The 57671-nt window shown below is 71.1% G+C and carries 47 protein-coding genes (2 of these 47 cut by a window edge); 18 read left to right on the forward strand and 29 right to left on the reverse strand.

Features of this window, described 5'->3' with window-relative positions; translation table 11 throughout:
* Window positions 1-211, forward strand: the end of a protein-coding gene (gene ligD, locus ACMTAK_RS25420; protein ID WP_413808348.1) for a non-homologous end-joining DNA ligase. 728 nt of this gene lie to the left of the window's left edge; the window shows 211 of its 939 coding nt (coding positions 729-939); its start codon lies beyond the left edge, outside the window; its stop codon occupies window positions 209-211.
* Window positions 212-221: 10 nt separating this feature from the next.
* Here ligD and ACMTAK_RS25425 read toward each other — a convergent pair whose 3' ends face one another.
* On the reverse strand, window positions 222-2300 hold the full coding sequence (locus ACMTAK_RS25425; RefSeq protein WP_413808349.1) for a PhoX family protein: 2079 nt from the start codon (window positions 2298-2300) through the stop codon (window positions 222-224).
* A 412-nt stretch (window positions 2301-2712) separates the two neighbouring features.
* Between ACMTAK_RS25425 and ACMTAK_RS25430 the strand changes: the two genes are divergently transcribed.
* The 3 genes from ACMTAK_RS25430 to ACMTAK_RS25440 all read left to right on the forward strand — a co-directional run bounded on the left by ACMTAK_RS25430 (window position 2713) and on the right by ACMTAK_RS25440 (window position 6985).
* Window positions 2713-4410, forward strand: a complete 1698-nt coding sequence (locus ACMTAK_RS25430; protein WP_413808350.1) for a VWA domain-containing protein — start codon at window positions 2713-2715, stop codon at window positions 4408-4410.
* Window positions 4411-4580: 170 nt separating this feature from the next.
* Window positions 4581-6314 (forward strand): methionine--tRNA ligase, encoded by a 1734-nt coding sequence (gene metG / locus ACMTAK_RS25435; RefSeq protein ID WP_413808351.1) that lies wholly within the window; start codon window positions 4581-4583, stop codon window positions 6312-6314.
* A gap of 275 nt (window positions 6315-6589) precedes the next feature.
* Window positions 6590-6985 (forward strand): DNA-binding response regulator, encoded by a 396-nt coding sequence (locus tag ACMTAK_RS25440; RefSeq protein WP_413808352.1) that lies wholly within the window; start codon window positions 6590-6592, stop codon window positions 6983-6985.
* A 44-nt stretch (window positions 6986-7029) separates the two neighbouring features.
* Here the strand turns inward: ACMTAK_RS25440 and ACMTAK_RS25445 are convergent, their stop codons facing one another.
* Together ACMTAK_RS25445 and aspS are read right to left on the reverse strand one after the other, a co-directional pair.
* A complete protein-coding gene (locus ACMTAK_RS25445; protein WP_413808353.1) occupies window positions 7030-7965 on the reverse strand; it encodes an intradiol ring-cleavage dioxygenase in 936 nt (311 codons plus the stop codon).
* Between the two features lie 151 nt (window positions 7966-8116).
* Window positions 8117-9934, reverse strand: coding sequence for an aspartate--tRNA ligase (gene aspS / locus ACMTAK_RS25450; RefSeq protein WP_413812987.1), 1818 nt, complete (start codon window positions 9932-9934; stop codon window positions 8117-8119).
* A gap of 119 nt (window positions 9935-10053) precedes the next feature.
* Here aspS and ACMTAK_RS25455 point away from each other — a divergent pair, with 119 nt between their 5' ends.
* Window positions 10054-12213 (forward strand): ATP-binding SpoIIE family protein phosphatase, encoded by a 2160-nt coding sequence (locus ACMTAK_RS25455; protein WP_413808354.1) that lies wholly within the window; start codon window positions 10054-10056, stop codon window positions 12211-12213.
* A 36-nt stretch (window positions 12214-12249) separates the two neighbouring features.
* On the opposite strand, the gene ACMTAK_RS25460 is transcribed toward ACMTAK_RS25455, so the two are convergent.
* Window positions 12250-13407, reverse strand: a complete 1158-nt coding sequence (locus ACMTAK_RS25460; protein ID WP_413808355.1) for a Dyp-type peroxidase — start codon at window positions 13405-13407, stop codon at window positions 12250-12252.
* A gap of 67 nt (window positions 13408-13474) precedes the next feature.
* On the opposite strand from ACMTAK_RS25460, the gene ACMTAK_RS25465 reads away from it, so the two are divergent.
* A complete protein-coding gene (locus ACMTAK_RS25465; RefSeq protein ID WP_413808356.1) occupies window positions 13475-14818 on the forward strand; it encodes a right-handed parallel beta-helix repeat-containing protein in 1344 nt (447 codons plus the stop codon).
* A gap of 7 nt (window positions 14819-14825) precedes the next feature.
* Here the strand turns inward: ACMTAK_RS25465 and ACMTAK_RS25470 are convergent, their stop codons facing one another.
* Entirely contained in the window at window positions 14826-15527 is a 702-nt protein-coding gene (locus ACMTAK_RS25470) for a hypothetical protein (protein ID WP_413812988.1), read from the reverse strand.
* 548 nt (window positions 15528-16075) lie between these two features.
* Between ACMTAK_RS25470 and ACMTAK_RS25475 the strand changes: the two genes are divergently transcribed.
* Entirely contained in the window at window positions 16076-18547 is a 2472-nt protein-coding gene (locus tag ACMTAK_RS25475; RefSeq protein WP_413812989.1) for an SdrD B-like domain-containing protein, read from the forward strand.
* A gap of 93 nt (window positions 18548-18640) precedes the next feature.
* On the opposite strand, the gene ACMTAK_RS25480 is transcribed toward ACMTAK_RS25475, so the two are convergent.
* Both ACMTAK_RS25480 and ACMTAK_RS25485 read right to left on the reverse strand, forming a co-directional pair.
* A complete protein-coding gene (locus ACMTAK_RS25480) occupies window positions 18641-19612 on the reverse strand; it encodes a pirin family protein (protein WP_413808357.1) in 972 nt (323 codons plus the stop codon).
* Window positions 19613-19732: 120 nt separating this feature from the next.
* A complete protein-coding gene (locus tag ACMTAK_RS25485) occupies window positions 19733-20227 on the reverse strand; it encodes an SseB family protein (RefSeq protein ID WP_020869891.1) in 495 nt (164 codons plus the stop codon).
* Window positions 20228-20364: 137 nt separating this feature from the next.
* On the opposite strand from ACMTAK_RS25485, the gene ACMTAK_RS25490 reads away from it, so the two are divergent.
* On the forward strand, window positions 20365-22191 hold the full coding sequence (locus ACMTAK_RS25490) for an acyl-CoA dehydrogenase (RefSeq protein ID WP_413808358.1): 1827 nt from the start codon (window positions 20365-20367) through the stop codon (window positions 22189-22191).
* Between the two features lie 86 nt (window positions 22192-22277).
* On the opposite strand, the gene ACMTAK_RS25495 is transcribed toward ACMTAK_RS25490, so the two are convergent.
* Both ACMTAK_RS25495 and ACMTAK_RS25500 read right to left on the reverse strand, forming a co-directional pair.
* Window positions 22278-22646, reverse strand: a complete 369-nt coding sequence (locus ACMTAK_RS25495) for a hypothetical protein (RefSeq protein ID WP_413808359.1) — start codon at window positions 22644-22646, stop codon at window positions 22278-22280.
* Window positions 22647-22663: 17 nt separating this feature from the next.
* Window positions 22664-23419 (reverse strand): TNT domain-containing protein, encoded by a 756-nt coding sequence (locus ACMTAK_RS25500; RefSeq protein WP_413808360.1) that lies wholly within the window; start codon window positions 23417-23419, stop codon window positions 22664-22666.
* 182 nt (window positions 23420-23601) lie between these two features.
* Here ACMTAK_RS25500 and ACMTAK_RS25505 point away from each other — a divergent pair, with 182 nt between their 5' ends.
* The 5 genes from ACMTAK_RS25505 (at window position 23602) to ACMTAK_RS25525 (ending at window position 30046) form a co-directional block, all read left to right on the forward strand.
* A complete protein-coding gene (locus ACMTAK_RS25505; protein ID WP_413808361.1) occupies window positions 23602-24891 on the forward strand; it encodes a M18 family aminopeptidase in 1290 nt (429 codons plus the stop codon).
* 1 nt (window position 24892) lies between these two features.
* Complete coding sequence (locus ACMTAK_RS25510; RefSeq protein WP_413808362.1) at window positions 24893-26890, forward strand: AfsR/SARP family transcriptional regulator; 1998 nt, start codon at window positions 24893-24895, stop codon at window positions 26888-26890.
* Window positions 26891-27022: 132 nt separating this feature from the next.
* The gene (locus tag ACMTAK_RS25515; RefSeq protein WP_413808363.1) at window positions 27023-27715 is read left to right on the forward strand and encodes a DUF4232 domain-containing protein; all 693 of its coding nucleotides are present in this window, start codon (window positions 27023-27025) and stop codon (window positions 27713-27715) included.
* A gap of 379 nt (window positions 27716-28094) precedes the next feature.
* On the forward strand, window positions 28095-29093 hold the full coding sequence (locus tag ACMTAK_RS25520) for an NlpC/P60 family protein (RefSeq protein WP_413808364.1): 999 nt from the start codon (window positions 28095-28097) through the stop codon (window positions 29091-29093).
* Window positions 29094-29284: 191 nt separating this feature from the next.
* Entirely contained in the window at window positions 29285-30046 is a 762-nt protein-coding gene (locus ACMTAK_RS25525) for a helix-turn-helix domain-containing protein (protein ID WP_413808365.1), read from the forward strand.
* A gap of 44 nt (window positions 30047-30090) precedes the next feature.
* Here the strand turns inward: ACMTAK_RS25525 and ACMTAK_RS25530 are convergent, their stop codons facing one another.
* The 3 genes from ACMTAK_RS25530 to ACMTAK_RS25535 are packed head-to-tail and all read right to left on the reverse strand — an operon-like array spanning window position 30091 to window position 32366.
* Window positions 30091-31902, reverse strand: a complete 1812-nt coding sequence (locus ACMTAK_RS25530; RefSeq protein ID WP_413808366.1) for an NHL domain-containing thioredoxin family protein — start codon at window positions 31900-31902, stop codon at window positions 30091-30093.
* Window positions 31903-31941: 39 nt separating this feature from the next.
* Window positions 31942-32172, reverse strand: a complete 231-nt coding sequence (locus ACMTAK_RS52680; RefSeq protein ID WP_461773818.1) for a DUF7848 domain-containing protein — start codon at window positions 32170-32172, stop codon at window positions 31942-31944.
* The gene (locus ACMTAK_RS25535) at window positions 32169-32366 is read right to left on the reverse strand and encodes a hypothetical protein (RefSeq protein ID WP_413808367.1); all 198 of its coding nucleotides are present in this window, start codon (window positions 32364-32366) and stop codon (window positions 32169-32171) included. The genes ACMTAK_RS52680 and ACMTAK_RS25535 overlap by 4 nt, the downstream gene beginning before the upstream one ends.
* 74 nt (window positions 32367-32440) lie before the next feature.
* On the opposite strand from ACMTAK_RS25535, the gene ACMTAK_RS25540 reads away from it, so the two are divergent.
* Window positions 32441-33637, forward strand: coding sequence for a helix-turn-helix domain-containing protein (locus ACMTAK_RS25540; protein WP_413808368.1), 1197 nt, complete (start codon window positions 32441-32443; stop codon window positions 33635-33637).
* Between the two features lie 27 nt (window positions 33638-33664).
* Here the strand turns inward: ACMTAK_RS25540 and ACMTAK_RS25545 are convergent, their stop codons facing one another.
* The 3 genes from ACMTAK_RS25545 to ACMTAK_RS25555 form a co-directional block, all read right to left on the reverse strand.
* Window positions 33665-34243: a recombinase family protein gene (locus ACMTAK_RS25545; RefSeq protein ID WP_413808369.1), complete on the reverse strand. Its 579-nt coding sequence runs from the start codon at window positions 34241-34243 to the stop codon at window positions 33665-33667.
* 433 nt (window positions 34244-34676) lie between these two features.
* A complete protein-coding gene (locus tag ACMTAK_RS25550; RefSeq protein ID WP_413808370.1) occupies window positions 34677-36218 on the reverse strand; it encodes a recombinase family protein in 1542 nt (513 codons plus the stop codon).
* Between the two features lie 30 nt (window positions 36219-36248).
* The gene (locus tag ACMTAK_RS25555) at window positions 36249-36380 is read right to left on the reverse strand and encodes a thioredoxin domain-containing protein (RefSeq protein WP_413813281.1); all 132 of its coding nucleotides are present in this window, start codon (window positions 36378-36380) and stop codon (window positions 36249-36251) included.
* 244 nt (window positions 36381-36624) lie between these two features.
* Here ACMTAK_RS25555 and ACMTAK_RS25560 point away from each other — a divergent pair, with 244 nt between their 5' ends.
* Entirely contained in the window at window positions 36625-37449 is an 825-nt protein-coding gene (locus ACMTAK_RS25560; RefSeq protein ID WP_413808371.1) for a maleylpyruvate isomerase family mycothiol-dependent enzyme, read from the forward strand.
* A gap of 27 nt (window positions 37450-37476) precedes the next feature.
* On the opposite strand, the gene ACMTAK_RS25565 is transcribed toward ACMTAK_RS25560, so the two are convergent.
* The 5 genes from ACMTAK_RS25565 to pdhA form a co-directional block, all read right to left on the reverse strand.
* Window positions 37477-38772: an MFS transporter gene (locus ACMTAK_RS25565; RefSeq protein ID WP_413808372.1), complete on the reverse strand. Its 1296-nt coding sequence runs from the start codon at window positions 38770-38772 to the stop codon at window positions 37477-37479.
* Window positions 38769-39428: a GntR family transcriptional regulator gene (locus ACMTAK_RS25570; protein WP_037961894.1), complete on the reverse strand. Its 660-nt coding sequence runs from the start codon at window positions 39426-39428 to the stop codon at window positions 38769-38771. The genes ACMTAK_RS25565 and ACMTAK_RS25570 overlap by 4 nt, the downstream gene beginning before the upstream one ends.
* A gap of 124 nt (window positions 39429-39552) precedes the next feature.
* A complete protein-coding gene (locus ACMTAK_RS25575; protein ID WP_413808373.1) occupies window positions 39553-41034 on the reverse strand; it encodes a dihydrolipoamide acetyltransferase family protein in 1482 nt (493 codons plus the stop codon).
* A gap of 22 nt (window positions 41035-41056) precedes the next feature.
* Window positions 41057-42037, reverse strand: a complete 981-nt coding sequence (locus tag ACMTAK_RS25580; RefSeq protein WP_037964409.1) for an alpha-ketoacid dehydrogenase subunit beta — start codon at window positions 42035-42037, stop codon at window positions 41057-41059.
* 1 nt (window position 42038) lies between these two features.
* Entirely contained in the window at window positions 42039-43205 is a 1167-nt protein-coding gene (gene pdhA / locus ACMTAK_RS25585; protein ID WP_262701945.1) for a pyruvate dehydrogenase (acetyl-transferring) E1 component subunit alpha, read from the reverse strand.
* A gap of 322 nt (window positions 43206-43527) precedes the next feature.
* On the opposite strand from pdhA, the gene ACMTAK_RS25590 reads away from it, so the two are divergent.
* Entirely contained in the window at window positions 43528-44196 is a 669-nt protein-coding gene (locus tag ACMTAK_RS25590; RefSeq protein WP_413808374.1) for a response regulator, read from the forward strand.
* 553 nt (window positions 44197-44749) lie between these two features.
* Window positions 44750-45790: a phosphotransferase gene (locus ACMTAK_RS25595; RefSeq protein WP_413808375.1), complete on the forward strand. Its 1041-nt coding sequence runs from the start codon at window positions 44750-44752 to the stop codon at window positions 45788-45790.
* Between the two features lie 28 nt (window positions 45791-45818).
* Here ACMTAK_RS25595 and ACMTAK_RS25600 read toward each other — a convergent pair whose 3' ends face one another.
* Window positions 45819-47405 (reverse strand): protein kinase domain-containing protein, encoded by a 1587-nt coding sequence (locus tag ACMTAK_RS25600; RefSeq protein WP_413808376.1) that lies wholly within the window; start codon window positions 47403-47405, stop codon window positions 45819-45821.
* 312 nt (window positions 47406-47717) lie between these two features.
* On the opposite strand from ACMTAK_RS25600, the gene ACMTAK_RS25605 reads away from it, so the two are divergent.
* On the forward strand, window positions 47718-49400 hold the full coding sequence (locus ACMTAK_RS25605) for a protein kinase domain-containing protein (protein WP_413808377.1): 1683 nt from the start codon (window positions 47718-47720) through the stop codon (window positions 49398-49400).
* A 169-nt stretch (window positions 49401-49569) separates the two neighbouring features.
* Here ACMTAK_RS25605 and ACMTAK_RS25610 read toward each other — a convergent pair whose 3' ends face one another.
* The 8 genes from ACMTAK_RS25610 to ACMTAK_RS25645 all read right to left on the reverse strand — a co-directional run.
* On the reverse strand, window positions 49570-50139 hold the full coding sequence (locus ACMTAK_RS25610; RefSeq protein WP_191069772.1) for a bacterial proteasome activator family protein: 570 nt from the start codon (window positions 50137-50139) through the stop codon (window positions 49570-49572).
* A 121-nt stretch (window positions 50140-50260) separates the two neighbouring features.
* Window positions 50261-50746 (reverse strand): hypothetical protein, encoded by a 486-nt coding sequence (locus ACMTAK_RS25615; RefSeq protein ID WP_413808378.1) that lies wholly within the window; start codon window positions 50744-50746, stop codon window positions 50261-50263.
* 213 nt (window positions 50747-50959) lie between these two features.
* A complete protein-coding gene (locus ACMTAK_RS25620) occupies window positions 50960-51937 on the reverse strand; it encodes an NAD(P)H-quinone oxidoreductase (RefSeq protein WP_413808379.1) in 978 nt (325 codons plus the stop codon).
* Between the two features lie 10 nt (window positions 51938-51947).
* Window positions 51948-53003, reverse strand: a complete 1056-nt coding sequence (locus ACMTAK_RS25625; protein WP_413808380.1) for a potassium channel family protein — start codon at window positions 53001-53003, stop codon at window positions 51948-51950.
* Window positions 53000-54463 carry a molybdopterin molybdotransferase MoeA gene (locus tag ACMTAK_RS25630; protein ID WP_413812990.1) on the reverse strand — a complete coding sequence of 488 codons (1464 nt, stop codon included), beginning with the start codon at window positions 54461-54463 and terminating at the stop codon, window positions 53000-53002. The genes ACMTAK_RS25625 and ACMTAK_RS25630 overlap by 4 nt, the downstream gene beginning before the upstream one ends.
* A gap of 545 nt (window positions 54464-55008) precedes the next feature.
* Entirely contained in the window at window positions 55009-55836 is an 828-nt protein-coding gene (locus ACMTAK_RS25635; RefSeq protein WP_413808381.1) for an NTP transferase domain-containing protein, read from the reverse strand.
* Between the two features lie 29 nt (window positions 55837-55865).
* A complete protein-coding gene (locus tag ACMTAK_RS25640) occupies window positions 55866-57323 on the reverse strand; it encodes a dihydrolipoamide acetyltransferase family protein (protein WP_413808382.1) in 1458 nt (485 codons plus the stop codon).
* A protein-coding gene (locus ACMTAK_RS25645) for an alpha-ketoacid dehydrogenase subunit beta (protein WP_413808383.1) crosses the window boundary here: on the reverse strand, window positions 57323-57671 show its 3' end. The gene runs 701 nt beyond the window's last position; only the last 349 of its 1050 coding nucleotides appear in the window; its start codon lies beyond the right edge, outside the window; it ends in the stop codon at window positions 57323-57325. The genes ACMTAK_RS25640 and ACMTAK_RS25645 overlap by 1 nt, the downstream gene beginning before the upstream one ends.

The following is a 57671-nucleotide window of genomic DNA, read 5'->3' on the forward strand; positions in this document are numbered from 1 at the left end:
GTACGGGGTGCGCGCCCGGCCCGGAGCCCCCGTGGCCACACCCATCGACGCGCGGGAGCTGGACGACCCGGAGCTGAGGGCCGACCGCTGGACGCTGCGGACGGTCGGCGAACGGCTCGCGGACGACCCCTGGGCCCGTACGGACACCAGGGGCCGTTCGCTGCGCGGCCCCCGCGAGCGGCTGAAGCGGCTCGCGGAGGGCGAGGGCTGAGCGCTCCGCGTCAGGCGCCGATGTCGCCGCCGTCGCGCCGCCAGACGCTGATCACGGACGGCCGGGTCAGCTTGCCCGGCCCGTCGGGCCAGGTGGACGCGGGCTTCTCCACACTCGCCCCGTCGATCTCGCCCGGGTGCTGCACGGCCACCAGCACCCGCCGGTCCTGCACGATCGGACCGCAGGTCTCGGCGCCGTTCGGCACGGTCAGGAACTGCTTGACCTCACCGCGGCGGCTGCCCGCGGTGGCCACGCCGAACAGCCCGTCGTGGTTGCCGAGCGCGTTGCCGTCGGTGGAGATCCACAGGTTGCCGTACGCGTCGAAGGTGATGTTGTCCGGGCAGGAGATCGGGCTGACCTGGTCCTTGGGGAAGCCGCCGAAGTAGGTGCTCGGGTCCTCGGGGTCGCCGCAGACCAGGAACAGCCGCCAGTTGAAGCGGGTGGAGCCCGCGTTGTTCCAGCGCTCGGTCAGCTCCAGGATCTGGCCGTGCTTGTTGCCGTTGCGCGGGTTCGCCTCGTCGGCGGGGGCCTTGCCCTCCTTGCCGCGGTCGGTGTTGTTGGTCAGCGCGATGTAGACCCGGCCGGTGCGCGGGCTCGGTTCGACGTCCTCGGGGCGGTCCATCTTCGTCGCGCCCGCCTTGTCGGCGGCGATGCGGGTGTAGACGTAGACCTCCTCGGCGGTCATGCCCTCCACGAAGGAGCGGTCGCCGCAGGCCAGCGGGATCCACTCACCGGCGCCGTCGAACTCGCCGTCCTTCGGCAGCTTTCCGGAGCCGTCGATCTCGGCGGACGGGCTGTCACCGGTGAACTTGGCGACGTACAGCGTGCCCTCGTCCAGCAGCGTGCGGTTGTGCTCGCGGGCGACGCGGCTGTTGCCCTTCATCATCCGCTTGGCGGAGACGAACTTGTAGAAGTAGTCGAACTTCTCGTCGTCACCCATGTAGAGGACCGGACGGCCGTCGGTGGTCAGCCGGGGCTCGGCGGCCTCGTGCTTGAAGCGGCCCAGCGCGGTCAGCTTGCGCGGGGTGGACTCGGGGTCGAACGGGTCGATCTCGATCACCCAGCCGAAGCGGTTGGTCTCGTTCGGCTCCTTGGCCGCGTCGAAACGGTCGTCGAACCGTTCCCACTTGCGCTCGGAGGCGGCACCGGTGATGCCGTACCGCTTGAGGCGGGCCGCGGTGGCCGGGTCGGTGACCGAACCACCGTTGGCGAAGTACTGGTTGAAGTTCTCCTCGCCGGAGAGCACCGTGCCCCACGGCGTGATGCCGCCGCCGCAGTTGTTCAGCGTGCCGAGGATCCGCTTGCCGGTCGGGTCGGCGGAGGTGCGCAGCAGCTCGCTGCCCGCCGCCGGGCCGGTGACCTCGAACGGAGTGGTCGCGGTGATACGGCGGTTGAGGCGGTGACGGGACAGCGCGGTGAGCCGGCCAAGACCGCGCTCCTCGGCCGTCACGACCACGGACAGGCCGTGCGCGGCCCAGCCGATCTCGGCCTGCTCGCGGGTGGGGTTCTCCGGGTCGTAGCCGGAGAACATCAGCACCTCGTCGGTGTACTCATGGTTGACCACGAGCAGCTGATGGTCCCGCTCGCCGGGGACGTCCAGGACCGCCATGTAGTCGTTGTTGTAACCGAACTGGGCCGCCTGGGCCTTGGCGCTCTGCTGGTCCGGGTCGAACGCGGGCGCGCCACGCAGAATCGGGTCGCCCCAGCGGATCACCACGTTCTGATCGTGGCCCTCGGCGACGACCACGGTGTCCTCGGTGTTGGGGGCGACCGGCGCGAAGCGGAGGCCGCGGGCGGCCTTGCTCTTCGCGGCGGCCTTGTGCTCGGCGGCGGCGGCGCCGCCCGTCGCGGCGGACGCCCGCGGCGCCCGCTCCACCGCCACCGCGCCGGTCGCGGCCGCCACGGTCACCACGGCACCGGCCCGCAGCAGGGCACGGCGCGAGGCGGCACCGGCGATGACATCGCCCACATAGGCGTTGTCGCTGGTGTTCGGCGTCTCGTGAAGGCAGGCGTCACCACAGCGGTACCGGCACGTCAGTGCGGAACGACCGCCCGGGTGTGAGCTGATGAGCGGCAGGAGGTTGCGCACGTCTTCCCCTCCGTAAGGGTGTTCACGTATGGGCTTCGCCGGGCCTCGCATGGGCATTACTCCGACGCGGTCCGGGCCGACATGACGTCGGGATCCTTTGGCGGCGAAGCTATGGGCGTAGAACCGCATGGTGGCGACGAACGCCTGAACCAGAGGTGAACGAAGCGCGAGCGGAATCGGCGGAAGAGGGCCGCCGAAGGGCCCGCTAGCCTTTCGGCACCACGGACATGCACCGCCATGCACCGCACTCGACACGTGAGAGGTATCTCCCATGGGCATACGGGACCTACTGCGCAAAGTTTTCGGCCGCTCCCGAACCACGGGGGTGGACGATTCTTCTGCTGCGCCGGAGGCGGCGGTTGTCCCGGACCCCCAGCCGGAGTCGGCGGAACCCACATCGGCGGAGCCGACGGTGGACCAGAAGGCCGAGCGGAAGCCCGACTCGGACGCCGAGCCCGAGCCCGCGCCGGAGCCGGAGCCCGCGCCGGAGCCTGCGCCTGAGCCGAAGGCTGAGCCGGAGCCGGAGCCCGAGCCGACCACGGACGCGGACGCGGTCACCAAGGCCCCGGCCTCGGACTCGGCCCCGGCCTCGGCCCCGGACTCCCGGGACGACGAATCCGGGCACGACCCGGCCCTGTCCGCCCCGCTGAAGTCCCTCGACGAGATCCTGAAGTCCCCCGCGCACGAGGACACGTCGACGGGCGCCGAAGAGACTCCGGTTGAGGCAGCGGCGGCGACCGACGAGAAGGAAGCACCCGCCACCAAGTCGGAGGCCGCGTCCGACGCTGACGCCGAGCCCAGGCCCGCGGCTGGTGACGACACCACGGCCCCCGCAGCCGACGTCGAACCGGCGGCCGGGGCCGAGGCGGAGGCGGAGCCCGCCACCGCGCCCGAGGCGGCCACAGCCGCCGAGGCCCCGGCGGCGGAGGCGAGTGCCGACGCCGAGCCCAAGGCCGACGACAAGCCCGCCGCGGCGGAAGCCGAGCCCGCAGCCGCGAGCACCCCCGAGGCCGAGGTCGAGGCCGAGGCCGAGGTCGAGGTCGAGGCTCCCGTGGCGGGGGCCGACACCACGCCCCAGGCCGAGGTTGCGGAGGACCCCGCGCCGGAACCCGCCAAGGCGGAGCCGGAAGCCGCCGCGACGACCGAGGCGGCAGCAGAGCCCGCCGCGCCCGAGGGTGAGGCAGCGGCAGAGGCTGCCGACGAGGCCACGCCCGCCACCAAGGGCGACGACAAGTCCGCCACGGCAGAGGCAGAGGCGGAAGCCGAACCGGAGGCCACGGCGGAGGCCACGCCCGCAGCCGCGAGCACCCCCCAGCACTCGGTCGACGGCGATGCCACGGCGGCTCCGGCGGCGGAGGCAAGTGCCGACGCCGAGCCCAAGGCCGAGGCACCCGCCGCCGCCATCCCCCTCGCCGACCTCACGTCGCGGGCGCCTGGGCTGGTCGGGGCGTACGGCGCGGCCGGGGAGGCCCTTCAGGAGAGCGGGCTGGGTGGGCAGCGGGCGGTCGTCTACCTCGTGCTGGACCGGTCCGGGTCGATGCGGGGGTACTTCAAGGACGGCACCGTGTCGCACCTCGCCGAGCAGGCCCTCGCCCTGTCGGCGCAGCTCGACACCAGCGGCACTGTGCCCGTCGTGTTCTTCTCCACCGACATCGACGGCACCGCCGACCTCGAGCTGGACCAGCACACCGGCCGGATCGAGGAGCTGCACGGCTCGCTCGGGCACATGGGGCGGACGAACTACCACACGGCCGTCAACGCCGTCATCGAGCACTACAAGGCGTCCGGCACCACCGACCCCGCGTTCGTGATCTTCCAGACGGACGGCGCGCCCACCACCAAGACCGCTGCCGAGAAGGCGCTGTGCGAGGCGGCGGGGCTGCCGCTGTTCTGGCAGTTCCTGGCGTTCGGGGACCCGGAGGCGAAGGGGTTCGACTTCCTGCGGAAGCTGGACACCTCGCCCGCCCTCGCCGTCCCGGAGAAGCGGGCCGTCGACAACACCGGCTTCTTCCACGCCGGGCTCGACCCCCGTACGGTCGCCGACGCCGAGCTGTACCGGGAGCTGCTGAAGAAGTTCCCGGGCTGGCTGGCCGCCCGCGAGCAGGACTGACGAACGGCCCCACCCGATCCGGCGCCGCACCGGCGCCACCCCGGCGCCACCCCGGGGGCCATCCGCCGCGGAAAAAACGCCGCGCGGGTGGCCCCCGTCGCTCCGATACGATATTGGCGGCTCAACAGAGCGAAAAGTCACTTACCGTATCGACTCGGGAGCAGCCTGCAATGGCTCGACACCTCATCACCAGCGCCCTTCCCTACATCAACGGGATCAAGCACCTGGGCAACATGGTGGGGTCCATGCTCCCGGCCGACGTCTACTCCCGCTATATGCGCCAGCGCGGCCATGACGTCCTCTACATCTGCGCCACCGATGAGCACGGCACCCCCGCCGAGCTGGCCGCCAAGGAGGCCGGGCTGCCGGTCGACGAGTTCTGCGCCCAGCAGCATGAGGCGCAGAAGGCGATCTACGACGGCTTCGGGCTGGCCTTCGACTACTTCGGCCGCAGCTCCTCCGCGCAGAACGTGCAGATCACCCAGACGATCGCACGGGAGCTCAAGGCGAACGGTTTCATCGAGGAGCGCTCGATCCGCCAGGTGTACTCCAACGCCGACGGCCGCTTCCTCCCCGACCGCTACATCGAGGGCACCTGCCCGCACTGCGGCTACGACCGGGCCCGCGGCGACCAGTGCGAGAACTGCACCCGTGTGCTCGACCCGACCGACCTGATCGACGCCCGCTCCGCGATCAGCGGCAGCAGCGATCTGGAGGTCCGGGAGACCAAGCACCTCTTCCTCCTCCAGTCCAAGCTGGCGGACGAGGTCGCCGCCTGGGTCGACGAGCACGGCAAGGACTGGCCGACGCTCGCCTCCTCAATCGCCCGCAAGTGGCTGAACGAGGGGCTCCAGGACCGGGCGATCACCCGTGACCTGGACTGGGGCGTGCCGGTGCCGGCCGACACCTGGCCGGAGCTGGCTGCCGAGGGCAAGGTCTTCTACGTCTGGTTCGACGCCCCGATCGAGTACATCGGAGCCACGAAGGAGTGGGCGGACCAGGACCCGGCGAACCGCGACTGGAAGTCGTGGTGGTATGACGTGGACCGGACGGTCCGCTACACGGAGTTCATGGCCAAGGACAACGTCCCGTTCCACACGGTGATGTTCCCGGCCACCCTCCTCGGCACCCGGGACGTCTGGAAGAAGGTCGACTACGTCAAGGCGTTCAACTGGCTGACGTACTACGGCGGGAAGTTCTCCACCTCCGCCAAGCGCGGGGTGTTCACCGACGCCGCGCTCGAGGTGCTGCCCGCCGACTACTGGCGCTACTTCCTGATGGCGAACGCCCCGGAGTCCGACGACACCTCCTTCACCTGGGAGCACTTCACCGCCACCGTCAACAAGGACCTGGCCGACACCCTCGGCAACTTCGTCAACCGCGTGCTGTCCTTCTCCCGCAAGCGGTTCGGCGACGAGGTCCCGGCCGGGAAGGCCGCCGGGGAGGCGGAGGAGCGCCTGGGCGAGGAGATCGCGCGGCTGCTGACGGAATACGAGGAGCACATGGACGCGCTCCAGTTCCGCAAGGCCGCGGCGGCGCTGCGCGCCCTGTGGAGCGCGGGCAACTCCTACCTGGAGGAGAAGGCCCCCTGGCTGGAGATCAAGACCGACCAGGAAGCCGCGGCCCTCACCCTCCGTACCGCGATGAACCTCATCCACCTCTACGCGATCGTCTCCGAGCCGTTCATCCCGGCCTCGGCGCGGGCCATGCGGTCGGCGTTCGCGCTGGGCGAGGACACCGCGACCTGGGTCGCCCAGGAGGAGGCGAAGGCGCTGGCGTCGGTCCCGGCGGGCACGGCCTTCACGGTTCCCCCGGTGCTCTTCGCGAAGATCACCGAGGAGGACCTGGACGCCTTCCGGCAGCGCTTCGGCGGCGATGAGCAGAACGGGAACGGCGCCGCGTAGCCAGGGCGACGGACGGATCGCACCGCCTGCGGCGGGCTGTTCCCCTCCCCGCCCCTTCCCGTAACTGGGGCTCCGCCCCAGACCCCGGCGGCTGAGCCCGATATGCGGCTCCGCCGCGTGGCGGGGCTCCGGGGTCCAGGGGCAACGCCCCTGGTTCGGGAAGGGGCGGGGAGGGGAAAACACCCCCACGCACGTGTTGATCGCGCGGCAACCGTTCGTTTAGCCCCCTCGAAGACCCTGTGGAGTCCATAGCCACCGGGAAATCGAGGAACACAGTGCCGGACGCGCGTGTCACGGTGACGGTCCACGGCCCCGACCCGCTCAGCCGGGCCGGGGTCGTGCGTCATCTGCAGCATCAGCCCAGCGTCGAGCTGGTCGACCGGCCATGCCCGCTCGGCGACGATCCCCGCGGCGCCGTCGCCGTCATGCTCGCCGAGCGCCTCGACGACCGCGCCGGGGCGGAGCTGCGCCGTCTGGTGCGGGGCGGTCGGCAGCGGGTGGTGCTGATCGCGGGCGAGCTCCGGGAGACGGAGCTGATGGCGGTGATGGAGTACGGCGTCCAAGCCGTCTTATGGCAGCACCGGACCACGCCGAAGCGGCTGCTGCGCGCCGTGCACCGGGCCGCCCGCGCGGACCGGGGCACACCGTGCGGCGTGGACCGGAGGCTGTGACCCCAGGGCTCAGAGGACCACAGGGCTCAGACGGCCCCAGGGCGTCAGAGGTCCGTGCCGTCGTGAGTCGCGTCGGGGTCGACCCCCAGCGTGAGGCTGCCGACGACGCCCTTCTCGATCCTTCCCTTGCGGTACTTCAGGCGCAGCAGCCCGCCCCGCGCGCCGTTGCCGGGGTAGATCCCGTCCTCGTCGAGGGTGGTGCGCTCGGTGGTGCTGGTGTTGTACGGGGCCACCTTCGCCGAGTCGAGCACCGCCTCCTCGGCGAAGAAGAGCTGACCGGTGTGGCAGGTGTGGCCGCCCTCGTAGCCGTCGTCCGTGAGCTTGCCGCCAATGTGCACCTTGGTGTGGACATGCACACAGCGGCCCCGGTACCAGCCGGGGAAGACGGTGGTGAATTCGACGAAGCCGTGCCGGTCGGTCAGCTGGGTGCCGCGCAGATACCGCTTGTCGTCGGTCGGCTCCTGGTGGCCGCCACCGGGCGGGGCACCGGTCGGCGCGCCCGTCGGGGCGTCGGTGGGCGGGGTCCCGGTCGGCGGGGTCCCGGTGGGCGGGGTGCCACCGCCACCGCTGCTGGAGCTCTCGTAACCCGAGTAGAGACCGAGCGCGTCGCAGTGCCAGATGTCGACGGCCGCCTTGGCCACGGGTTTGCAGCTGTCGGAGTCGATCACTTTGAGGCGGAGGGTCATCGGAATGCCCTCCTTGCCCTCGGTGATGTCCTTTCTGATCTTGTCGGCGTCGATGTAGTACGGCCCCTCGGTGGTCTCCGAGGTGAGCCGGTAACAGACCTCGCCGGACGGGGACGACGTGGCGGCCGAGGGGGTGGCGGAGGCGGAGGTCTCGCCCGCCGAGGCGGTGGTGGCGACGGCCGTTCCCAGGCCCGCCGCCGCGACCGCCGCGCCGCCCGCCACCACGACTCGCCGCCTCGTCATGTCCCGCTGGGGCTGCGGCTCGAGGCCGTTGCTGCTCTGCTGTTCGGTCATGGGCCGGGACAGTAGGGAGGCAACCTGGCAGCCCCATGGGTACCGGCTGTGAATGGCTGTGCGAAGAGCGGCATTCGGCCATCCCCCCACACACGGGGCGGGGGCGCGCCGTTCGGCACGCCCCCGCCCCGTGGGTCTCGTCCGGCCCCGCCTACTCGGCGGGCTTCTCGGCCTTCTCGCCCGTCTTCTCGGCCTTCTCCGCCTGCTTGACCTGCGGCGGCTTGCGCAGCGACAGGTGCAGCTCGCGCAGCCGGGTGTCGTCCACCTCGCTGGGCGCGCCCATCAGCAGATCCTGGGCGTTGCCGTTGAGCGGGAAGGCGATGGTCTCGCGGATGTTGGGCTCATCGGCCAGCAGCATCACGATGCGGTCGACGCCGGGGGCGATACCGCCGTGCGGCGGGGCGCCGAAGTGGAACGCCCGCAGCATGCCGCCGAATTCGCGCTCGACCTCTTCCCGGGAGTAGCCCGCGATCTCGAACGCCTTGTACATGACCTCCGGCTCGTGGTTCCGGATGGCACCGGAGGACAGCTCCACACCGTTGCACACGATGTCGTACTGCCACGCCAGAATGTCCAGCGGGTCCTTGGTCTCCAGGGCCTCCAGGCCGCCCTGCGGCATGGAGAAGGGGTTGTGGGAGAACTCGATCTGCCCGGTGTCCTCGTTCCGCTCGAACATCGGGAAGTCCACGATCCAGCAGAACCGGAAGACGTTCTCTTCGAAGTGGCCGGCCCGCTTGGCGGCCTCGACCCGCACCGCGCCCATGATCTTGGAGACCTCGTCGAAGTCGCCCGCGCCGAAGAAGATCGACGTGCCGGGCTTGCCCCCGACCTCGGCGATCAGCTTCTCGACGTCCTCGTCGGTGAGGAACTTCGCGATCGGGCCGGTCAGCTTGGAGTCCTCGCCGAGCCGGACCCAGGCCAGCCCCTTGGCGCCCTGCAGAGAGGCGAACTCACCGAGCTGGTCGAAGAACTTCCGGGGCTGCTCGGCGGTGTCCGGCACGGCCAGCGCGCGCACGTGCTTGTCCGCGAACGCCTTGAAGCCGGAGCCCTCGAAGATGTGGCTGACGTCCCGCAGCTCCAGCTGGGCCCGCAGATCCGGCTTGTCCGAGCCGTACTTGAGCATGGCCTCGCGGAACGGGATCCTGGGGAACGGCGAGGTCACATGGCGGCCGCCGCCGAACTCCTCGAAGAGCTCGGTCATGACCTTCTCGATGACGCCGAAGACGTCCTCCTGCTCGACGAAGCTCATCTCGACGTCGAGCTGGTAGAACTCGCCCGGCGAGCGGTCGGCGCGGGCGTCCTCGTCGCGGAAGCAGGGCGCGATCTGGAAGTAGCGGTCGAAGCCCGCGATCATCAGCAGCTGCTTGAACTGCTGCGGGGCCTGCGGCAGCGCGTAGAACTTGCCCGCGTGCAGCCGGGAGGGGACCAGGAAGTCCCGGGCGCCCTCGGGGGAGGTGGCGGACAGGATCGGGGTCGCGAGCTCGTTGAAGCCCTGCGCGGTCATCTTCTGCCGGATGGCGGAGATGACGGCGGAGCGCAGCATGATGTTGCGGTGCATGCGCTCGCGGCGCAGGTCCAGGAAGCGGTACTCCAGCCGCCGCTCCTCGCCGACCCCGTCCTCGGGGAAGACGGTGAAGGGCAGCGGGTCGGCGGCGCCGAGCACCTCGACGTCGGCGACCTCGACCTCGATCGCGCCGGTCGGCAGCTCGGGGTTGACGTTGTCCGCGCCGCGCTCGATGACCCGGCCGTCCACCCGGACGACGGTCTCCTTGCTGATGGAGCTCAGGGCCTCGTTGGCGGGGGTGTCGGGGCGCACCACCAGCTGGACCAGGCCATAGTGGTCGCGGAGATCGATGAAGAGGATGCCGCCCAGGTTCCGTCGATTGTGGAGCCATCCGGAGAGCCGGACGTCGGTGCCGACGTCAGCGGCGCGGAGCTGACCACACGTGTGGGACCGGTACCGATGCATCATTCATCCAAGTCGTGTCGATCGGGAGGCGTACGTACCCTCGGGAAGCTTCCGGCCAAGCCTACCGGCGCCGCGACCCTCACTGGTAAGCGGTTGGCAAATCCCCATAAGGTAGCGCAATGCGCACCGAGGACCTGCTGGCCGCCATAGCGACCGGCCTATGGCGCTGGGACAGTGTCTCGGGCGCCGTCGCCTATGACGCGGAGGCCGCCCGGCTGGTCGGCCTTCCCGCCGAGGCCGTCACCCTCCCCGAGGCCGCCGCCCGCGCCTGTTTCCACCCCGCGGACTGGCTGGAGGTCAAGGCGATAGTCCAGCTCGCGGTGGCCGAGGGCACTCTGGCCGAGGCCCGGCTGCGCATCGTGGACGAGAAGGGCACCGTACTGCGGACCGTGCGCACCCGCTCCCGTCCCCTAACGCGGGGCGGCAGCGACGACGGCTACTACCTGCTCGGCACCCTCCAGGAGGTCCCCGACCCGCTGCCGGGCACCTCGGCGGGCGGCCCGCCGATCACCGGCGACTGGCGCCGCAACCGCGAGGTGTTCCTGCTGGACGCGGGGCGGGCGCTGGCGGAGGCGATGTCCACCGCCGAGGTGCTGCGGGTCGCGGCGGGGCTGTCGATGCCGGGCTTCTCCCCGGACGGGCTCGCGGTCTTCGGCGTCGAGGGCGAGCGGATCTCGGTGATCGGCCACCACGGGCCGCGGGCGGGCACCGACCGTCCCCTTCACGACATCGCGCTGAGCACCGACCATCCGGCGGCGGAGGTGGTGCGCACCGGCCGGGCGGTCTATCTGCCCACACCGGAGGAGTACCGCGGCCGGTTCCCGGCCGGGTGGTCGCCGGGCCGCTCCCGCATCCGCCGGTCCTGGGCGTTTCTGCCGCTGATCGTCGCGGGCCGCACCATCGGCGCGTGGATGGCCGGATTCGCCCATCCGGTGTCGTTCTCGCCCGATGAGCGCTCGGTGCTGACCACCATCGCCCGGATGCTGGCCCAGGCGCTGTCCCGCACCGCGCTCCAGGAGACCGAGCGGGAGCTGGCGGACGGGCTCCAGCGCTCGATGCTGCCCGCCGACAAGCCCGACATCCCGGGGCTGACGGTGGCCGCGCGCTATGTGCCGACCGGCGGCGGGCTCCAGGTCGGCGGCGACTGGTACGACGTGATCGGGCTGCCCTCGGGGCGTACCGCGCTGGTAATCGGCGATGTGCAGGGCCACGATGTGCGCGCCGCCGGGATCATGGGGCAGCTGAGGATCGCGGTCCGGGCGTACGCCTCCGAGGGCCACCATCCCGACGCGGTGCTCTCCCGCGCCTCCCGCTTCCTGGCCGGTCTCGCCGAGCCCGAGGGCCCGGACGACCGCTACGACCCGAGGTTCGCCACCTGCCTCTATATGGAGGTGGACCCGGTGGCGGGCACCCTGGACATCGCCCGCGCGGGCCACCCCGACCCCGCGGTCCGGCTGGCCGACGGCACGATGATGCTCCGGCCCACCGCGGGCGGGCTGCCGCTGGGCATCGACCCGGACACCGACTATCCGACCACCCGGGTGGTGCTGGAGCCCGGCGAGACGCTGCTGATGTGCACCGACGGGCTGATCGAGACCGGCGGGCACGATCTGGAGACCGGCTGGGACCGGATCCGGGAGGTCTTCGAGCGGCCCGCCGCCCCGGACGCCGGCTCCGGCGGGCTCGACTCGGACGACCTCGAGATCCTCGCCGACTCCCTGGTGCAGGCGGTGCACGGGCCGCCCTCCCACCACACCACCGGTCCGCTCGCGGACCGGCGCGAGGATGACATAGCGCTGCTGATGATCCGCCGGGAGGCGGAGGTGTGCCTGGTCGGGCCCGGTTCGGCGCCGGTGCGGCGTACGGCGGTCACGGTCGCGCAGGCCGAGCCGGAGCGGATAGCGGGCGCCCGCCGGCAGCTGCGCGACATGCTGCACGACTGGGCGGACCCGGACCAGGTGGAGTCGGCGGTGCTGATGCTCTCCGAGATGGTCACCAATGTGCTGGTGCACACCGACGGGGACGCCCTGCTGGTGGCCGAGGTCAGCGGGCGGCACGGGACCCGGCGGCTGCGGCTGGACGTCGCCGACAGCAGCGACGAGCTGCCGCACCGCCGCCGCCCGGGCGAGCTGGCCTCCTCCGGGCGCGGCCTGCTGCTGATGGAGCTGCTGGCCGACAACTGGGGGGTGGATCCGCGCGGCGACGGCAAATGCATCTGGTACGAGCTGTACGAGGCCGCGCCGGACGGCGCGGCCTCGTCCTCGCCCGACAGGGCCTAGCCCTCGGCCGGAATGGCGCCGGGGCGGCCGGGCCGTTCAGCGGAAGAGCGGGGAACCCAGCCGGTGTTGTTCGTCGAATCCGGGAAGTATCAGGAAGGTCGCACTGGCGGTCGTGGTCGTGAATTCCAGCAGGGCGTCGGAATTGTCCATGCTGGTGAGGGTGTTGGTGAATGTCCGAATGTCGTTCTGGAAGCTCATGAAGAGCAGGCCGGGGGCGGGTCCGTCGATGCTGTAGGAGCGACGGAGCATGAGGCCGACGCCGACCGCGGTGGAGTGCGCCCTGCGGGCGTGGGCGTCCACCGGGACGAGGTAGCGCCCGTCCGGCGTTTTGGCGCCGAGGTCCGGGCCCGAGGCGATGGTGCCACCGGAGAGGGGCACACCAGTGGCCCGGCGCCGGCCGAAGACCGCTTCCTGTTCGGCGACGGACAGCCTGGTGAACCGAGGCAGGTCGAGTTCCATGCGCCGGAGTACGGCGAGGGTGCCGTCGGCGACTTGAGCCGGTCCGGCCAACCACAGGTGGCGTTGTTGTTCGGCCTTCGTATGGGGGCCCACGATGCCGTCGACGAAACCGAAGAGGTTCCGTGGCGCGGCAAGGTCCCGATCCACCGGCACGTTCGCACCGCGGACTCCGGACTGCCGCCAGCGTTCCCGTATCCGGTCACCGGCCTGCTCCAGAAGCGCGGCGGCCACGACCGGTATCACCAAGGCGTCGTCGGCGCAGATCTGTATCAGCAGGTCGCCGCCGCGTGCCCGGGAGGCGATCTGTTCGCGGGAGAACCGTGGGAGGTCCTTCGCGCCGGGCAGGGCGGGATCGACCTGGCGCACCAGCCGGGGGCCCACCCCGACCGTCACGGTCAGATCGCCGGGCGGCAGGCCCATCAGTCGTGCGTCGGTCCCCGCGGTGAGGGCGCGGATGGCCTCGCCGAGTTCGGCCAGCAGCGGACGGACGGCCGCGGCATCGACGTCAACGAGGTCGGCCACCACGGCCAGCAGGTTCCGCTGGGCCGGTCGCGGAAGCGTGATGCCCGCCTGGTACCGGCCCGTCGGTGACACCGGCGGGGTCGGCGCGGGGGCATCGTCCCGGTCCGGCGGGGCGGAACTCGATTGGCACCCGGCGGAGAGGCCGACGGCGGTCACGGTGCCGGTGGCACCGAGAAACGCGCGGCGTGACGGTTGGGAGTCGGCTGGACGCACAGTGTGAACTGTGCCATATCCATATCAGCGCCTGCGACGTCGGCGGCCTCCGTGCCAGGATGAGGCCATGCCTCGTCTCCGTCTTCGCCTGATGGCCGCGGTGCTCGGAACACTGGCACCCGTACTGGTCGGCTGCGGCGCGGACGATGACGGATCGGACCAGGGCCGACGACCGTCCGGTGCGCGCGTGACGATCAACGTGCCGGCCGACGCCCCGACGATCTCGGCCGCGGTGTCCCTGGCCCGGCCCGGCGATCTCGTGCTGGTCGCGCCGGGCGTGTACCACGAGGCGGTGAGGATATCGACGCCTCGCATCACCCTTCGCGGCGAGTCCCGGGCCAAGGTCGTCCTCGACGGGCGGTTACGGCAGCCGAACGGCATCGTCGTCGCCGCCCCCGGGGTGGCCGTCGAGAACCTGACCGTGGAGAACAACACACAGAACGGGGTCCTGGTCACCGGTTCGGCGAAGGCGGCCGCCGGAGCGCCGGGGCAGTCCGGCGGCTACGACACCGGCGATGAGCCCGTCACCTTCCTGAAGTCGTTCCTGGTCTCCCACGTGACCGCGACCCGCAACGGGCTGTACGGCATCTACGCGTTCTCCGCGCAGAACGGTGTCATCGAGCACTCGTACACGTCGGGCTCGGCCGACTCGGGGATCTACGTCGGACAGTGCAAGCCCTGTCGCGTCGTGGTGCGGGACAACATCGCCGAACTCAACGCGGTCGGTTACGAAGGCACCAATGCCAGTGGCGACATGTACGTGGTCGGTAACCGCCTGGTCGGCAACCGGGTCGGACTCACCACCAACTCCGACCACCAGGAGAAGTTGCTCCCGCAGCGGGACGCCGTCATCGCGGGCAATCTGATCGCGGCCAACCAGCAGGCGGCCACCCCCGAACAGGCCGACGGCGGGTGGGGCATCGGCATCGGCGTCGACGGCGGCAGCGACAACCAGTTCGTCCGCAACCGAATCGCCGGCAACAGCAACGCCGGGATCGTGGTCACCGCCACCGCTGACATACCGCCGAACGGCAACCGGGTCCTGGACAACACCTTCGGCGCCAACGGCGTTGACGTCGGCTGGACGTTCCCCACCGCCACGAAGGGTCGGGGCAACTGCCTGCGCGGCAATGATCTGCGCACGACGGTGCCCGCCCGGCTCGCGACAACCGCGCCCTGCCCGCGTCCCGCCCGGTCGCCCTCGCCGTCCGGCACCTGGGAGAAGCCGACGGCACCCGGCGGTATCCCGTTCACCGATGTGGCGGCGCCCAAGCGGCAGCCGCAGTTCCCGAACGCCACGACCACGGGCGCCACCGCTGTTCCGGCCGTTCCGGCGCTGCCGGACACGGCGGGCTTCCGGCTGCCGTCGGCGTCCCTGCTCGCCGCGGGCGCGCGGGTGCTGACGTCCTGAGTGGCGGCTACCGCGCCGGGGTGACCCCCGGTACCGGCCGGACCGGAACGTACTTCTGGGTGTCGAAATCGATGACCACGGGCTGCGATGCGGAGGCCACGCCGACGCGAACCCGGTACATGGTGCCGTCCGAACCGATCCAGTAGCGCACGGCACCCTCCGGACCGGACGCCCCCGCCGTACCGGGCGTGGCACGGGCGGCGCTCGGCCCGGTCATGATGTCCACCTGACGGCCGTCCAACCGGTCCCGTCCCACCCAGGCGGCGCCGTTCTGCGGCAAGAGTTCGGCGTTGTCCGGCCGGTCGCTGCCGAGCTTCAGCGCGATGGCCAGCGAACTGTCCAGCGAACTGCCGTACCTCTGCAGCGGACGGCTGGACCAGCCCGACTCCGGCGGCCGTGCCGGTGCCTTTGCCGGGGTGTTCGCCATCGGGTGGACGGACACCGTGGTGGCCGTCCACTGGATCAGCCCGTCGCTGGACGAATCGCGCCCGGTGCCGTGCACCGCGCCGTAACCGATTTTGCGGCGGTAGTCGATGGATCCGGTGATCATCAGCCCACCGGCGGTGCCCGGCACGTTGATCGTCATGGCGCGCCCGCCCTCCTGGAAGTTGAGGAACCGCGTGACCGCCAGACGGCCCGCCTGATCCGAGGTCAATTCCCTTGGACCGGTGGGGGCGGAGTCGCTGTCGGCGACCAGGAACGTGGCCACCGCGACGGCCACACCGCCGATGGCCGCGGCCACCACCCAGCGTGGCCGCGGCCATCGGCGCCGACCGGCCGCGCGCCGCGAGAAAACGTGTCTGATTTTCAGACTCCGTACCCGGCGCATCGCTAACCCGTTCCGCTTATTCATTCCCTACTCTCCCCCCGATCTTGGGTCACACCCGCTACAGTATCGCTGCTGGTGGGGCGGTTCAGGATGACAATTCAGACTGTTGTGCTTTTTCCATGTGGGAAGCGAGGCCAAGTGCGGCTCGTCTGGGAATGGCACTCCCGAGTCCCTGAATTCGCCACATCCGCCAGAACGACCAAGAACGACCGGGCCCACCGAAACAGCGGTGGGCCCTTTTCATGACCGACGTGTCACCCGGGACCGGGAAGCGGATACACGGCCGGAAACGGGTGGTCGGTTCACATCACGAGGGGAGAGTGATGGCTGTGCGAAGAGTATGTGGAAGGTTACGCCGGACAGCCGGGAAGCGTACGGGTCCACTGGCACGAGTGAGTCTCTGCACTTTCGTTCTGCTGGGCAGCGCCATGGGCGCGACCGCCGGGACGGCCACCGCCTCAACTGGCGACGGCACCCTGACGGTTCAGGTCCTGCGGGATTTCTTCGGCACCGGCGTGATCAACACGACCATGGACGTGCCGCAGCGGGGCATGAAGGTCAAGGTGTCGGACCCGGCCGGCCATCGGGTCACCGGCACCACGGATGCCACCGGAAAGGTGGTGGTCTCGAAGTCGACCGAGCTGACCGGCGGCCAGTACCGCGTCGACGTCACCGTCCCGGCGCCGTACAACAAGTATCTGCGGGCGGCACCGGCCTCGACGGCAAAAAACCACTTCGACAGCTTCACGACATTCGTGGACGTATCGGAGGGCAAGGACGACTCGGTCATTACCGGGGTCTGGAACCCGGCCGATTACGCGCTGCCGGACTCGCGGTATTTCGTGCCGATCCAGAACACCGCCGACGGGAAAGACACCCGGGCACTGGTGGCGTTCGGGACGGACAAACGAGGTACGTGTCCTGACCAGACGGCGTGCCCGACCACGCTCAACACGCAGGCCCAGGTGGGCACGACGTTCGCGCTGGCCTACGACAAGGACCGGAAGCGGATCTTCCAGGGCGCGTTCGCCCGGCGGTACACCCCGTACGGTCCGGAGGGTGGTGACGCGATCTACACCACGCCGACCGACGGTGGGAGCGCGCCGACCCTGTTCGCGAAGGTGCCGGGCGCCACGGCGACGTCGCACGACGCCTCCAACATGATCAAGGACGCCGGGTTCACCGATGCGCCGGGCAAGGAGAGCATCGGCGGCCTGGCCCTGTCGGAGGACGGCTCGACGCTGTACGCGGTGAACCTGCTGACCCGGAGACTGGTCAGCTTCGACGCGACCGGCACCACGGCATCCGCACCCGAAGCGACGGTGCGCATCCCGGACCCGGGCTGCGCGAGCCCCGGTGACTGGCGGCCGTTCAGCCTTCAGGTCCACGACAACAAGCTCTACGTCGGTGGCGTGTGCAGCGCGGAGAGCACACAGAAGCGCGAAGACCTGAAAGCCGTCGTCTACACCTACGACGGCGGACAGTTCGACACCGTGCTGACCCAGCCGCTCACCGCCAAGCGCGGCTCCGTCTTCGGTTCCGACGACGTCGTCCAGGCCAACCACTGGAACCCGTGGAACACCTCCCTGGCCACGTGGGACGAACGGAAGGTGGGCAACGTCTTCATCGATCCGCAGCCGGAGCTCGCCTCCCTCGCCTTCACTCGCGACGGTTCGATGATCCTCGGTTTCCGCGACCGGTTCATGGACGTCGTGAGCTGGGGTGGACTGGACCCGAGGCCGAACGACAACAGCCCGGAAAACGGCATGGCCGGCGGCGATATCACCATGGCCTGTGCCGCTCCCACCGGTGGGTACGAGTGGGAAGGCACCGGAAGCTGCCCCAACCACGCCACGCCCGCCACCAATGGCGGCCAGGCCAACGATGTCGTCGAGTACTTCCCGGGCGACTTCTTCCGCGGCGCGCACTTGGAGACCGCGCTGGGGTCGGTGGCCTACATTCCGCAGCAGCAGTGGGTCGTCAGCACGGAATTCGACCCGACCGTCAACGTGGCGACCTCCGGGACCGGTTACCACGACGTCACGACCGGTCAGGGCCCGGGCAACGCTCCGGACGCCAACGCGTACCAGTTCGTCAGTCGGGAGCAGAGCGGGTTCGGAAAGGCCGGTGGGCTCGGCGATATCGCGTACGAGGCGGCGAACGCGCCGATCCAGATCGGCAACCGGGTGTGGTTCGACGGCGACCACAATGGGATCCAGGACCCCGAGGGTCGCAACGAAGTGCCGCTGCCGGACGCGACGATCAACCTGCTGGACGCCGACGGCAAGCAGGTCGCCACGACCAAGACCGATGCCGCGGGCGAGTACTACTTCGGTGGCGTCGGCGCCGCCTACGAACTCAACCCGGGTGCGAAGTACACGGTCCAGTTCGACGTGTGCACCGCGGACACCGACAAGGTGCCGACCCAGCCGCCGGCCACCAAGCTGCGGTTCACGCTCCCGCGGGCCGGTGCCAACCGGGCACATGACTCGAATGTGACCCCGCCGACGACCGGGCGGCCGTGCAACGGACGCGCGCCTGTCACGGCTCCGGACAAGCCGGGAGAGGTCGATCACACGATCGACGCCGGCGTGTACATCCCCAAGCAGAAACCGCCGACTCCCACGCCGACTCCCACGCCGTCCTCGCAGCCGCCCACCTCTGAGCCGCCCAACGAGCCAGGCCCCCAGTCTGGCGGAGGCTCCGGGACAAGCGGAGGCTCGGGGACAAGCGGAGGCTCGGGCACCGGCGGAGGCTCCGGGACAAGCGGAGGCGGTGGTTCGCTGGCCAACACAGGTACGTCCGGCCTGCTGAAGATCATCTCCCTCAGTGCCCTGCTGGCAGGTGCGGGCGCGGCAGCCGCGTTCGTGACCCGGAAGCGTCGCGCCGGGCAACACTGAGACAACACGGAAAGACGGGTGAGCCGCCCGTAAGCGCCGACGAGCCCCGTCCATATCCGGACGGGGCTCGTTCGCATCTCGTCCCGGCGAGCCTTACATCCCGCCCTCGGACATCCCGTGCACCGCGGGGATCGTGCCGAGCCGACCCTTCTGGAAGTCCTCGAACGCCTGCTGGAGCTCCACGCGGGTGTTCATCACGAACGGCCCGTAGTGCGCCATGGGCTCACGTATCGGCCGGCCACCGAGGAGGACGACCTCCAGGTCCGGCGTATGGGAGTCCTGCTTCTCGTCCGCGCGCACGGTCAGCGCGGAACCGGCTCCGAAGACGGCGGTCTGGCCCAGGTGGACCGGACGCCGCTCGGCACCGACGGCACCGCGGCCCGCGAGCACATACGCGAGGCCGTTGAAGTCCTCGCGCCACGGCAGGGTGATCTCCGCGCCCGGAGCAAGCGTGGCGTGCACCATGGTGATCGGGGTGTGCGTGATCCCGGGACCGGCGTGACCGTCCAGCTCACCGGCGATGACGCGCAGCAGCGCGCCGCCGTCGGGGGAGCTCAGCAGCTGGACCTGGCCACCGCGGATGTCCTGGTAGCGCGGGGGCATCATCTTGTCCTTGGCCGGGAGGTTCACCCACAGCTGGAGGCCGTGGAAGAGGCCGCCCGACATGACCAGGGACTCCGGCGGGGCCTCGATGTGGAGGAGGCCGGAGCCGGCCGTCATCCACTGGGTGTCACCGTTGGTGATCGTGCCGCCACCGCCCTGCGAGTCCTGGTGGTCGAAGATGCCGTCGATGATGTAGGTGACGGTCTCGAAGCCGCGGTGGGGGTGCCAGGGGGTGCCCTTGGGCTCGCCCGGCGCGTACTCCACCTCACCCATCTGGTCCATCATGATGAACGGGTCGAGGTGCTTGTAGTCGATACCGGCGAAGGCCCGGCGCACCGGGAAGCCCTCGCCCTCGAAACCGCTGGGAGCGGTCGTGACGGTGAGCACGGGGCGCTGTAGTGCCTCGGCGGGTGCCGCGACGCGCGGCAGGGTCAGCGGGTTCTCTACGGTCACTGCGGGCATGACGGCCTCCTCGGTCGTTCACCATTCAACTTAATTGAACGGTGAACGACCCGCAAGAGGGCCTTTATTTCCGCCCGAGCACCTTAGGGGGCAAATGGCGCTTTTCGGACGTATGCGGGTCTAGCCGTACATGCGGCGCATGGCGAAGTCCACCATCTGCTCCACCGCCTTCGCGTCGAAGACGATCCGGTGCTCGCCCTCCATGTCGAGGACGAAGCCATAGCCGGTGGGCAGCAGGTCGATCACCTCGGCGCCGGTGATCACGAAGTACTTGGACTCCTTGCCCGCGTACCTCCGCAGCTCCTTGAGCGAGGTGAACATGGGGATCACCGGCTGCTGGGTGTTGTGCAGCGCCAGGAAGCCGGGGTTGTCACCGCGCGGGCAGTAGACCTTCGACCCGGCGAAGATCTGCTGGAAGTCCTCGGCCGACATCGATCCGGTGGTGAAGGCCCGCACCGCGTCGGCGAGCGACGGCGGGGAGGGCTCCGGGTAGAGCGGCTGCTGGCCGTACCCCGCACCCGCCGCGTGATGTGACGCATGCGGCTGCTGTTGCGGCGGAGGTGGCGGGGCGGCGTAGCCCTGCCCTGCGCTCGCGTTCTGGTCGTAGCCGTACATGCGCAGAAGCGTACTGAGTCACAGTTACCCGGTTGAGGGTTGCCCTTTATTACCCACGGGTAGCATCATGGCATCAGCTGATCTGATACGCGTCAACGCAGAGGTCCTGGCCTCCCGATCCTTACGGAGCCGTCGCCATGGGGCACTACAAGTCGAATCTCCGCGACATCGAGTTCAACCTCTTCGAGGTGCTCGGGCGCGACACGGTGTACGGCACCGGCCCGTTCACGGAGATGGACGTCGACACCGCCAAGAGCGTGCTTGCCGAGATAGCCCGGCTCTCCGAGCACGAGCTGGCCGAAAGCTACGCCGACTCCGACCGGAACCCGCCCGTCTACGACCCCAAGACCCACACGGCGCCGCTCCCCGAGTCGTTCAAGAAGAGCTACCGGGCCTACATGGAGGCCGAGTGGTGGCGGCTGGGCGTCCCGGAGTCGCTCGGCGGCACCGCCTGCCCTCGCTCGCTGCTGTGGGGCTCGGCCGAGACCATCCTCGGCTCCAACGCCCCGATCTGGATGTACGCCTCGGGCCCGGCCTTCGCGGGGGTGCTCCACGACGAGGGAACCGAGGAGCAGCTGAAGATCGCCCAGCTGATGGTGGACAAGCAGTGGGGCTCCACCATGGTGCTGACCGAGCCGGACGCCGGTTCCGACGTCGGCGCGGGCCGCACCAAGGCGACCCAGCAGGAGGACGGCAGCTGGCACATCGAGGGTGTGAAGCGGTTCATCACCTCCGGTGAGCACGACCTCTCGGACAACATCATCCACTTCGTGCTGGCCCGCCGCGAGGGCGCGGGGCCCGGCACCAAGGGTCTGTCGCTGTTCGTCGTCCCCAAGTACGACTTCGACTGGGAGACCGGTGAGCTCGGGACGCGCAACGGCGTGTACGCCACCAACGTCGAGCACAAGATGGGTCTGCGGGTCTCCAACACCTGCGAGCTGACCTTCGGCGCCGACCACCCGGCCAAGGGCTGGCTCCTGGGCGAGAAGCACGACGGCATCCGCCAGATGTTCAAGATCATCGAGTTCGCCCGGATGATGGTCGGCACCAAGGCCATGGCCACCCTCTCCACCGGCTACCTCAACGCGCTGGAGTACGCCAAGGAGCGGGTGCAGGGCCCGGACCTGGCGGCCTTCACCGACAAGACCGCCCCGCGGGTGACCATCACCCACCACCCCGATGTGCGCCGCTCGCTGATGACGCAGAAGGCGTACGCGGAGGGCCTGCGCGCGCTGGTGCTCTACACCGCCTCGGTCCAGGACGAGGTCCTGATCAAGGAGGCAGCGGGCGAGGACGCCTCCGCCGCCAACCGCCTCAACGACCTGCTGCTGCCCATCGTCAAGGGCTACGGCTCGGAGAAGGCGTACGAGCAGCTGGCGCAGTCCCTCCAGACCATCGGCGGCTCCGGCTACCTCCAGGAGTACCCGCTGGAGCAGTACATCCGGGACGCCAAGATCGACACCCTGTACGAGGGCACCACCGCCATCCAGGGCCAGGACTACTTCTTCCGCAAGATCGTCCGGGACCAGGGCCAGGCGCTGACCGTCGTCTCGGAGGAGATCAAGAAGTTCCTGGCCGAGGCCGCCGGGGGCGAGGACCTGGAGGCCGCCCGCGACCAGCTCGCGCAGGCCGCGGTGGACCTGGAGGCGATCGTCGGCGCGATGCTCACCGACCTGGCCGCCACCGAGCAGGACGTCAGCTCGATCTACAAGGTCGGTCTCAACTCGACCCGGCTGCTGCTGGCCTCCGGTGACGTGATCATCGGATATCTGCTGCTCAAGGGCGCGGCCGTGGCCGCCGAGAAGCTGGGCACGGCCTCCACCAAGGACCGGTCCTTCTACGAGGGCAAGATCGCCGTCGCGAAGTTCTTCGCCCATGAGGTGCTGCCGGGCGTCTCGGTGCAGCGCTCGCTGGCCGAGTCGGTCGACAAGGGGCTGATGGACCTGGACGAGGCAGCGTTCTAAGGGCTTCCCTCATAGCGTCCAGGGGGTCGGCCGTCCCATCCTCCAGCGGGGCGGCCGGCCTCCTGGTCTGTGCGCGTGTCATGTCGTCACCGCTCCTGGTCGCCGGGCGGTCGCTCCCGCAGCGCCCGTTCGACCTCCTCGCGGGCCCATCGCCTGAGCTCCTCGCCCTGTGCGAGGAGCTCGTCGATCGACTCGCCCCCGCCCTCCGGCGGGCGCGGGCGGGCCCTCAGTTTCTCCAGCAGATCCCGGCACGCCTCGTCCTCGGTGGCGAACCGGCTGGTGTCCCGGTCCAGGGACCGCTCCCGCAGGCCGGTCTCCCAGCCGCCGTCCGGCGCGGGCCGCAGGTAGTAGTACGCGTCCGGCTGCACCGGGATGTCCCGCACTCCCGGGATGTCGTACAGCGCGTCCGGCACCTGTTCGTCGCGGAGGGTCCGGACGAGTTCCGTTCTGTCCACCGGTCCAGGATCCGCCCTCAGTTGAGCGGGCGGAGATTGCCGGCCGCGACGAGTTGGGGGATCGAAGGCCCCGTCAGATACTGGAGCCCGAAACCTGGTTGGCCGAACCAGGGCCGGATGGGACCGCCCTCGACCAGGAAGGGTTCGGTGACCTCGTAGAGGTGATAGCCGTGCGGATACGCCGGGTCGAGGGTGTTGAGGTTGCTGGGCGGCAGCGCGCGCTCCGCGTAGGGCGTGCCCGCCGGGGCCAGGAAGTGGCCGAAACCGCTCCCGAACAAGTCGACCTTCTGGCCGACCTTCAGCTGGACCGTGGTGTGCAGGGGTGAACCGTTGAGCAGGACCCAGCCGTCGGGGTAGGGGTACCACCAGCCGTTCGTCCGCTCATTCCAATAACAGTTGAGGAACGAAGAGGCGGTGGGGAAGTGGTCGAGTCGTTCATAGCCTTCGAGCATGCGCCCGATCGCGCCGTAGCGGGGGAGCTGAGCGGGTCCGAGCCGCCAGTCGCCCTTGTAGTAGCGGTCGAGCGGAGGATTCGGTGCGGTGTTGGTCCCCCCGATGCGGTTCGTGCTGGGACAGGGAGGGTGACCCTTGCCCTCGCCGTCCCCGCCGCCTCCCGGCCGCGGGCCGGGCGAGGGCGCCGCCGCCGGCTCCGGGGAGGCCACGGGAGCCAGCCCCGCGGTGAGGTCCGTGACGGGCTTGGCCATGGCCGGTCCGCCGGCGCACAGCAGCAGCAGCGACCCCAGCACGACAAGCAGGTGTCGAAGAACGCGCATCCGGTATCCCCTCGAGTTACGACTCAGTGCGGCGTTGCTTGATCACGAGGAATATCGACCGATTCGCCCGACTTCTCGCCTTAGCTGACGAGCTTTCATCAGATTGGATCAACGTGGCCCCACGGATGGCCGCCGCTCCCGTACCAGGGCGAGCCGCCCCCCGGCGAATCTATGCTGAGCACATGAGCGCACAACCCGGCATCGACCGCGGCCACACCGATGACCTGATGTCCTTCCTCCGCGCCAGCCCCTCGCCGTACCACGCCGTGGCGAGCGCCGCAGAGCGACTGGAGAAGGCCGGGTTCCGCCGGATCGAGGAGATCGCGCCCTGGGACGGGGCGGCCGGTGGACGGTTCGTGCTGCGCGGTGGCGCGCTCATCGCCTGGTACGTCCCCGAGGGGGCGGAGGCCGCCACTCCGTACCGGATTGTGGGCGCTCACACCGACTCTCCCAATTTGCGCGTGAAGCCCATTCCCGACACCGGTGCGCACGGCTGGCGGCAGATCGCCGTCGAGATCTACGGCGGGGCGCTGCTCAACACCTGGCTCGACCGCGACCTCGGGCTTTCCGGCCGGATCACCCTCAGGGACGGCTCCCACCATCTCGTCACCGTCGACCGGCCGTTGATGCGCGTCCCCCAGCTCGCCGTGCACCTCGACAGATCGGTCAACACCGAGGGCCTCAAGCTCGACAAGCAGCGCCATATGACGCCCGTCTGGGGGCTCGGCGGCGTCGAGGAGGGCGACCTGATCCGCTTCGTCGCCGAGGAGACCGGGGTCGCGGCCGAGGAGATCGCCGGCTGGGACCTGATGACCCACAGCGTCGAGCCGCCCGCCTACCTCGGCCGGGACCGCGAGCTGGTCGCCGGGCCCCGGATGGACAACCTTGTCTCCGTGCACGCCGGTACGGCCGCGCTCATCGCCGCCGCCCACCAGGAGCTGCCGTACATCCCCGTACTGGCCGCCTTCGACCACGAGGAGAACGGCAGCCAGTCCGACACCGGCGCCGACGGCCCGCTGCTCGGCACGGTGCTGGAGCGCTCGGTCTTCGCCCGCGGCGGGGGGTACGAGGAGCGGGCGCGGGCCTTCGCGGGCACCGTCTGCCTGTCCTCCGACACCGGCCACGCCGTTCACCCCAACTACGCCGAGCGCCATGAGCCGGGCCACCACCCGCGCCCCAACGGCGGACCGATCCTGAAGGTGAACGTCAACCAGAGATATGCCACCGACGGCGCCGGGAGAGCCGTCTTCGCCGCCGCCTGCGAGCGCGCCGGTGTCCCCTGGCAGAGCTTCGTCTCCCACAACTCGATGCCGTGCGGCACCACCATCGGGCCGATCACCGCCGCCCGGCACGGCATCGCAACCGTCGACATCGGCATCGCGATCCTTTCCATGCACTCGGCCCGGGAGCTGTGCGGGGCACAGGACCCGCGGCTGCTGGCCAAGGCACTGCACGCCTTTCTGGGGGCTTGAGTTGGACTTCTCCCTGCTGGGTCCGGTAACCGTCACGGCGGGCCCGCAAGCAGCACCCGTCGAGCTTCCGCTGGGGCCCGCCAAACGGCGCAGTGTGCTGGCCATGCTGCTGCTGCGGCCCAACGCGACGGTGTCCGTGGAGCAGTTGATATCCAGCCTGTGGGAGGACGAGCCCCCCGCCCACGCCCGGACCGTCATCCAGGGCCATGTCTCCCGGCTCCGCGCGGCCCTGGCCGAGGGCGGCGCCGAGGACAACGGTGTCGAGCTGGCCACCCACAGCTCCGCCTATCTGCTGCGCATCCCCGAATCCCTGATCGACACCCAGCGCTTCGACCAGCTGACCGCCCAGGCCAGCCCGGAGTCCGCCCCCGGCGAGGCCGTCCAGCTGCTCCGGCAGGCGCTCGGCCTGTGGCGCGGCCCGGCGCTCACCGGGACCGTGGCCAGCCCGCCGTTCGCGGCGGCCGCGCACGCCCTGGAGGAGCGGCGGCTGAGCGCCGTGGAGGCCCTGGCGCGGGCCCACGAGGGCCTGGGCGAGCATGAGCAGGCGGTGCGCGCCCTGCACCCCGCCGCCGTCGCCAACCCGCTGCGCGAGGGGCTGATCGCCGCCCTGATGCTCGCGCTGTACCGCTCCGGGCGGCAGTCCGACGCGATCGCCTGGTTCCACCGCACCCGGCAGCTGCTCGACGACGACCTGGGGGTCGACCCGGGCCAGCGGCTGAGCGCCGCGTACCAGGAGATCCTGCGGGCGGCCCCCACGGCGGACGGACCGCGGGGCGGCGCCGAGGCCGCCGGGCAGCAGCCGGGTGCCGCCGGGCAGCCGGGCGCACAGCAGGCCACCCCGCATCAGCCGCTGTCCACGGCCGCCTCGGCGCCCGCGCCCGTGCCCGAGCTGCTCCCCCGGCCCCCGGCGGGCTTCCACGGCCGGGGCGCGGAGCTGGCCGAGCTCACCCGGCTGACCCTGGGCACCGCCGAACCGGCCCAGGGCGGCGCCGCGGGCGGCTCCGGCGGCTACCCCCAGGAAGGCGGTATCGCGCTGCTCAGCGGGCCCGCCGGGGTCGGCAAGACCGGTCTGGCGGTCCACTGGGGCCATGCCCACGCCGCAGCCTTCCCCGACGGACGGCTCTTCGCGGATCTGCGCGGCTTCAGCGGCGGCGAGGCGGTGGTGCCCGCCGAGGTGCTGCGCGAGTTCCTGCTGGCCCTCGGCACCCCGGCCGAGCAGATCCCCACCTCGACCGAGGCCGCGTCCGCGCTGTACCGCTCGCTGGCCGCCCGCCGCAGGCTGCTGGTGGTGCTGGACAACGCGGGCAGCTCCGCCCAGGTGCGCCCGCTGCTGCCCGGCGGCCCCCACTGCGCCACGCTGGTCACCAGCCGCAGCAGGCTGGACGGGCTGATCGCCACCGACGCCGCCCGACCGGTACGGCTGCACGCCCTCGGCCCCGAGGACGGGGTGGGCCTGCTGGGCGCGCTGCTGGGGCCCGCCCGGGTCGCCGAGGACCCGGAGGCCGCGCGGGAGCTGGTGGCCCTGTGCGACGGGCTGCCGCTGGCGCTGCGCGCCGCCTCCGCCCAGCTGATGGCGCGGCCCCGCTGGCGGCTGGCCCGGCTGGCCACCGCGCTGCGCGACGAGCGCCGCCGGCTCGCGCTGCTGTCGGCGGAGGACACCGGAGTGGCAGCCGCGCTGCGCAACTCGGTGGCCCGGCTCTCGGCGGACGACGCACAGCTGCTGCGGGCCCTGGGCGCCGGTTTCGCGCGGGAGGTCAACACCGCCGAGGCCGCCGCGCTGTCGGGCGCGGACCCCGAGCTGATCCAGGACTCCCTGGAGCGGCTGGCGGAGATGCACCTGCTGGACGAGGAGGCCACCAACCGCTACGTGATGAGCGATCTGGTGAAGCTCTTCGCCCAGGGTGACGGCAGCGACCGCGAGCCCCCGGGCGAGGCGTCCGGCGGAACTGCCGATGGACCCCCTGGCGGATCCCCTGGCGGGCCGTCACAAGGGGGCTGAGCAGTGGCGAACAGCGGGGCGTTAGCGAGGCGTTAGCGGGCGGCAGCGGTTCACCAGCCGAACGGCAGCCGGTCCGGACAGGCTTGAGCCGTACCGGAAAACGCCCTAACGCCCGCTGAGGGGAGACCCGCCATGCCGCTCACCACCGCTCGCCTCGCCCACCGCGCCGGCACCCTGCGCTCGGTCGCTGCCGGACTGACGGTCGTCGCCGCGGGCATCACCCTCGCGGCGTGCGGCACCGCCGACGCGTCCGGCGTGCGGACGGCCGGCGCGGCGGAGAGCATCGCCCCGGCCGTCCCCGCCGCCCATGAGGACGGCCTCCAGGACGGCGTCCAGCGGGCCCCGCGGGACACGGCGGCGGGCGGGGCCGACGCCGGGGCCCAGGGCGGTCTGCGGACCGCCGGCGGCGCCGAGGGGGAGGCCGGGGTCTGCCGCCTCGACACGATGTCGGTGAGCGTCACCTCCGTCCCCCGCCCGGCCAACCACCTCCTGCTGGAGATCACCAACCAGTCCGGCGGGACCTGCCGTCTCACCGGCTTCCCCGCGGTGCGGTTCGACGACGCGAGCCCGGCCGTGCCGGAGGCCGCGGACACCCGGCCCCAGACGGTCGTCACGCTGGCCCCCGGCGAGAGCGGCTACGCGGGCCTGACCACCTCCGCGGCGGACGACCCGGCCGACGACCGTGAGGCCACCGCGCTGACCGTCTCCGTCCACGGCGAGGACGGCCGCCGCTCCGTCGACCTCCCCGGCGACTCGGTGGAGGTCGGCCGCGGGGCGGAGGTCGGCTACTGGCAGAGCGACGCCTCCGACGCCCTGCTCTGGTGACCGCCCCGTCCGGTGGCCGTCCCCGTCCGGTGACCCCCACCGCCCTTCCGCTCCGGTGACCGCTCGACTCCGAGCCACCCAGCCGGACAGGTAGCCGCCTCCCCCCGGCTACCTGCCCCGGACGGCCCCCGCTCCGGCGGGGGCCGTCTCGTCATGTCCCACGGCACGGCCTCCCCCGTCCCGCACCCGGCCGTCCCCATGGGCGTTTTGGCAGGTCGTCAGGGTGGGCCCGGATGGGACGTCCCAAAGGACGGCTCGGCCCCCGGAATACCCCGCCGCGCGGCCCAGAGTGGTTCCCGTCGCCGCGGCGGACGGCCGCCGCGGCCGGGACCGAGCGGTGCCGACATCCCGCCGGCACGCTCACCTAGGGGGAATCCAGATGACGCACTCCATCGGCCGCAACCGCCGGACCCTCCTGCGCAAGGTGCTCCCCGCGATCGCCGCGGCGGGCATCGGCGCCACCGGGCTCGTGGGCTGCTCGGGCGGGGACGACACGGCGCGCCATGACACCGACAAGGCGGAGAAGGCCGGGAAGGTCGCCGAGAAGGGCGCGACGAGCCGCGACACCTCGGCCAAGGGCTCGGACAAGGGCGGGGGCGCCGCGCTCAAGCTGAAGACCACCACGGGCGAGTTCGGCACCAAGGCCGCGGCCACCGCCGACTTCCCCACCTGGGGCACCCGCTGGGTGGTCCACCAGACCGCCGACACCGGCTCCCCGTCCGTGGGCATGCTCAACAAGACCGCCCCGGGCCAGGACCGCATCACCGCCGACTTCCAGGTCAACACGGGGAAGAAGGTCTGCGAGGACGGGGCCTGCTCGACCTATATGGCTCATATCACCGGGCCGGTGAACGGCTTCGTGACCGTCGTCGCGGTGGACATCCCGCAGGACTCGCTCCCCGGCGTCCCGGTGCAGAACGGCGGCGGTGAGCCGCCGCGCCCGCCGCAGCCCGGCGGCAGCCGCGCCGAGGCGCTCCAGCGGGCCGCCACCTGGCTGACCGCCAACAACGGCGGCCGGGTGCCCTACAGCCAGGCCAAGGTCTGGAAGGACGGCTACCGCCAGGACTGCTCGGGCTATGTCTCCATGGCGCTGGGCCTCCAGGCGCCCGGCACCAACACCGTGGGCCTCACCGGCTCCAGCATCACCAAGCCGATCGCCCTCAACGACCTCCGGCCCGGTGACCTGTTGATCGACGCCTCGGGGAACAACAACACCCGGCACGTCGTGATGTTCGAGAAGTGGAACGACGCCGCCCACACCTCGTACACCTCCTACGAGCAGCGCGGCGACTTCGGGACGGATCACGCGACCCGTCGCTATGGCCTGGAGCCGGGCAGCGAGTACAAGCCCTACCGGCCGCTGAAGTTCACGGACTGACGCGTTCGGCGACCCGGTTCCGGTAACGAGCGGCACGTCCACCTCGGGGGTGTGGACGTGTCGCTCGGCATGTTCATGATCCACGTGCTGCAATGGTGTACGTGCCAGCGCATCCGAATCGCCCAGAGAACCCACGACGAAAGCCACTCGCCCCGCTTCCCGAGGAACTCTCCGGCCCGGTACGGGAATTCGTGACCGCACTGCGCCGGATGCACGGCGAACTGGGACTCAGTCTCAAGGAACTGGAGGGGCGGCTGCCCGCGAGCCGGTCCTCCCTCTCCCGCTATCTGCGCGGCCAGAGCCTGCCCGACGAGCGGCTCCTGATCCAGTGGGGCAAGCTCTCCTTCACCGCCGAGGACCGGCTGCCCGAGCTGGTGACCCTGCTGCACCGGGCCACCGAGGCCGAGGCCGCCATCGAATCCGCCGACGGGCCGACCGCGTCCGGCGATCCCTCGCCGCCCCCGGAGGCGGTCCGGGCGGGGTCCCCGGAGGACCGGCCGTCCCGGCGCCGGCTGCGGCTCACGCTCGCGGCGCTGGGCACGGTCGTCGTCATCGGCGGGGCCACGGCCGGCGTGATCGCCTTACGGTCGTCCGACGACGACTCGTCACCGGGCGGCGCGGCGGGCTCCTCGCCCCTGGGCAACGCCCGGATCACCGTCTACAACGCCGAGAAGACCTGCCAGCACAAGCGCGTCCGCGAGTGCTCCCTGGGCCTGGCCGAGGACCCGTACCAGGCCTACCGCCCGTCGAACATCACGGGCCGGGCCTGGCACGGCGATGTGCTGCGCGCCGACTGCCGCATCGCCAACGGCGTCACGGTGACCGACGAGGCGGGCGGGCACAGCAGCATGTGGTTCCGCGTCGCCAAGGACGGCAAGCGGATGTGGGTGCCGGGCATCCGGATCCGCCAGGACCAGGTGCAGTACTCCACGCTGCCCAACTGCCCCGACTGACCCCCGGCCAGGAACTCGGCCGGGCGGTGTCAGCCCCTCAGGTTTCAGTGGTCCATCCCGGCGAGCACCAGCGGCAGCCGGTTCGCGCCGCCCTCGGTGATCCGCACCGGAACGCCCCAGTCCTGCTGGTGCACATGGCAGGCGGGGTACTCGTTGGCTGGGTCGTCGTCACAGGAGGCGGCCATGGCCGAGACGTGCAGCACACCCTCGGTCACGCCCTCCGTAAGGACGAGCTCACGGCTCAGATCCATCCCCGCGCCGTCGCCCCCGGCAAGCAGCTCCGGCGGGGTGGAGCTGACCAGTAGCCGGGTGGAGGGACCGTAGCGGGTGTCCAGCTTCTGCCCCTCGGGCGCCTGGAAGACCACCTCAAGCCGGAGCGTCCCCGGGGCGATGTCGGTCGCGGCGCGCTGGGTGCGATGGGCCACCGCCTCGACCCTTACGGCCTCCTCCGGCAGCCGCAGCCGGGTCAGCCGGTGCCGGGCGGACTCCACCACGACGATGTCCCCGTCGACCAGGACCGCCCCGGAGGGCTCGCGCAGATCCGTGGCGAGCGTGGAGACCTCGCCGGTGGCCGGGTCATAGCGGCGCAGCGCGTGGTTGTAGGTGTCCGAGATCGCCACCGAGCCGTCGGGCAGCGCGGTGACGCCCAGCGGATGCTGGAGCAGCGCCTGATCGGCGGCGCCGTCCCGGTGGCCAAAGTCGAAGAGCCCGGTGCCGACGGCCGTACGGACCGTGAAGCCCTTACCGTCGCGTTCGACGTAGCGCACCGCGGAGGTCTCGGAGTCCGCGATCCACAGCCGGTCCCCGGTCGCGGCGAGCCCGGAGGGCTGGGCGAACCACGCCTCCTCGGCCGGGCCGTCGACCAGGCCCTCGTTGGTGGTCCCGGCGGCGACCCGTACGGTCCCGGCCTCCGGGTCGTACGCCCACAGCTGGTGGACGCCCGCCATGGCGATCCACAGCCGGCCGGCGAACCAGGCCACGTCCCAGGGGGAGGACAGGTCGACCTCGCGGGCGGGCCCTTCGGTGGGCGACCCCTGCCACCACTGGCGGCCGGTCCCGGCGAGCGTCGTGACCTCGCCGGTGGCCGGGTCGAAGCGGCGCAGCGCGTGGTTCACGGTGTCGGCGACGGCCACGGTGCCGTCGGGGAGCAGGGCGAGCCCCTGGGGCTCGCTGAACCGCGCCCGCTCGCTCGTGCCATCGGTAAGGCCGCGCTCGCCCGCGCCGATCCGCCGCACCACGCTCTCGCCGTCCGCCGCGAGTTCCACCAGCTGATGGCGCGTGGTGTCCGAGACGAGGAAGGTGCCGCCGGGCAGCAGCAGCGCCTTACCGGGGAAGCGCAGCTCGGTGGGGACCGGCTCCGGGGGCACATACGGGCCGTCGCCGCGCCGCAGGGTGCCCTTGGCGGCGTGTTCCGCCTCCAGCTGCCCCACGAGGGTCTCCAGGGCGTGGGCGTGGCCCTCGCCCGCGTGCTGGGCGACCACATAGCCCTCGGGGTCGATGACGACGAGGGTGGGCCAGGCCCGGACCGCGTAACTCTTCCAGGTGGCCAGCTCGGGGTCGTCGAGTACCGGGTGGTGCACCTCGTAGCGCTCGACCGCGTCCACGACCGCCTGGTGGTCGGCCTCGTGGACGAACTTCGGCGAGTGCACCCCGACGATCAGCACGGTGTCCCGGTGCTTCTCCTCCAGCTCGCGCAGCTCGTCCAGGACATGCAGGCAGTTCACACAGCAGAACGTCCAGAAGTCCAAGATCAATGTGCGACCTTTGAAGTCCGCAAGGGACAGGTCCTTGCCGCCTGTGTTGATCCAGGCTCGTCCTTGCAGCTCAGGGGCGCGGACGCGGGCTCTCTTGCTCATGCCGTCAAGGGTGCCACTCGTGCCGACGGTGAGCAGCGGCTACCCCTCACGGGTTACCCGAGCATGATCGGTCACGACACGTCGGAACAGGGCGTGACCGGTGCGCCCCGTGTGCCTCAGCGCCCAGTCCTGAGCCGCTTCCTGCTCATCCTGGGGTCCGGATTCGCCGTCGCAGCCGACTGTGACGCAGAACGCTTCGTAGGTGACGCCACCCTCCGGAGCGCGCCGGATGGTGTGGGGCACGTACCGGTACACGGCGCGGCGGCTCATTGGTGACCCTCCGGGTGTCGCTTCATCAAGACGTTGCAGTCGGTCACCGTGGTCATGTCGCCAACGGCACGGGCGCGGACCCTGACGTTGGCGAGTTCAGCGCATCCCGCGCAGTCCTCAACCGGCGTCGGCTCCCGCTCCAAGTGCGGCGGCAGGTCGATCGGCGTGGTGCGGTTCCTGGTCAACTCATCCATGCCGTCAGCATCGGACGAGTGTGAATCTCTGGCGAGCGGCCCTGTGTCGGCCAACTGTCGGCCACACTTGCCCTATGGGCAGCAGCGTCGGGGCCAACATCCGTCGCCTGCGTGAACAGCGCGGGTGGAGTCAGGCTCGCCTGGCGCGAGAAACCTGCCGTGCTGCTGGCGTCCAAGGCGAGCCGATCGGGCGGCAGGAGATCAGCCGGTATGAGAGCGGCAAGCGCACCCCTCGTGAGTGGCTGCCGTTCATCGCTGACGCTCTCAGTGTGCCCGTGGAAGCCTTTCGGACGTCGTCAGCGCCACCGGAGCCGCCTCCGCCGACACTGGCCGACTATTTGCCCGAAGGCGCCCCTCTCGCCCCACTCAGCGCGGCTCAGGGGCGACGCGTCGGTGTGGCTGCCGTGGCGGATCTTCAGCAGCGCGTCCACGGGCTCCGGCTGGCGGACGACGTGATCGCCGGGGGTGACTTGCTGCGCCCCGCCCTCCGCGAACTCCGCTCGGCCGTGAAGCTTTTCAGGGAAGGCAGCCATACGGAGGCGATCGGCCGATCCCTCCTCCAGGCCATCGGCGAGCTGGCACAGATCGCCGGATGGATCGCCAGCGATGCCGGGCAGCACGATGGGGCCGAACGGATCTACCGGCTTGGTCTGTCGGCAGCGCATACAGCGGGGGACGCGACATTAGCGGGCAACCTGCTGGGCTCTCTGGCCTATCAGCGGACCAACACGGGGGACGTACGGGAAGGGCTCGCCATGGCCCAGGCAGCGCTGGAGAATGCCTCTGAAGCCCCGCCACGGGCGCGCGCCCTCTACTTCGACCGCGTCGCATGGGCACACACCAAAGCCGGGGAAGCTCAGCCCGCCATGCGCGCGCTGAGCGAAGCGGGCGAAGCGCTGGCTCGGCATGGTGACGAGGAAGACCCTGCCTATCTGTACTGGGTGGACGCCGGGGAACTCCGGGTCATGGAGGCCCGCGTCTACACCGAGCTACACCGTCCCCTCCGCGCCGTCCCGCTCCTCCGGGACGTGCTCAGCCGCTACGACGCGACCCACACGAGGGAACTGGCGCTGTACCTCTCCTGGCTCGCCGTCGCACTCGCCGACGCCAACGAACCGGAAGAGGCAGCCATCACGGCGGAGCGAGTCATCAGCCTGTCGAGCGACATCACCAGCGAGCGCACAGCGGAGCGGGTGCGGGTCGTACTCACACGGCTGGAAGCCTTCCAGGATGTTCCCGAAGTCCGCGCCCTGCTCGACAGCGCGGCGTAACGGGCGCCATCTGGCGGGGAAAGCGGATCACCCAACGTCGGCAAGTGCCCGGTACAGGGTGGCACGGGACACCTTGAGCGCCTTGGCGATGACCGTCACGCTCTCACCCTGAGCCTTGCGAGCCTTGGCCGCAGCGAGCTTGTCAGCGTCCATCACTGTCGGCCGTCCGCCCGTACGTCCCTGAGCTTTGGCGGCCTCCAGACCGGCGCGAGTACGGTCCTTGATCAGGGAGCGCTCGAACTCCGCCATCGCCCTGACCACCTGAAGCATCAGGCACCCGTCCGGCGTATTCGGGTCGATGCTGGCGAGAGCGCCCGTGAGCACCTTGAAGCCGATGCCACGGGCGGCAAGACCGTCCACCATCGTCACCAAGTCGATCAGCGAGCGAGCGAAGCGATCCAGCTTCCAGACGCACAGGGTGTCACCGGGGCGCAGGTAGTCCAGAGCAGCGGCCAACTCGGGGCGGTCCGTGTTCTTCCCACTCGCCTTGTCCGTGAAGATCCGGGCGCAGCCCGCTTCCGTCAACGCGTCGTGCTGCAACTGCGCTTCCTGGTCGTCGGTGGAGACTCGCGCGTACCCGATGAGGTGCCCCGTGTTCGCATCCATGACGAGACTGTCTCATAACTCGTCTCAGAATCACAAGGACTTCGCAGAGTTTTTGAGACGGGTTATGAACGCCGCCCCACCACCTCCCGAGCATCCAGTAGCCGAGTCTCACAAACCATCGTTTCCGAGACGCGCGACCTCCGTCACGCTGCGCCACCCTGGAGAGCCGTACAGGGAGAGCGGGCGCGCCACTCATCGATCAGGAAGCCGCCTCCCCAGGGGCGGCCCCCTGCCTGGCGCCGCATACCCCCATGACCAGAATCGAGGTCAAAGTGTCAAATTAACCCCCTTTTTCCAAACCTTCTTAACGCGTAGAGAAGGGTTTAGAAATAAGGGTCCAGTTTGACACTTTGACCCCTTGAAGGCACCCACAGTGACGGAAGGGGCCAGGTTCGTCACCTGACGTAACGAGACCCAACTCTGTCAGCGGAACTTACGCACCCGCGTCGTCCGTAGGCTCGGCCCACGCGATCCGACAGCGTTCGTCACCGTCGAAGCGGACGCCCACCCGCCCCTTACTGACTTCGACGCGGTCAATCGCCAGCCGGAGCCGTTCACGTCTGCCCGTCACGTCGTCGGCTTCCCATGCTTCTTGCAGAAGTACACCGTCCAACAACGGCGTCAGATCCACAGCAGGCGTCGGCAAACTCGCCAGATCAGCGCGCAGACCGTCAATGCGGCCACGCAGCCTCCCGGCAAGACGGTTGTAGCGGTCCACGGCGTCCGCCCCATTGAATTCCCCGCGCACGTAGCGAGCTTCCTCAAGGTCAGCAAGGCGGGCTTCTTCCTCCTGAATCTCCGCGTCAATGGCGTCGCGCTTCGCGAAGACTTCCGGGTCTTCCTTCTTGACCCAACGGTCGGCGATGGCGGCCAGAAGGGGGTCCTCAGGTCCCAACGCGGGCAGTCGGGACAGGAATGCTTGCGTCACATAGACGTCAAGGCTCCCGACTCGCACGGACACGCCTCCGCAGCCCCGCCCCATGCGGTTACTGGCACACGCGTATGACGTTCCCGCCTTGCTCATCCGGGACCCGCACAGGCCGCAGCGCGCAATGCCCGTGAGCAGCGACGTCCCCTGCTTGTGCCCGTGACGCTTACCGGCAAGCGGGAACGTGCGCGATTCGAGCTGTCGGATGATGAGCTCACGCTCCCCGACCGTGATGATGCCTTCGCCGATGCTGACGGTGTCCAACGTCTCGGGGTCGCGGTACGGCACTACCTTGCTGTTGTACTTCCGCGTGCCGTCCGCTGCCTCCGTGTACTCCGTCAGTGGCATGAGACCCGCGAACGCGGGAGCGCGGAGAAGCTGCATCACGCTGGACGAGTTCCACTCACCGCCACGGGGAGACTCGACTCCGTGCGTGTTCAGAAGCCGAGCGACGTGAACGAGCGCCTTTCCTGAGAGCGCTTCGTCAGCGATCAAGCGGGCGTACACGGCCGTCTCCGGGTCGTGCACAAGCTTCTTCGTCTGCGGGTCCACCTTGAGCCCGTACGGGGGCTGGCCGCCAACCCATTGCCCCTTCTGGCGCAGATACCGTTTCGCGTTCCCGACCCGCATCCCCAGGTTGCGGGACTCGTTGCGGGCAAGCTCGGCGAGAAGCGCGATGGTGACCCGGGCGCTGTCGTTGTTGGTGTCGAGACCATCCATGACGGACACGAGCCGTCCACCGACACGGTTGATGTCGTCCAGCGCCTTGCCGACTTCACCGATGCCCTTGCGGCTCAGACGGTCCAGCTTCCACACGATCAGCACGCCGACGACACCAGAGGCGACAGCGGTGATCGCCGCGTCGAAGCCCTTGCGGCTGACGCTCTTATAACCGGAGCGCCCTCGGTCTATGTGCACCTTCCGCACGGTCAGCCCGTTCCGCTCCGCCCACGCGCGGCAGTCGGCTTCCTGTCGGTCGATGGCAGTCTTGCCCTCCCTGTCCAGCGACAGGCGAAGGTATAAGTCGGCGATGGTGTGGTGGTGCACAACAGCCCCCCTGGAAGTTACCTCAATGGTTCAAGACTTCCAGAAGTCGAGGATGACGATGCGTCCTCGCAGGTGGGTGAGGGTGAGGTCGGTACCGCCGGTGTTGAGCCAGCCGCCCCGGCCGATCAGCTCGGGGGCGCGGACGCGTGCACGTGAAGCCATATCCCCATGAAACAGCAGCCCCGGTCGTGCCATTCCCCCGCCCCCCGACGGCTTTCCACCATTGCGTACGGGTAAGTCCGGAGATAAGGCCGGGGCGGGCGCACACTACCATCACGGGCAGGCCGCGAGCCGCCGATCCGGGCCTACGATCGGACCGGAAAGCACTGCCCGTGCGCTCGTGGGCAGCGTAACTTGAACGCACACACCAGCACCCAGCCCGCGCACCAACCGCCCGAGGGGTCCCGTGACCGTCCATCCCAGCCTTCAGACCTCCATCGACGCCTGGACCCACTCCATCGACGCGATAACGGAGTTGGTCGACCCGCTAGCGGAGAGCGAGTGGAACCGCGCCACCGAGTGCCCGGGATGGTCGGTGCGGGACGTCGTATCGCATGTGATCGGCCTCGAATGCGAGATGCTCGGCGATCCCCGCCCCATCCACACCCTGCCGCGCGACCTCTACCACGTCACCAACGAGCTGTCGCGGTACATGGAGGTCCAGGTCGACGTACGGCGCTGCCACACCGCGCCCGAGATGACCTCCGAGCTGGAGTACACGGTCATCCGGCGGGGCCGCCAGCTGCGGAACGAGAAGCGCGAGCCGGACGCCATGGTGCGCTGGCCCGGCGGCACCGAGGTGGCGCTGGGGGAGGCCCTGACGCGGCGGGCCTTCGACGTCTGGGTGCACGAACAGGATCTGCGCCGGGCCCTGAACAAGCCGGGCAACCTCGACTCGCCGGGCGCCACGATCACCCGTGATCTGCTGCTGTCGGGGCTGCCGAAGGTGGTCGCCAAGGACGCGGGCGCGGCGCCCCATTCGGCCGTCGTCTTCGATGTGCACGGCCCGATGGAGTTCATGCGGACGGTCCGGGTCGACGCGGACGGCCGGGGCACCATCGACGGCAGCGTCTCGCTGGGGCCGACGGTGACCCTCGCCCTGGACTGGGAGACCTACGTCCGGCTGGCCTGTGGGCGGGTGCGGCCCGAGGCGGTCGCGGAGCGGCTGAAGATCGAGGGCGACCAGCAGCTGGCGGACGCGATACTCCAGAACTTCGCGGTCACGCCGTAGCGCTCCGGGGACCGGAGGGCCACGGCGTCACGCCGGTACGTGCACCGCCTCGACGCGGCTCGCGACCACGCGCTCGCGCTCCCGGCGGTGCGCCCGCCCGCGCAGCCGCAGGATCTGGGCGACGCCGAGCGCCTGCAGCACGAACACCGAGGCGAACGCGATCCGGAAGTTCTCGCCGGTCAGGTCCAGCAGGACGCCGACGGCCAGCAGAGTGGTCATCGAGGCCGTGAAGCCGCCCATGTTGACGATTCCCGAGGCGGTGCCGATCCGCTCGGGCGGATTGGCGGGCCTGGCGAAGTCGAAGCCGATCATCGACGCGGGCCCGCAGGCGCCGAGCACCACGCACAGGACGATCAGCAGCCACATCGGCGCGTGGGCGGACGGCCAGAGCAGCACGGTGCCCCACAGCAGCGCGGTGGCACCGGTCGTGCCGAGGGCCAGCGGGGCGCGGGCGGCGTGGTGCCGGGCGATGACCTGCCCGTAGACCAGGCCGACCGCCATGTTGGACAGCACCACCAGGGTCAGCAGCTGACCCGCGGTCGCCCGGGACAGCCCCTCGGCCTCGACCAGGAACGGCATCCCCCACAGCAGCAGGAACACCATCGCCGGGAACTGGGTGGTGAAGTGCACCCACAGGCCCAGCCGGGTGCCGGGCTCGCGCCAGGCGTCCGCGATCTGCCGGCGGACGTAGTCGGCGCCCATGTGCGAGACGGGCGCGGGCTCGAAGCCCTTCGGGTGGTCCTTGAGGAAGAGCAGCACCAGGACGAGAACGACCACCCCGCCGAGCGCGCTGCCCGCGAAGGTCGTGGTCCAGCCGGCGCTGTGCAGCGCGCGGGCGATCACCAGCGTGGAGACCAGGTTGCCCGCCATCCCGAAGAGCGCGGCGACCTGGGCGATCATCGGCCCCCGACGGGCCGGGAACCAGCGCGAGCCGAGCCGCAGCACGCTGATGAAGGTCATCGCGTCACCGCAGCCGAGCAGCGCGCGGGAGACCAGCGCCATCGGGTACGAGTGGGAGAGCGCGAAGCCGAACTGCCCCAGGGTGAAGAGCACCACGCCGAGCATGAGCACCTTACGGGTGCCGAGACGGTCGACCATGAGCCCGACCGGTATCTGCATCCCGGCGTAGACCAGCACCTGGAGGATGGAGAAGGTCGACAGCGCCGAGGCGTTGATGTGGAAGCGCTCGGCGGCGTCGATACCGGCGACGCCGAGGCTGGTGCGATAGGTGATGGCGACGAAGTAGACGGCGACGCCCAGGCCCCATACGGCGACGGCACGACGTCCGCCGGGTGGATCACCGGGCAACTGGGCCGAGGTCATCGCGCCTCACCCCGGGCGAGGTTGTTCACCCAGCTGATGTGGCGCTGCACCAGCCCGGACGCGAAACCGGCGTCCCCGGCGCGCAGGGCCTGGAGGATCTCCGTGTGCTCGGTGATGTTCTTGGCGATGCGGTCGGGCTCGGCGTGCATGGTGGCCACGCCCATCCGCAGCTGGCGGTCCCTCAGCTGGTCGTACAGCTGCGCCAGGATGGCGTTTCCCGCCGCCCGGACGATCGCCGCGTGGAAGCAGCGGTCGGCGGCGGCGAAGGCGGCCAGGTCCCCGGCCGCGGCGTGCACCCGCTGTTCCTCCAGCAGTTCCTCGAGCCGGGCCAGCAGCCGCCCACCTGCCGGGACGACCTTGGCGACCGCGTGCTGCTCCACCAGCAGCCGGGTCTCGACCACGTCCGCGATCTCCTGGGAGGAGACCGGCAGCACCAGGGCGCCCTTCTTCGGATAGAGCTTGAGCAGCCCCTCGGCCTCCAGGCGCAGCAGCGCCTCCCGGACGGGGGTGCGGGAGACGCCGACGGCGTCCGCGAGTTCGCCCTCGCTCAGCAGCGTGCCGCCCTCGTAGCGGCGGTCGAGGACGGCTTGTTTGACGTGGTGGTAGACGCGTTCGGCGGCAGGGGGCGGCTTGGTGGCCGTATCGGCGGGACTCATGATGCGCACATCATAGATACAAGATGCATGCGCGCTCATCCCCCGTCCGCGATGCGGACGGGGGATGGGTTTCAGAAGGTGATCAGACCCAGGCGATCAGGCCCAGGTGATCAGGCCCAGGTGATCAGGCCCAGGTGATCAGGCGCTTCGGGCGCTCCAGGACCGCCGCGACGTCCGCGAGCACCTTGGAGCCCAGCTCGCCGTCGACCAGCCGGTGGTCGAAGGAGAGCGCCAGCGTGGTCACCTGGCGCGGCTTGACCTCGCCCTTGTGGACCCACGGCTGGAGCTTGACCGCGCCGAAGGCGAGGATCGCGGACTCCCCGGGGTTGATGATCGGGGTGCCCGCGTCGATGCCGAAGACGCCGACGTTGGTGATGGTGATGGTGCCGCCGGACATCGCCGCCGGGGTGGTCTTGCCCTCACGGGCGGTGGAGACCAGCTCACCCAGGGCGGACGCCAGTTCGGGCAGGGTCTTGGCGTCGGCGTCCTTGATGTTGGGGACGATCAGCCCGCGCGGTGTCGCCGCCGCGATGCCCAGATTGACGTAGTCCTTGTAGACGATCTCCTGGTGGTCCTCGTCCCAGGTGGCGTTGATGTCCGGGTTGCGCCGGATGGCCACCAGCAGGGCCTTGGCGACCAGCAGCAGCGGGTTGACCCGCAGCCCGGACAGCTCCGGGTCCTGCTTGAGGTCGGCCACGAGCTTCATCGTGCGAGTCACGTCGACCGTCACGAACTCGGTCACATGCGGGGCGGTGAAGGCACTGTGGACCATCGCCTGCGCGGTGGCCTTCCGTACGCCCTTCACGGGCACCCGGCGCTCCCGGGCCGGGGCGGCGGTGACGGCCGCGGACGGGGCCGTCACGGGCGTCTCCCGGGCCGCCTGGACGGCCTCGGCGGCCGCGTGGACGTCCTCGCGGGTGATGATCCCGTCCGCCCCGCTCGGGGTGACCGTCTCCAGGTCGATGCCCAGATCCTTGGCCAGCTTGCGGACCGGCGGCTTGGCCAGCGGCCGGGCGGTCCGGCCGCTGCCGTTCAGCGAGGGCGCGGGCGCGGGCGCGGGCGAGGGCGCGGCCTCGGGGCGCGCGGGGGCGGGCGCGGCCTCCTGGCGCGCGGGCGCGGGGGCGGGCTCCTGGGGTGCGGGCGCCCCGGCGGAGGGGGCGGGCGCGGACCGCTGGAGGCCCGGCAGCGGCTTGCGCGGACGGCGCTTGGTGGAGGCGGGCGCCGCCCCGTAGCCGACCAGATTGGCCTGGCGGCCCTCCTTCTCCCCGGGCTCGGCCGCGGCGGCCGGCTTCTCGGCGGCGGGGGCCTCGGCCGCGGTAGCGGCCTGGGGCGCCGCCTCCCCCGCTCCGGGGTTGGTGTCCACCGAGATGATCGGCGTGCCCACGTCCACGGTGGCGCCCTCGTCGAAGCGCACCTCGTGCACCACGCCGTCGAAGGGGATGGGCAGCTCGACGGCGGCCTTGGCGGTCTCGACCTCGCACACCACCTGACCGTCGGTCACGGTGTCGCCCGGCGCCACGAACCACTTGAGGATCTCGGCCTCGGTCAGCCCCTCGCCCACATCGGGCATCTTGAACTCACGGAAGCGCTGTTCGACTGCGGTCATCGTCACGATCTCCTCAAGCCCTTCAGTACGCCAACGCGCGGTCTACGGCGTCGAGCACCCGGTCCAGTCCCGGAAGGTACTCGTCCTCGAGCCGTGACGGCGGGTACGGCGAGTGGAAGCCGCCGACCCGCAGCACCGGGGCCTGGAGGTGATAGAAGCACCTCTCGGTGATGCGCGCGGCGATCTCCGACCCGGTACCCAGGAATACCGGTGCCTCGTGGACGACGACCAGCCGCCCCGTCCGCTCCACGGAACGCTGGATCGAGTCGAAGTCGATCGGCGACATCGACCGCAGGTCCAGGACCTCGATCGACTTGCCCTCCTCGGCGGCGGCCGCGGCGGCGTCCAGGGCGACCTTCACCATCGGGCCGTAGGCCGCGAGCGTCAGGTCCGCCCCCGGCCGCACCACCCGGGCGGCGTGCAGCGGGCCGGGGATCGCGGCGGTGTCGACCTCGGACTTGTCGTGGTAGCGGCGCTTGGGCTCGAAGTAGATCACCGGGTCATCGCTGTCGATGGCCTGCTGGAGCATCCAGTACGCGTCGGAGGCGTTGGCCGGCGAGACCACCTTGAGACCCGCCACATGCGCGAACAGCGCCTCCGGCGACTCGCTGTGGTGCTCCACCGCGCCGATGCCGCCGCCGTACGGAATGCGGACGACGACCGGCAGCTTCACCTTGCCGAGCGAGCGTGCGTGCATCTTGGCGAGCTGGGTGACGATCTGGTCGTAGGCGGGAAAGACGAAACCGTCGAACTGGATCTCCACCACCGGGCGGTAGCCGCGCAGCGCGAGCCCGATCGCGGTGCCCACGATGCCGGACTCGGCGAGCGGGGTGTCGATGACCCGGTCCTCGCCGAAGTCCTTCTGGAGCCCGTCGGTGACGCGGAAGACGCCCCCCAGCTTGCCGACGTCCTCGCCCATGATCAGGACCTTGGGGTCGGTCTCGAGGGCCGTCCGCAGGGACGCGTTGATCGCCTTGGAGAGCGACATCTTCTCGGCGGCCATGTCAGATGCCTTCCTCAGCGGTGACGAACGAAGCCTGGTACTCGGCGAACTGCGCCCGCTCCTCGTCGACGAGGGCGTGCCCGTCGGCGTAGATGTGCTCGAACATCGCCATGTCCTCGGGGTCGGGCATGGCCCGTACGGCGTCCCGAACCCGCTTGGCCAGCGCGTCGCTCTCCCGCTCGAGGTCGGCGAAGTACGCGTCGTCGGCCAGGCCCTCGCGGGTCAGCAGGGTGCGCAGCCGCAGGATCGGGTCCTTGGTCTCCCACAGCTCCCGCTCCTCGGGCGAGCGGTAGCGCGTGGGGTCGTCGGAGGTGGTGTGGGCGCCCATGCGGTAGGTGAACGCCTCGATGAGCATCGGGCCCTGCCCGGTGCGCGCCCGCTCCAGCGCGGCCTTGGTGACGGCCAGACAGGCGAGCACGTCATTGCCGTCCACCCGCACCCCGGGGAAGCCGAAGCCCTGGGCCCGCTGGTACAGCGGCACCCGGGTCTGCTTCTCGGTGGGCTCGGAGATGGCCCACTGGTTGTTCTGGCAGAAGAAGACGACCGGGGCGTTGTAGACCGCGGAGAAGGTGAACGATTCGGCGACATCGCCCTGGCTGGAGGCGCCGTCACCGAAGTAGGCCAGGACCGCGGCGTCCGCGCCGTCCTTGGCCACGCCCATCGCGTAGCCGGTCGCGTGCAGCGTCTGCGAGCCGATCACGATGGTGTACAGGTGGAAGTTGTTGCTGTTCGGGTCCCAGCCGCCGTGGTTCACCCCACGGAACATCCCCAGCAGATTGGTCGGGTCGACGCCCCGGCACCACGCCACACCGTGCTCGCGGTAGGTGGGGAAGACGTAGTCGGCGTCGTTCAGCGCCCGGCCGGAGCCGATCTGCGCCGCCTCCTGGCCGAGCAGCGAGGCCCACAGGCCCAGTTCGCCCTGGCGCTGCAGGGTGGTGGCCTCGGCGTCGAACCGCCGTGTCAGCACCATGTCCCGGTACAGACCGCGCAGCTCCTCCGGGGTGGGGTCGATGGCGTACTCGGGGTGCTCGACACGCTCGCCCTCGGGGGTCAGCAGCTGTACGAGTTCGGTCTGGCCCGCAGGCTGCTTCTTGGTGTCCCGCGCGGTGGTGCTGCGCTTGGCTCCGCTGCGGCGCGGCTTGCGCGCGGCAGTGCTCTCCACGGTCACGTGTGCTCCTCCGTCTGTCCGGCCCCCGGGATCCGCCGGCGGCCAGTTGCGGCTCGCCCGTTCCGCCACGGCGCACGGGGTGGGTGCGCCGGAGCATGACCGGGCGTGACAGGTTCCCGGCGGCTGGCCCTGCACAAGGCACGTTACCCAGTGCGTCGCATGTCTGCGAAACCCCACCTGACCTGCAATTTTGCTTGGATTTCCAAGTAAATCGCGTGAGTGGGGAAACTTCCACTGGTCACAGCCCCGCAGGCCGCCGGACAAGCGCACGGTATCCCGCTCGACAACGACGCGGGAAGACTTCGTGTGTGAGACTGGATCCGTGCGCGAAGAAGGAAAAATAAGGATTTTCCTGGTCGACGACCATGAAGTCGTCCGACGCGGCGTACGAGACCTGCTCGCGGGCGAGCCGGACATGGAGGTGGTCGGCGAGGCGGGCACCGCGGCCGACGCGCTGGCGCGCATCCCGGCCGCCCGCCCGGACGTCGCCGTCCTGGACATCCGGCTGCCCGACCGCAGCGGGGTCGAGGTCTGCCGGGAGATCCGCGCCCGCCACGAGAGCGTCCGCTGCATGATGCTCACCTCCTTCGCCGACGACGAGGCGCTCTTCGACGCCATCATCGCGGGCGCCTCCGGCTATGTCCTGAAGGACATCCGCGGCGACGAACTGCTCGCCGCCGTCCGGGACGTGGCCGCGGGCCGGTCGCTGCTCGACCCGGTGGCCACCGCCCGGGTACTGGAGCGGCTGCGCGGCCAGACGGCCGCCCAACCGGACGACCAGCTCGCCGCCCTCACCGAGCAGGAGCGCCGGATCCTGCTGCTGATCGGGGAGGGGCTCACCAATCGGGCGATCGGCGAGCGGCTGCACCTCGCCGAGAAGACGATCAAGAACTATGTCTCCAGCCTCCTCTCCAAGCTGGGCATGGAGCGCCGCTCGCAGGCGGCGGCGTACGTCGCCCGGATGCAGGCGACGCAGGCGCAGAAGCGCTGAGCGCTCCGCTGGAAGTGTCGCGATGCGCCGTCGGCCGACTGCGGCGCCGTCGTGGCTGGCCACGCGCGGCGGAGCCGCATATCGACACCGCCGCGGCGGAGCCGCATATCGACGCAGCCTCGCGCCCCGTCGGAGCGCTGCCCGGACCGTAGCGGACCCTCTGACCTGCTCAGCCCTGGCGGGGGGCGACGCGGGCCGAGACATGCTGACCCCACGGGCAAGGGCGGCGCAAGCCCGGAAGCACTGCCCCTTGGCGGAGGCGCGGCGCAGGCCCGGGAGCGCTACGGGATGTCCGACGGACCGCGGGGCGGAGCCGCATATCGACACCGCCGCGTGGCGGGAGCTTCGCCCCTGGACCCCGGGGTCTGGGGCGGAGCCCCCACGCGGCGGAGCCGCAAATCGACGCTGCGTGGGAAGGGGCGGGGAGGGGATCAGCCCGTCGCAGGCGCCAAGACACCTCGCCCCCGGCGCGGTCAACCCGCCGTGCCCCAGGGCGCCGTGCCCCGACTCCATGCGTGCTGGCGGCGATGTCCGGTGATCTAACATCTGGCAGGTGCCGCGCTCACATGTATGCTCCGCCGAGGCCGCTCCCGACGGGGAAACCCTGAGCGCCCTGCTTCGCCGCTATGAGACCGCCGGTGAGGCCGTCTCCTGCGAACCGCTCACCCAGGGGCTGCTCAACCGGGGCTACCGCCTCGCCACCACCCGCGGCCGGTTCTTCCTCAAACACCACCTCGACGGCGACCGCACCGCCATCGCCCGCCAGCACCGCGTCACCCAGCGGCTGGAGGCGCTCGGGGTGCCGGTCGCCCCGCCGGTCCCCGACGCCGACGGCCGTACGGTCGCCGTCATCGGCGGCCGCTGCTACGCGTTACACCCCTGGATCGACGGGCGGCACCGCGACGGCGGTGAGCTGACCGCCCCGCAGTCGTGGCGTCTTGGCGGGCTGCTCGGGCTCGTCCACACCTGTCTGGAGCGCGTCATGCGGGCCCGTACGGGCGACCGCAGGCCGCCCGTGGAGGCCGCCGCCGACCCCGAGGACACCTTCGCCGTCATCGACGAGCTGGTCACGCTGATCCGGGGGCGCCGGAACCGCGACACCTTCGACGAGCTCGCCGAGCATCGGCTGGTAGAGCGGCGGACGCTGGTGGAGCGGCACGCCCACCGCCGCCCCGAGGCGGACGCCGTCCCCGTCGCCGGCTGGGTGCACGGCGACTTCCACCCCCTGAACCTGCTCTACCGCGACACGGAACCGGCCGCGATCGTCGACTGGGACCGGCTCGGGGTGCAGCCACGCGCCGAGGAGGCGGTCCGGGCCGCCGCGATCTTCTTCGTACGGCCCGACGGCACCCTGGAGCTCACCAAGGTGCGGTCCTACGCGCGGGCGTACCGCTGCGCGGCGGGAGCCGGGACCTCAGAGATGGCCGCCGCCGTGCACCGGGTGTGGTGGGAGCGGCTCAACGACTTCTGGATGCTGCGCTGGCGCTACCAGCGCGGGGACCGGCGCGCCGATCCGCAGTTCCCGGCGGCCGCCGCGCTGGTGGTGTGGTGGACCCGGGAATACGACGCGGTCCGCGACGCCTTCTGCGGGTGACGAGGGCGCCGTGGGGCGCCCCCGGCCGTCAGGGGGTGCCGCCGGCGCCGCCGTCCGTGGCGCCCGCCGTGCCACCGGTGGGCTCGGTGGTGCCCGGGTCGGTCTCCGGGTCCGTCGGCGGGGTGGTCTCCTCGTCGCCGCCCGGGGTGGTCTCCTCGCCGGTCGGCTCGCCGGTGCCCGGGTCCGTCTCCGGGTCCGTGGGCTCGCCCGTGGGGTCGTCCTGGTACGTCGGCGTCGGGTTCGCGGTCGGGGTGTAGTCGCTGCCCGTGTCCCCGGAGGTGTTCTCGTCGTCGCTCGGGACCGTCTCGTCGCCCGAGTCGTCGCTCGGCTCGTCGGTCGGCTTCTCCGTCTTCTCCTGGGTGACCGACGTCTGGTGCTTGCCCGGCTGCTTCCCGCCGTCCTTGTCGCCCATCTGGAGGGCGAAGGCGACCCCCGTCGCGACCGCGATCACCGCGAGCACCGCGATCAGCCACATCCTGCCGCGGCCCTTACGGCGGCCGGAACCGCCGTGGTAGCCGCCGCCACCGCCGCCGGAGCCGGTGACGATCGGCTGCTGGGAGGTCTCGCCATGGCCCGGGTGCGGCAGTGCGGTGGTGGCACCGACGCTCGGCATGCCCATGGCGGGGGTGGCGGCGCCCAGGTGCTGGGTGACCGGGCCGGTGTTCCACATGCCGGTGTGGCCGCCGGCCTCATGGAGCATCTGGAGCGCGTACTGGACCAGTCCGCGCATCTCCTCGGCGCTCTGGAACCGGTCGTCCGGGTCCTTGGCGAGGGAGCGCATGACCAGGCCGTCCAGCTCCGGCGGCACGGTGCCGGAGGTCTCCGACGGGGGCACCGGGGTGTCCTGGACGTGCTGGTACACCACCGACAGCGGGGTCTCCCCGGTGAACGGCGGGCGGAGCGCCAGCAGCTCGTAGAGCAGGCAGCCGGTGGCGTAAAGGTCGGAGCGGTGGTCCACGGCCTTGCCGAGGGCCTGCTCCGGCGAGAGGTACTGCGGTGTGCCCATGACCATGCCGGTCTGGGTCATCGTGGACTGCGCGCCGTGCAGGGCGCGGGCGATGCCGAAGTCCATGACCTTGACCGCGCCGCTGTGGGTGATGATCACGTTGGCGGGCTTGATGTCACGGTGCACGATGCCGTGCTGATGGCTGTAGGCGAGCGCCTCCAGCACCCCGGAGACGATGATCAGTGCCTGGTCCGGCGGCGGCGCCTCGGCGTTGAGCAGCAGATCGCGGATGGTCCGGCCCTCGACCAGCTCCATGACGATGTATGGCACGGTGTTCTGGCCGACCGTGTCCTCGCCGGAGTCGTAGACCGCCACCACGGCGTGGTGGTTCAGCCCGGCCACGGACTGTGCCTCGCGGGTGAAGCGGGCCTTGGACACCGGATCCTCGGCCAGATCGGCGCGGAGCAGCTTCACCGCGACCGTACGGCCGAGCCGGAGGTCCTCGGCGGCGAACACCTCCGCCATACCGCCGCGGCCGAGTCGACTGGTAAGCCGATATCGACCATCGCCGACAAGGCCTCCATTACCCCACACCTCGGGCGTATCCGGCATACCGGACCCGCTGGCGTCAGGTTCGGAGGGCCCCTGGGCGCTCTGGGTCTGTGCCATCGGTCCTCGCCGTCTCGTTCTCGGTGGGGGTCGGGTCGAGATCGCCCCGCCCACGGGCGGTACGGTTCCCGCTAGGCACGCTACAGCCTTCGCGCCGTGTATCGGTTGGTGATGGACCGGCCATCAAACCTGTTGACGGTGAAGCGATGCAAATCGCGTGACGGGTTCTTGCGCATCCGGTCACGGAACGGGCAACGCGGCTTGACGTGTCCGTGGCCTGGGGCAGACTTGGCCACGATATCCAGAACATCAAGATCAATGCGTCGAAACGTGCGCGTCAGAGTAGTGAGTGCGCCTAGGGGGAAGTACGAAATGAGCCAGTACGGCGCATCGGGCAGGTATCAAGGCCACTCTCTGGCGAACGGCCGCTATCAGCTGCGTGACCTGCTGGGCGAGGGCGGCATGGCCTCCGTTCACCTGGCCTATGACACCGTGCTGGACCGCCAGGTCGCGATCAAGACGCTCCACACCGAGCTGGGGCGCGAGCAGTCCTTCCGCGAGCGGTTCCGCCGCGAGGCCCAGGCGGTGGCGAAGCTCACGCACACCAATATCGTCTCGGTCTTCGACACCGGCGAGGACGCCATGGACGGCTCCCTGATGCCGTACATCGTCATGGAGTACGTCGAGGGGCAGCCGCTGCGCTCGGTTCTGGACGGCGATGTCCGGCAATACGGCGCGATGCCGACCGAAAAGGCACTGAAGATCACCAGCGATGTGCTGGCGGCGCTGGAGATCAGCCATGAGATGGGGCTGGTCCACCGCGATATCAAGCCAGGTAACGTGATGATGACCAAGCGTAATGTGGTCAAAGTCATGGACTTCGGCATCGCCCGCGCCATGCAGTCCGGGGTCACCTCCATGACCCAGACCGGCATGGTCGTCGGCACCCCGCAGTACCTCTCGCCCGAGCAGGCGCTGGGGCGCGGCGTGGACGCCCGCAGCGACCTGTACTCGGTCGGCATCATGCTCTTCGAGCTGCTGACCGGCCGGCTGCCCTTCGACGCGGACTCGCCGCTGGCCATCGCGTACGCGCATGTCCAGGAGGAGCCGGTCGCGCCCTCCTCGATCAACCAGTCCATTCCCCCGGCGGTGGACGCGCTGGTCGCCCGGGCCCTGAAGAAGAACCCGAACGAGCGCTTCCCGACCGCCGAGGCCATGCGCGACGAATGCGCACGAGTCGCCCGTACCGGGCAGACCGGCGCCTCCCCGATCATCATCAGCGGTGGCCCCCCGGCCCGCAGCGGCGCCGGTGTCGGTTCGGCGGTCTTCCCGCCGATCGACCAGCAGACGCCCGCGCCCGGCCCGGGCAGCGTCCAGACGCCGTACCAGCCGCAGCACACCCCCGGGCAGTTCGGCGCCTTCGGCCCGTCCACCCCGCCGCCCCCGGCCGGCCAGACGCCGTCCACGGCACCGCTGGGACAGGCGGGCTATCAGACCCCGACGCCGTCGTACCAGGGCCCCAGCACCCCGCCGCCGTACAACGTCTCGCCCTCGACGCCCTCGACGCCGTCGACGCCGTCGGGGAGCGGAGGCGGCAGGGGCAACAAGGGCGTGATCATAGGCTCGGCCGTCGTCGCGGCCATCGCGGTCATCGCCGTGATCCTGGTCATCGCGCTCAGCGGCGACGGCGAGGGCTCCAAGGACGAGAGCAAGGGGGGCGGTGGCGGCAAGTCGGCGTCGCCGTCGGCCTCCGACACCGCCGCGGGCTTCCGCATGGGCGACAAGACCAAGACCATCGACCCGAAGAAGTGCACCGACGCGTACGAGGACACCGATGAGAAGGGCACGTACTCGGTGCCCGACTTCCAGAACCTCTACATCGACTCGGTGAAGAAGTGCATCCGCGCGGCGGGCTGGAAGTACCGCGTGGTGCCCCAGGACGAGAATCTGTGGGGCAAGGGCACCGTCCTCAATTACACGTACCGGAACTACGAGCCGTACAACCCCAAGACGGACACCATCGAGCTGACCGTCTCGACCGGCAACCCGGAGTAGGAGCGGCTCCCGCCCGCTCCGCTTCCGGCACGACGACGCCGCGGGCCTCATCGGAAGGTGAGGCCCGCGGCGTCGTTTCGTTATGTCCGGTCGTTATGTCCGGTCGTTGTGTCCGGCGCGTGTCCCGGTCGTTGTGTCCGGCGCGTGGCTCGGAGGGCCGCTCAGCGGCTCAGAGGTACGGCCCCGAGCGGGCGCCGCCCGGCTTGGGCACGGCCTCGTCCTCCTCGCCCCCGCCGATCCCCGGCGGCAGCGCCCTGCGCATCTGCTCCAGCTGGGCGCGCGCCGCCATCTGCTGGGCGAACAGGGTGGTCTGGATGCCGTGGAACAGCCCCTCCAGCCAGCCGACCAACTGAGCCTGGGCGATGCGCAGTTCCGCCTCGGTGGGCACCGCCTCGTCCGTGAAGGGCAGCGACAGCCGCTCCAGCTCCCCGATCAGCTCGGGCGCCAGCCCGTCCTCCAGCTCCTTCACCGAGCTGGAGTGGATCTCCTTGAGCCGAACCCGGCTGGCCTCGTCGAGAGGTGCGGCGCGGACCTCCTCCAGAAGCTGCTTGATCATGCTGCCGATCCGCATGACCTTCGCCGGCTGTTCGACCATGTCCGTCACGGGAACCTCGCGCGACTCGTCGTCACCACTGCCCTCGCCGGAAGCAGGAGTGACGCCGCCGAGTGCCATGCCGTCCGGACCGACGACCAGGACGTGCGGGCTCTCCTGCGCTCGTTCGTTCATCGGCTGGTTCATACCCCTATTGTTCCGCACCGGCACCCGGTGCGACGGGTGAGGGTCGAGGATTCGGTGGCGATCACCGGCGAAGGCCGTCAGCGGCGGCCATCAGATCAGTGGCGGTGATCGGCGACGGGGATCAGCGGCGCCGCAGCCGCAGACCGAAGAACGCCAGGCCGAGGCCGAGACCGGTGAGCGCGAGACCGGTGCCCAGCGGCAGCACCCGCATCGCCCGCCCGCTGGGCTCGGCGGCGGTCCGCTGAGCACTGTAAGGCTGTCCGGACGGAAGCGATTCGCGCGCCTGGTGCCGGTCCGGCCGCTGCGGGACGGGGAGGGAGGACGGCGTCCACTCGGGCACCACCGAGAACCGCCCGGTGCCCTCGTCATCCCCGGTGTCGGCCGAGGGGTCCCCGTCCGGCGACGTGGGGGGCGGAGTCCCGGTACGGCCGGGGTGCGCACGGCCCTCGCCCGCGTGGGTGCCCGCCAGCCCGCCACCGCCGTCGTCGGCGGGAGTGGTGGGAGTGGCGGGAGTGGCGGGAGTGGCGGACGCGGCGGGGGCCGCGGCCAGGGCGGTACCCGCCAGCAGGGCCGCCGCGGGGAGTGTGCGAAGCGTCGCAGGGTTCACGGTGGTCACCCTCCCGTGCCGAACCGTTGCGTAACGGGATCAGCATCACATGAGGGTAGGGACCGGGCATCCTGAACGCCGCCGTATGGACTCCGGTACGACCGTAAGGACCGCGGCGCCCACCGTGACCACCGTAAGGACTGCGACGGCGCCGTAAGGGCCGTGGCGGCTCCGTAGGGATCGCGGCGGCGCCGCCGTACGGACCCGTGGCGCTCAGGTCGTCAGGAGGATCTTGCCCACATGCGTGCTGGACTCCAGCAGCCGGTGGGCCTCCGGGGCGTCCCGCATCGGGACGGTGCTGTCGACGATCGGGCGGACCCGGCCGCCGCCGATCAGCGGCCAGACATGCTCCCGTACCGCCGCGATGATCGCCGACTTCTGCGCCAGTGAGCGGCTCCGCAGCCCGGTGGCCGTCACGGCGGCGCTCTTGGACAGCAGGGTGGCCAGGTTCAGCTCGGCCTTCACCCCGCCCTGGAGCCCGATGATGGCCAGCCGTCCGTTGAGGGCGAGCGTCTCCAGATTCCGGGCGAGGTACTTCGCACCAACGATGTCCAGGATGACGTCCGCGCCCGAGCCGTCGGTGGCCCGGTGGATCTCCTCGACGAAGTCCTGCTCGCGGTAGTCGATCAGGATGTCGGCCCCGAGCTCCTGGCAGGCGGCCAGCTTCTCCGGGCCGCCCGCGGTCACCGCGACCCGCGCCCCGACCGCCTTCGCGAGCTGGATCGCCATGGTGCCGATACCGCTCGATCCGCCGTGCACCAACAGCGTCTCGCCCGGCCGGAGATGGGAGATCATGAAGACGTTGGACCATACGGTGGCGGTCACTTCTGGCAGCGCCGCGGCCGTGACCAGCTCCACGCCCTCGGGGAGGGGCAGCAGCTGCCCCGAGGGAACCGCCACCTTCTCGGCGTATCCACCGCCCGCGAGCAGGGCGCACACCTCGTCGCCCACCACCCAGCCGGTGACGCCGGGGCCGAGCGCCGAGATGCGGCCCGAGCACTCCAGACCGGCGTAGGGCGAGGCTCCGGGCGGCGGCGGGTAGTGGCCCTGGCGCTGGAGCACATCCGCGCGGTTGACGCCGGCGGCCGCCACGTCGACCAGCACCTCGCCCTCACCGGGCACGGGATCGGGGACCTCCGCCCATACCAGGGCTTCCGGGCCACCGGGTTCGGGAATCGTGATCGCATGCATGGCCGCGAGGCTACTCCTGGACCATCGGCGCGCGAACGATCGTGATCAAGCGGTCGGCCGCCTGCAACGGACTGGCGTCGGGGTCGTCGTACGCGAGGAGGCGATGGCCGCGCAGCACGGACACCACGAGATCCTCCGTGTCCCGCACCGACTTGCCCACCTCGGCCTTCACCACCGTGCGCTCCACCAGGTCCAGGCCCGTGCCCTGCTGGATCAGATCCTCGATCACCGCACCGGCCGTCGGACTCTGCACGCTCATGCCCAGCAGACGGCCCGCCGCGCTGGCGCTGGTGATCACCGCGTCGGCGCCGGACTGGCGCAGCAGCGGAGCGTTCTCCTCCTCCCGCACCGCCGCCACGATGTTGGCGCCCCGGTTGAGCTGCCGGGCCGTCAGCGTCACCAGGACGGCGGTGTCATCGCGCTGGGTGGCGATCACGAACTGGCGGGCGCGCTGCGCCTCCGCCCGCAACAGCACATCGCTGCGGGTCGCGTCGCCGACCACCCCCGCGAACCCCTCCGCGTTGGCCGCCTCGATCACCTTGTGGTTGGGGTCGACCACGACCACCCGGTTCTTGGGCAGCCCCGTCGCGCAGAGGGTCTCCACCGCGGACCGCCCCTTCGTACCGAAGCCCACTACGACGGTGTGATCGCGCAACGCTGACCTCCAGCGGTTCAGGCGGTACTGCTCGCGGGTGCGTTCGGCCAGGACTTCCAGGGTGGTGCCGACCAGGATGATCAGAAAGAGCACGCGCAGCGGCGTGACCAGCAGGATGTTACTGAGCCGCGCGCTGTCGCTGTACGGCACGATGTCGCCGTATCCGGTCGTGGACAGCGTGACGGTCGAGTAGTAGACGGAGTCGAGGAAGTCGACCTGCTCGTCGGCGTTGTCGTGGTAACCCGCGCGGTCGGCGTACACGATGGCCACCGTCAGCACCAGCACCAGCAGCGCCAGCAGCAGCCGTCGGGCGACCTGGCGCAGCGGGCCCGCGGGGAAGTGGGGCAGACGGACGCGGTGGCCGCCGTCCCCGGGGGTGCGGGCGGCCGCGTCATGGCTGGGCAGCTTCACGCCGGGCCCTCCCGGGGGGATATGTCCTCGCCGTCGGTCGCCCGGTCGGTGCGTTGGCGCGCTTGGTCCGCGTGGCCCGGTTGCTCTGTCGCGCTCGCCGACCACGGGAGATCCAGTACGTCGACCTCCATGCCGCGCTTCGCCCCGCCGGGCGGGATCACGGCGAGGCCGTCGGCCACCGCGATGCCGCGCAGCATCGCCGGGCCGTTGAAGCGCAGCGGCACCGCCGCGTCCTGCCGGAAGGTCACGGGGACCAGCCGGGTGTCCCGCGGATGCCCCTGTACGGCCTCGGCCAGCGGGGCCGGGGCGGGTCCGGGGGCCGGGCGGCCGGTCAGCGTGCGCAGCAGGGGCTCGGCGAGGGTCAGCAGACCGGAGACCGCGGCGAGCGGATTGCCCGGGAGCCCCACCAGATGCCGGACGGACCGGGATGGGCTTTCGGGGCTTTCGGGGCTTTCAGCGTTTTTGGGGGCTTCGGCACTTTCGGGGCTTCCGGGGGTTTCGCGGTTTCCGGAGTTCTCGCGGTGCCTGGGGTTCTCGCGGTTTGTGGGGTTCTCGCGGTTTGCGCGGGCGAGACGGGCCAGCAGCATCGGGTGGCCGGGGCGCACCGCCACCCCGTCCACCAGCAGTTCGGCGCCCAGGCGGCGCAGCGTGGGGTGAACATGGTCCACGGGGCCCGCGGCCGTGCCCCCGGTCGTCACGACGACGTCGGCGGACGACTCGGCCACCGCCGCGTACACCGCGTCCGCCTCGTCGGCCAGCCGCCGGGTGCCCAAGACCTCGGCACCGAGCGCCCGCAGCCACGGCCCGACCATCGGCCCCAGCGCGTCCCGGATCCGGCCGTCGTGCGGCAGCCCCTCGGTCAGCAGCTCATCGCCGAGCACCAGCACCTCGACGCGCGGCCTGCGCACCGTCGGCAGCTCGTCGTACCCGGCCGCGGCGGCCAGACCCAGGACGGCGGGGGTGACCAGGGTTCCGGCGGTGAGCAGCTGATCGCCGCTGCGGCACTCCTGGCCGCGGGTGCGGATGTCCTGGCCGAGGACGACGGGGTGGGCGGGGGACGCGTGGAGCCAGCCGTCGCCCGCGTCGGTGCCGTACTCGCTGCGCAGTACGGCGGTGGCGCCGGGCGGGACGCGGGCGCCGGTGGCGATGCGGACCGCGTGGCCGTCGGGGAGGGGGGTCGTCTCGCCGTGTCCGGCCAGGATGCCCTGGTGGCCCTGGTCCTTCGAGCCGGTTGGCAGCCGCCAGGGGCCGGGGCCCGAGAGCGCCCAGCCGTCCATCGCGGAGGTGTCGAAGGGCGGCAGATCGGTGAGCGCGGCGAGCGGCGCGGCCAGGACCTGGCCGAGCACCTCGGACAGCGGCCGGATCACCGGGGCGGCGTGGGCGGCCTCCTTGACGGCGGCGCGGGCGGCGATGGCGCGGGCGTCGGGCCAGGAGGTGGGGCTGCGGTGCGATGCGTTCATGGAGGGGTGCGGGTGGGGCGTCGGTGCGCCGGAGGCGCGTTTCGGGTGCGGGGCCGGGGCCTGATGGGCGGGGGCCCTGGACCGCGTGTCCTTGGTGCCAGTCCCCTCCGACATGGGACTACCCGAAGATCGGCTCCTCGAATACACCTCTGGCCTTCGGCGTACGTGACCCTGGGCATCCAGGGCCGCCGCTGGCTCTTCCGCCGCCCCCCGGGCCAGGTCGAGCGCGGTCTCGACCCAGTCGGTCCGGGTCGGGTCGCCGGTGTCGGCGATGCCGTCGAGGTCGCCCGTGTTGCCCATGTTGCCGATGCCGTCGGTGTCGTCGGTGTCGTCGGGCTCGCGGATGCCGTCGGTGTCGCCGGGGCTTCGCTCCCGGGTGGGTTGGGCCGGGCGGTCATTGGCCAGGCTGAGGGCGGCGTCGGCCCAGTCCTCCTCCGATCCCGTTCCGGGCGGCTCCGGGCCCTGCGGCGGCGATTCATTGGCCAGCGCCAGCGCCTCGTCGACCTCGCGGTCGAGCGGGTCCCCGTCCCGGGGGCGGCGAGGTGTCACTGTTCCTCGGCCCAACGCGCCGCCAGCGCCGCGGCCTTCTCGGTGGCGGCGGCCAGCGCCTCGGGGCCGCCGCCCTTCTGGGCCGCGGCGTAGCCGACGAGAAAGGTGGTCAGCGGGGCGGCGGGCCGGGCGACGCCATGTGCGGCGTCACGGGCCAGATCCAGTAGGGCCGCGGTGTCGACATCCAGGTCGATCCCGAGCTCGGCCTTGACTGCGGCAATCCATTCGTCCAACACGTGTCCATGCTCCCTGATGCGCGCTCGAGCCGTGGTGATGTCTTCCCAGGTGTCGCAGTCGAACGACGCGGTGGGGTGCTGGAGGCGGGCCAGAGCCAGCTCGGAGACGAGGAGGCGGAGGGGCAGCCCGCCGAGGCCGCCGTGTTCGGTGGCGAGGAGGGCGATCTCGCGGCGCAGCGGCTCGGCGCGGTAGGCGGCGACAAGGGGCTGCTCACGGCCGTCGGGGTCGATGAGCACGGCCCCTTCGGCGCCCTGGAGACCGGTGAGGAGGGTCTCGACGGTCTCGTGGGTGAGAAAGGGCAGATCGGCGGAGAGGACGAGGACGACCGGAGCCGCCGTCTGCCGGATGCCCGCGTCGACGGCCGCGACCGGGCCGCCGCCGGGAGGCTCCTCCCGGGCCCACCGCACCGGCCGCGCCGTGGGCCTGCGCGGGCCGACGACGACGATCCGCCCGGCGTCGCGGCATGCGTCGAGCACCCGGTCGAGCAGGGCTCGACCGCCCACCCGAAGCGCCGGCTTGTCCACCCCACCGAGCCGCCGAGCGGCGCCCCCGGCCAGGATCACCGCGTCATACGCACCTGGAGTCACCCCATGAGTATGGCGCCGCCGGGCATCCGCTACAGCCGCCGCAACAACACCAGGGGCTGCTCCACGCAGTCGGCCACGAACCGCAGGAATCCGCCGGCGGTGCCCCCGTCGCACACCCGGTGGTCGAAGGTGAACGACAGCTGCACCACCTGGCGCACCGCCAGCTCGCCCTGGTGCACCCAGGGCTTCGGGGAGATCCGCCCGACCCCGAGCATCGCCGCCTCGGGGTGGTTGATGATCGGCGTCGAGCCGTCGACCCCGAACACCCCGTAGTTGTTCAGGGTGAACGTGCCGCCGGTGAGCTGCGCGGGGGCGAGGGTCCCGGTCCGCGCGGCCTCGGTCAGCCGGGCGATCTCCTCGGAGAGCCCCTCTATGGTCCGTGTGTGGGCGTCGCGCACCACCGGGACCACCAGACCCCGGTCCGTCTGCGCCGCGAAGCCGAGGTGGACGTCGGAGAGCCGGATGATCTCCCGGCCGGCCATGTCAACCGTGGCGTTGAGCTCGGGGAAGCGCGCGAGGGCCGCCGTGCAGATACGGGCCAGGAGGGCGAGCACGGAGACCTTGGCGTCGCCCGCGGCGTTCATCGCCGCGCGGGCGGCCAGCAGTTCGGTCGCGTCGGCGTCCACCCAGCAGGTCGCGTCGGGGATCTCGCGCCGGCTGCGCGCGAGCTTGTCGGCCACGGCGCCCCGCACCCCTCGCAGCGGAACCCGCTCCCCCTCCGGGGCGTGACCCGCGGAGACGGGCGCGGGCGCGGCAGGGGCTACGGGTGCGGGTGCGGCGGGGGCTACGGGTGCGGGTGCGGGCTCGGCGGGGGCGGGCGCCGTGCCCGCGACCGCCCGCTCGACGTCCGCCCGCAGAATCAGCCCCTCGGGGCCCGAGCCCCTGAGCCGCCGCAGATCGACATCGTGTTCCCGCGCCAGCCGCCGCACCAGGGGCGAGATCACCGGAAGGGGCCCGGCGGAGGCCGCCATCGTCCCGCCCCCCGGCCCGGCGGAGGCCGCCGCCTCGCGTACAGGCCCGGCGGAGGCCGCCGCCTCGCGTACGGGCGCGGCGGGGGCCGCCGCCGTGTCCGGCAGCGGTCCGCCGGGGGCCGTGGGCATCTCGCGCAGCGGCCCGGGGGAGGGCCGTACGCGGCGGCGCCGTGCGGCGGGACCGGCCGTGCCATAGCCGACCAGCACATTGCCCGACGCGCCGTCGATCGCGCTCTCGGCCACCGGCGGACCGGATCCGTCGTCCGAGCCCTCGGGCACGGCGACCGTGATCAGCGGCGCCCCGACCGGCACCTCCGCGCCCTCCTCGCCGTAGCGGGCCGTCACCACACCGCCGTAGGGGCACGGCACATCCACCATTGCCTTGGCCGTCTCGACCTCGACCACCGGCTGGTCGACCGCCACCACATCGCCGACCTGGACCAGCCAGCGCACGATCTCGGCGCCGGTCAGCCCCTCGCCCAGATCGGGCAGGGTGAACTCCCTTACGACAGCCATCAGACCGCGCTCCCCTCGGTCCACTCCGACTCCCACTGGAGCCGGGCGACGGCGTCCAGCACCCGGTCCACCCCGGGCAGATGGTGCCGCTCCAGCATGGGCGGCGGGTAAGGGATGTCGAACCCGGCGACCCGCAGCACGGGCGCCTCCAGATGGTGGAAGCAGCGCTCGGTGACCCGGGCGGCGATCTCCCCACCGGGCCCGCCGAAGCCCGTGGACTCATGGACGACGACCGCGCGGCCGGTGCGGCGCACGGAGGCGCACACCGTCTCGTCGTCGAAGGGAACGAGCGAGCGCAGATCGACGACTTCCAGGTCCCAGCCCTCGGCCCGGGCCGCCTCGGCGGCT

Source organism: Streptomyces lacaronensis (genome assembly GCF_047337785.1).
In the GTDB taxonomy this organism is placed as follows: Bacteria; Actinomycetota; Actinomycetes; order Streptomycetales; family Streptomycetaceae; genus Streptomyces; species Streptomyces lycopersici.

Coding starts and splice junctions, on each gene's coding strand:
- metG (WP_413808351.1), top strand. CDS start 4,581: ATGGCTCGACACCTCATCACCAGCGCCCTTCCCTACATCAACGGGATC.
- ACMTAK_RS25445 (WP_413808353.1), bottom strand. CDS start 7,965: ATGACCGAACAGCAGAGCAGCAACGGCCTCGAGCCGCAGCCCCAGCGG.
- aspS (WP_413812987.1), bottom strand. CDS start 9,934: ATGCATCGGTACCGGTCCCACACGTGTGGTCAGCTCCGCGCCGCTGAC.
- ACMTAK_RS25455 (WP_413808354.1), top strand. CDS start 10,054: ATGCGCACCGAGGACCTGCTGGCCGCCATAGCGACCGGCCTATGGCGC.
- ACMTAK_RS25465 (WP_413808356.1), top strand. CDS start 13,475: ATGCCTCGTCTCCGTCTTCGCCTGATGGCCGCGGTGCTCGGAACACTG.
- ACMTAK_RS25475 (WP_413812989.1), top strand. CDS start 16,076: ATGGGCGCGACCGCCGGGACGGCCACCGCCTCAACTGGCGACGGCACC.
- ACMTAK_RS25480 (WP_413808357.1), bottom strand. CDS start 19,612: ATGCCCGCAGTGACCGTAGAGAACCCGCTGACCCTGCCGCGCGTCGCG.
- ACMTAK_RS25485 (WP_020869891.1), bottom strand. CDS start 20,227: ATGTACGGCTACGACCAGAACGCGAGCGCAGGGCAGGGCTACGCCGCC.
- ACMTAK_RS25490 (WP_413808358.1), top strand. CDS start 20,365: ATGGGGCACTACAAGTCGAATCTCCGCGACATCGAGTTCAACCTCTTC.
- ACMTAK_RS25500 (WP_413808360.1), bottom strand. CDS start 23,419: ATGCGCGTTCTTCGACACCTGCTTGTCGTGCTGGGGTCGCTGCTGCTG.
- ACMTAK_RS25505 (WP_413808361.1), top strand. CDS start 23,602: ATGAGCGCACAACCCGGCATCGACCGCGGCCACACCGATGACCTGATG.
- ACMTAK_RS25515 (WP_413808363.1), top strand. CDS start 27,023: ATGCCGCTCACCACCGCTCGCCTCGCCCACCGCGCCGGCACCCTGCGC.
- ACMTAK_RS25520 (WP_413808364.1), top strand. CDS start 28,095: ATGACGCACTCCATCGGCCGCAACCGCCGGACCCTCCTGCGCAAGGTG.
- ACMTAK_RS25530 (WP_413808366.1), bottom strand. CDS start 31,902: ATGAGCAAGAGAGCCCGCGTCCGCGCCCCTGAGCTGCAAGGACGAGCC.
- ACMTAK_RS52680 (WP_461773818.1), bottom strand. CDS start 32,172: ATGAGCCGCCGCGCCGTGTACCGGTACGTGCCCCACACCATCCGGCGC.
- ACMTAK_RS25535 (WP_413808367.1), bottom strand. CDS start 32,366: ATGGATGAGTTGACCAGGAACCGCACCACGCCGATCGACCTGCCGCCG.
- ACMTAK_RS25540 (WP_413808368.1), top strand. CDS start 32,441: ATGGGCAGCAGCGTCGGGGCCAACATCCGTCGCCTGCGTGAACAGCGC.
- ACMTAK_RS25545 (WP_413808369.1), bottom strand. CDS start 34,243: ATGGATGCGAACACGGGGCACCTCATCGGGTACGCGCGAGTCTCCACC.
- ACMTAK_RS25555 (WP_413813281.1), bottom strand. CDS start 36,380: ATGGCTTCACGTGCACGCGTCCGCGCCCCCGAGCTGATCGGCCGGGGC.
- ACMTAK_RS25565 (WP_413808372.1), bottom strand. CDS start 38,772: ATGACCTCGGCCCAGTTGCCCGGTGATCCACCCGGCGGACGTCGTGCC.
- ACMTAK_RS25570 (WP_037961894.1), bottom strand. CDS start 39,428: ATGAGTCCCGCCGATACGGCCACCAAGCCGCCCCCTGCCGCCGAACGC.
- ACMTAK_RS25575 (WP_413808373.1), bottom strand. CDS start 41,034: ATGACCGCAGTCGAACAGCGCTTCCGTGAGTTCAAGATGCCCGATGTG.
- ACMTAK_RS25580 (WP_037964409.1), bottom strand. CDS start 42,037: ATGGCCGCCGAGAAGATGTCGCTCTCCAAGGCGATCAACGCGTCCCTG.
- ACMTAK_RS25600 (WP_413808376.1), bottom strand. CDS start 47,405: ATGGCACAGACCCAGAGCGCCCAGGGGCCCTCCGAACCTGACGCCAGC.
- ACMTAK_RS25605 (WP_413808377.1), top strand. CDS start 47,718: ATGAGCCAGTACGGCGCATCGGGCAGGTATCAAGGCCACTCTCTGGCG.
- ACMTAK_RS25610 (WP_191069772.1), bottom strand. CDS start 50,139: ATGAACCAGCCGATGAACGAACGAGCGCAGGAGAGCCCGCACGTCCTG.
- ACMTAK_RS25620 (WP_413808379.1), bottom strand. CDS start 51,937: ATGCATGCGATCACGATTCCCGAACCCGGTGGCCCGGAAGCCCTGGTA.
- ACMTAK_RS25630 (WP_413812990.1), bottom strand. CDS start 54,463: ATGAACGCATCGCACCGCAGCCCCACCTCCTGGCCCGACGCCCGCGCC.
- ACMTAK_RS25640 (WP_413808382.1), bottom strand. CDS start 57,323: ATGGCTGTCGTAAGGGAGTTCACCCTGCCCGATCTGGGCGAGGGGCTG.